Source organism: Nocardiopsis dassonvillei (genome assembly GCF_964273065.1).
GTDB classification, from domain to species: domain Bacteria; phylum Actinomycetota; class Actinomycetes; order Streptosporangiales; family Streptosporangiaceae; genus Nocardiopsis; species Nocardiopsis dassonvillei_B.
In genome coordinates this window covers 4100777-4157876 of record NZ_OZ186815.1, presented here as the reverse complement: position 1 = coordinate 4157876, position 57100 = coordinate 4100777, and the positions used below count along the sequence as shown (strand labels likewise).

Below are 57100 nucleotides of genomic sequence, written 5' to 3'. Positions count from 1 at the left end.
CCGGGGAACACGTCGGGGATCCAGGAGTGGGCGTCGCTCACGCCCCACACGGTGACGCCGCCGCAGCCGTCCACGGCCATGCAGGCCTGGAAGACCCGCGTGTAGTCGGCGGCCTGCGCCTGGAGCTGCTGCTGCGAGGCGGGGGTGGGGGTGCGGATGTCCAGCTCGGTGACGACCACCTCCAGGCCCAGGTCGGCGAACCGCTGGATGTTGGCCTGCATGCTGGCGGGCACCTGCCCGACGATGAGGTGGGACTGGAGGCCCACACCGTGCAGCGGCACGCCCCGGGCGACCAGGGAGGACGCTAGCCGGTACAGGCCGTCGCTCTTGGCGTTGATCCCCTCGACGTTGTAGTCGTTGATGAACAGGCGCGCGTCGGGGTCGGCCTCGTGCGCCATCTCCAGCGCGGTGGCGATGTAGTCCTCGCCCAGGGTCCGGTGGAAGACCGAGTCCCGGAAGGTGCCGTCCTCGTTGAACGCCTCGTTGACCACGTCCCAGTGGCTGATGTCGTCGGAGTAGCGGTTCACGACCGTGGAGATGTGGGTTTCCATCACCCCCTCCAGCTCGGAGGGGCTGAACCCTCCGTCGGCCACCCAGGACGGCAGCTGGCTGTGCCAGACCAGGGTGTGGCCGTAGACGTCCTGGCCGTTGGCCCGGGCGAAGTCCACCAGCCGGTCGGCGCCGGACCAGTTGAACTCGCCGCGACGGGGCTGGACGCTCTCCCACTTGAGCTCGTTCTCGTGGGTGACGGAGTTGTACTGCTCGGCGGCGATCTCCGCGTAGCGCGCGTTGTCGAGCAGGTGGGCCGAGACCGCCACGCCCATGCGCAGGCCGTGCCGGTCCGCGAGGTCGCGCAGTGACGGGTCCTCCGCCTGGGCGGGGGACCCGGCCGACAGGGCCAGGGCGAGGGCGAACACCGGGGCGAGGAACCTCGCCCCGCGGCGCCGCGTGGTCGTCTTCATCGGTCGCTCCTTGGATCGGCGGGGACTCGGGTCGGAGAGAACCCGGGAGAGGGCGGACGGGGAGGGGACCCGGGGCCCGTGCGGGCCCCGGACCCCGGGTGGGGGCGGGGAGGGGCCGGGGCCGGACCCGGCCCCTCCCCCGCCTGGATCCCGCGACGGCCGCGCTCGGCGGCTGTACGGCGGCGGCCGCCGCGGGGGTCGTGGGACGTCAGCCGAACAGCTCCCCGTGGACCGCCAGGGCGGTCGCCACGTCCACCTGCGCCCAGAAGCGGTGGTAGGTGAACTCGGGTGCCGGCCCGCCGTCCAGGTAGGCCTGGACCCGGGGCCAGTCGGGGTCGTCCTCGTAGAAGGAGCGGATGGAGAGGAACGTGGAGTCGGAGTCGACCACGTCGCCGTTGGGCATGGTCCCGGTCCAGCCGTCGGGGACGTACAGTCCGCCGTCGGGCGCACCGTACGGGTCGTCGAACCGCCGGTAGTCGGACCGCACCTCGGGGATCGCCACACCCAGGTCGTCCTCGTGGTGCAGCAGCGCGTCCAGCAGCCCCTCGGCGAACTCCCGCACCTCCGTGTCGCCGGTGGCGGCGGAGTAGTGCAGCAGCGTCTTGACCAGCCCGGCGGCGATACCGACGTCCTGGTTGTGGGAGACCACCTCGACGCTCAGGCCGGGGTTGCCGGTGGGGGTGCCGGTCCAGGTGTCGGGGGCACCGCTCCAGTCCATGTCGGCGGGGATGGCGAAGTCGCCGTCGGCGCCGACCGTGGTGTTGGCCATGGCCCAGGGCACCCAGCCGTCGAGGATGTCCCCGGCGCGCTCGTCGCCGGTGATGCGGTAGTACTCGGCCACGCGCTCGATGTCCCACACCTGGAAGCCGAACCACCGGTTGGACGGCGGGTCGTGCCAGACCGGCTTCTCGTCGTAGAACATCCCGTAGAAGGTCGGGGTCCCGGCGGGCGGCTGCCCGTAGTCGCCCTCCCAGCTGTTGGTGGCACCGCCCGCGATGCCGCCGTCGGAGGACTGGAGCCACTGGAGGAACTCCAGCTGGCGGTCGAGGCTGGTGCCCCAGTCGTCGGCGCCGGTGGGCGACTCGGGCCTGAGGGCGTCGACCTCGGAGAGGGCGTAGGCGGCCATCACGTTCTGGTAGCCCTGGTGGGCGGAGGATCCGCCGATGCGCCAGGCCCAGGGGTACTCGGCGCTGCCCAGGGCGCCGCCCCAGGCGTAGTACCAGGACATCAGGTAGTGCGCGGAGTCCTTGCCGCTGCCGGGGGCGCAGGCCTGGGGCCCGACGCAGTCGCCGACCTCCTTGAAGTACTTGTCGAACATGGCGTAGCGCAGGTAGTCGCCCATGCGGGCGGCGTCGGCGACGCTGTCGGCGATGGCGCCCTCGTTGCCCTGCTCGCTCGCCCAGGTGTGCGCCTGGAAGGCGACCTGGACGGCGCGGGCGTCGGCGTCGGGGGCGTTCGTGTAGCGCCACTGCTGGGAGTAGTTGGAGTCGTCGGTGAACAGGTCGAGGTACCCGTTGGGCCCGCCGTGCTCGAACGTCTCGCAGGAGGGGTGCGGGACGGTCTCCCACACCGACTCGTTGGAGCCGCGCTGGAACGTGTTGATGTAACCGGGCGCGTCGTCGGTGCCGTCGCCGCAGAACCCGAACCCGTAGGTGTTGTCGACGTCCAGGAGCCAGTGCATGCCGTAGACCTCGTCGGTCCCGTAGGTGCTGCTCAGCTCGTCGGCCAGCGGGTCGCTGCCCACCGGCACGCCCTGGTCGAGCGGCATCGGGTAGTCGGCGGGGTCGGTGGACTCGGCGATGTAGGTGGCGGGCGAGGACGGGTCGTAGGAGGCGTTGGTGGGCTGGTCGGCGGTGCCCGGGATGATGAACGTCTCCATGGAGGCCCAGGCGGCGTTGAACGGCTCCCAGTCGCCGGTGACGCGGCCGTAGGTGGCCTCCAGCCACAGGTAGTAGCTGTACGCCTCGGAGGTGGTGGCGTGCCCGTGGTCGGGGGCCTCGACGATCAGGGTCTCGACGGAGTGGTACGGGACCAGCAGGCCGTCGAACTCGCGGAAGTACCCGCTGGCGGGGTCCTTGATCTTCTCGTACTGGTCGAGGAACTCGGCCTCGTACTCGTTGGTGGCCCCGGAGCGCTCCCGCACGGTGACGGTGACGGGGTCGTAGCCGTCGGCGGAGACGGTGAACACGGCCTGGGCCGGGTCGCCGCCGTCGCCGGAGGAGGTGACGGTGACCTCCTGGGACTCGCCCCAGTCGTCGTCGGTGAAGGTGAGCTCGGCCCCGCCGGTGACCGCGAGGGTGTCGGAGCCCGAGGTGCGCTCGACGGCCACGTCGACGTCGCCGTCCTCGGGGGCGGCGGACAGGTGGACGCCGAAGGTCGCCGAACCGCCGGGGTCCACGGCCAGGCTCGCCGGGGAGACGACGAGTTCGCCGTCCTCTCCGGGCTCCTCGCCGCCGTCCTCGCAGGAGGTCCCGTTGAGGGTGAACGCGGTGGGGGCGGCCCCGGAGCCGGTGCCCTGGAAGCCGAAGGTGGCGCTCTGCCCGGTGGCCAGCCCGGGCGCCCAGGCGGGGGCGGTGGCGGTGACGGAGGCCCCGGACTGGGTGGCGGTGGCGTTCCAGGCGTTGGTGATCCGCTGGCTTCCGGGGAAGTCCCAGCCCAGGCTCCAGGGGGAGACCCCGGGGCCGTGGTTGGTGAGGGTGACGTCGGCGGTGAAGCCGCTGCCCCAGTCGTTGGTGACCTTGTAGTCGACCGTGCAGAGCGGGTCGGCGTGGGCGGCCGTGGCCGGCAGCAGGGCGGCCGCCAGCGCGGTGGCCGCGAGGAGGGAGAAGGGTCGGCGCCATCGGCGGCGCGTGCGGGGGGTGTGCACGTGCGTCTCCTGGGTGGGTCCCCCTCACCGGGCCCGGGGGCGGGCGGGCATGGCGGAGCCACGCCACCCGCGCTCGGCGGGACCGACAGGGGGTTCGGGTGGTGTGGGGCCGGGCGGGGATCGTTCCGGGATCCCCGCCCGGCGTCCGGTCCCCGAGAGGCGGGGGGACCGGGTGGGGGCCGACGGCCCCGGGCGGTGCGTCCGCTCGGAGTGCCCGGGGGCCGTCGGAGCCGGGGGGCGGTCACCGGCCGCGGGGCCGGTGACCGTCTCCGGGTCAGTCGACGGGCGGGTAGGCGTTCTCCAGCAGCTCCTGGAACTGGGCGGAGAACCAGTGCCCGGCGACCGGGGCGTTGGGCAGGGCGCCGCTCATGTTGTTGCCGTTGCGGGCGTTGCCCTCGTAGGTCGGGTCGCACATCCGGTCGAAGCCCTTGCCCTCGGGGTTCTCGATGTACTCGCTGGACCCGTCGGACTCACCCGGGGGCTTCATCCACACGTAGGCGTCGATGCCGGGCTCGGGGGCGGCCTGCGGGCGCTCGCCCAGGCCGGCTCCGGCCTGGTTGCACCAGTTGCCCAGGTGGATGCGGCGGTCGTAGCGTCCGCCGTCGACGTAGGCGTTGACGCTCGTCTGCGGGCCCGGTCCGGTGGGCCGGTCGGGGCCGCCCCAGCCGTTGCGGGAGGTGTCGATGAGCATGCCGATGCCGGACGGGAAGCCCTGGGAGACCAGCTCGCCGCGCAGGGCCTGGGCGAAGCTCAGCTCGTCGACGTAGCGGTTCCAGTCCACCCAGTCGGACTGGCGGACCAGCACGCCGCCGATGGTCTGGTCGACGGAGAAGTGGTCCTCCTTCAGCGCCGAGTAGTTGGCGGTGTTGGCGATGAAGCCGTGCACGTCGGCGGGGGTGGCCCCGGCGGCGTTGGCGGCCTGGTAGAAGATCTGGGCGGAGGCGGTGAAGTTGTCGTCCCAGCCGATCCAGCCGTGGTGGCCGGCGTCGACGTAGTTGTAGACGTTGTCGATGTCGCCCAGGGTGGCCAGGGCGTAGCCGACGCCCTCGACGTAGTTGCCGTTGGCCAGCATCTCGTCGCACTCGGGGGTGGCGGTCGGGCGCCCGGAGACGTTGGTGACGAGGTTGGGCAGGGAGTCGATCTCGATGGTCGCCACGATGCGCAGTTCGGTGTCCTCGTAGTCGGCGAGGATGTCGGCGATCGGGTCGATGTACTCGTTCTTGTAGCGGTCGATCTCGTCGGGGCCGAGCTCTCCGTTGGAGGCGAGGGCGGCGCAGTCGCGGCCGGGCAGGTTGTAGATGACGACCTGGAACACCAGGGGATCGCCGTCCGCCTGCTCCAGGGCCTCGTCCAGGTGGTCGCGCAGGCCCATGGAGCCGGTGGTGGGGCTGTCGTTGCCCTCGATGGCGCCGATGCGGTCGAGCCAGACGCCGGTGGGCTCGTCCGCCACCGCCTCGCCGCCGGGCTCGGCGGCGGCCTTCTCGGACCAGACGGGGTTCACGTAGACGTCGGCCCCCACGTAGGGGTTGTCCACGCGGCCGGAGGTGCCGGGATCGGGGTCCGGATCCGGGTCGGGATCGGGGTCGGGGTCGGGATCCGGGTCGACCGCGCCGTCGCACAGGACACCGTTGAGCTCGAACGCGAGCGGGGCCGCGTTGGAGCCGGTGTAGCTCGCGTTGAACCCGAAGCTCACCGAGCCGTCGGTGGCGATGGAGGCGTTGTACCCGGCGTCGGAGACGGAGACGTCGGCTCCGCTCTGGGTGTGCGTGCCGCTCCACAGATTGCTGATCCGCTGGTTGCCGGGGAAGGACCATTCGAGGGTCCAGCCGTCTACGGCGTCTCCCAGGTTGGTGATCTCTACGTTCGCCGTGAAACCCGAGCCCCAGTCGTTGACCGTGTAGTCCACGGCGCAGCCGGCGTCGGCGCTGGCGGGGGTGGCGGGGACGACGGCCAGTGCGGCGCCCACCACCAGGGCGGACAGTGCGGCCGGTCCTCTACGTGCGTGCGACGGTCCGGGTGTCGCGGCACGGTGGATTCTGCTCATCTCTTCTGCTTCCTCGCGGAGGGGGGTGATCCGTAGGGAAAGGAAAGAAGGTGTCGCGCGGAGCGCGACTGCTGCGTGGAATCCGAATGGTGCGGTCGTTGCGGTGGGGGTGAGCGGGGCATGGCTTTCTCCGGCGGGGACGACCAGCTTTCGGGAGCGCTCCCATATGGAGCGGGGTTCCCGGGCGGGCGACGGAGTGACTACGGACGGACGGGGCCGGCTGGCCTGGAAGGCGGTCGCGCTCTGTTCGGGAGCGCTCCCATGAGAGTAGCCACGCAATGGTGATATGTAAACAGGGCATGAAAAAGAGATTTCGTGCCAGAGGGGACCGAATCCCATAGAGAAATGCCCGGTGAACAGGCATTAACTTACTCGTCGGCCAGGCGGTGCTGTGAATCCTGAGGCGTAAGTGAAAAGGGTAGACGCCAATGGTGGTACCGATCGGGATTCCGGTGCTGCTGTCAAGACCCCGAAAACGCCGAAAAAATACGAAATTCGACTTGTCCGGGGGGGTCGGGACGCGCTCCGGACCGTGCGCGCAACCTTCTCGAAACCCCGGGACCCCGACCGCGGAACACCGCGCCGCGCCGCGCCGGTCCCGGCGCCCCTCGGCCCCGCACGGCCGGCGGGCGTCCGTGCCACCCGCACGGATCCGTGTACGCCCGGCCGCGATCGTGTGTCCGGCGGACGACGCTCCCGGGGCCCGGGGCCCGCCGCCGTCCCGCGCTCGGCACCCGCACCGCCCCCGCCCGGGCCCGTGTCCGCACGGCCGCGGCCGTGCGTCCCGCGGACCACCCGCCCGTGCGCCCCGGCGCCCGGGGCACCGGCCCTCCGTGTCCGCGCGGCCAGGACTCCCCCGGCCCCGCCGGTCGCCGTCCGGGACCGGGCCCTGCCCGGCCCGGGCGGTCAGGAGGCGGTGTCGCCGAACTCCTCGCTCGCGTCCGCCAGGATGGCCAGGACCGCGATCGGGTCCGGCAGGACCACCGACCCCCCGCCGTCGCGCGGGGTGCGGATCCAGCTCACCTGTCCCCCGCCGGGCAGCCGGGACGGCGCGCCCAGGACGAAGCTGTCCCGGCAGTGCCAGCGCAGGCCCGGCATCTCCTCGACCGCCTCCGGTACGCAGTCCAGGTGGCAGGACCACCACTCGTCCTCGTCCACCGGCGACCGGGTCGCCACGAAGAACAGGTACCGCGACCCCAGCGCCGCGACCGGGCCCGCGGGGACGCCGGCCCGGCCCATGCGCGCCAGCGCCATCACCCCGGCCTCGCGCGGCACGTCGAAGACGTCGAACACCCGCCCCGTCGGCAGGATCACGTTGGCCTCGGGGTCGGCCGCCCACCACCGGCGGATCGTGTCGGTGTCGGTGCTGGCCTCCACCCCCCAGGCCATGGTCGCCGGATGGGCCGCCGGGTCCGGACAGCCCAGCCGCTCGCAGTTGCAGGCGCGGTCCTCTCCCGGTGCGGCGCCCCGCACCACGGGCCAGCCCAGCGCCGCGTAGCCCAGCGCGGCGTCGACCATGCCGTCCATCGCCGGACGCCGCTTCCGTCGGTACAACACATCGGCCATGGAGCCCTCCCCGGTGTTCTCGATGTTCCAGGCGCGGTCCTCGGTTCGGGACCCGCACCCGGCGACCGCGACCGGGGGACGGGCCGGTCGTGCTACCGGAGCAGGCGGGCCGCCTCGGTCGCCCAGTACGTGAGGACCTGCTCGGCCCCCGCGCGCCGGTAGGAGGTGAGGGTCTCCAGGATCGCCCGCTCGCGGTCGATCCACCCGCGCTCCGCCGCCGCCTCGATCATCGCGTACTCACCGCTGACCTGATAGGCCGACACGGGCACCGGGGAGGCCTCGGCGACCTTGGCGACGATGTCGAGGTAGGCCAGTCCGGGTTTGACCATCACCATGTCCGCACCCTCGGCGACGTCCAGGGCGACCTCGCGCAGCGCCTCCCGGGCGTTGGCCGGGTCCTGCTGGTAGCCGGACCGGTCCCCGAACTGCGGGGCCCCCTCGGCGGCCTCCCGGAAGGGGCCGTAGAACGAGGACGCGTACTTGGCCGCGTAGGCCAGGATCGGCACCCGGGCGAACCCGGCCCGGTCCAGCCCCGCACGGATCGCCGCGACCTGGCCGTCCATCATGCCGCTGGGCGCCACCACGGCGGCGCCCGCCTCGGCCTGGGCGGCGGCGATGGACGCGTACCGCTCCAGGGTGAGGTCGTTGTCCACGTGCCCGCCGGTCTCCAGCGGTCCGCAGTGGCCGTGCGAGGTGTACTCGCACAGGCACAGGTCGGCCATCACCACCAGGGCGTCGCCCACGTCCTTGGCCAGGTCGCGCAGCGCCTCCTGGACGATCCCGTGCGGGTCGTCGGCGGCCGACCCGCGCTCGTCCTTGTGCGCGGGGATGCCGAACAGCATGACGCCGCCGACCCCGGCCTCGGCCGCCTCGTGGGCGGCCCGGCGCAGGCTGTCGCGGGTGTGCTGGTACTGGCCGGGCATGGAGGAGATGGCGACCGGCTCGTCGATCCCCTCCTTGACGAACATCGGCAGGACCAGGTTCTCCGGCAGCACCCGGGTCTCGGCGACCAGGCGCCGCAGCGCCGGGCCCCGGCGCAGGCGGCGCGGCCGGGCGGCGGGATAGGCCGCTTCGCGACCGGTGGTGTCCATGGGTACTCCTGAAGAGGGCGGGTTCCTGCGGGGTGGTCTCGGATCAGAGCTTGCGGCGGCGGCCGCGGCGCTTCTGGCTCGGCTTGAGGACGGGCTTGCCCGCCTCGACCGCCTCGGCGCGCTTGGCGGCACCGTACTCCGAAAGCGCCTCCACGAGGGCCGAAACGGAGGCTTTGGGTGCCACGACGTCGACGCGCAGCCCGAACTCGACTGCGGTCTTCTCGGTCTCGGGGCCGATCACGGCGATGACGGTGGTGTTGTGCGGCTTGCCCGCGATCCCCACCAGGTTGCGCACCGTGGAGGAGGACGTGAACAGCACCGCGTCGAAACCGCCGCCCTTGATCGCCTCCCGGACCGGGGCGGGCGGCGGCGCCGCCCGGACGGTCCGGTAGGCGGTGACGTCGTCGATCTCCCAGCCCAGGTCGGTGAGCCCGGCGGCGAGGGTCTCGGTGGCGATGTCGGCGCGCGGCAGCAGCACCCGCTCGATGGGGTCGATCTCGGCGTCGTAGGGCGGCCACACCGACACCAGTCCGGCGCTGGACTGGGCGTCCTCGGGCGGGGCGAGGTCGGGCTGGATGCCGAACTCGCGGACGGCGCGGGCCGTGGCCTCGCCGACGACGGCGACCTTGACCCCGGCGAACGCGCGCGCGTCCAGACCGTAGGACTCCAGCCGCTCGCGGATCGCCCTGACCGCGTTGACGGAGGTGAACACCACCCACTGGTAGCGGCCGGTGACCAGGCCGCGCACGGCGCGCTCCATCTGCTGCGGGGTGCGCGGCGGCTCCACCGAGATGGTGGGCACCTCCTCGGGCACCGCCCCGTGGTCGCGCAGCTGCTCGGAGAGGGCGGCGGCCTGCTCCTTGGTGCGGGGCACCAGCACCCGCCAGCCGAACAGCGGGCGGCTCTCGTACCAGGACAGCTCGCTGTGGCGGGCGGCGGGCGCGCCGACGATCATCATCGCGGGGGCGGTGAGGTGGTGGCCCTTGGCGTCCTTGGCCTTGAGCTCGGCGACCAGCCGGCCCAGGGTGGAGGCCACGGTGGTCTGGCGGGTGGTGCCCCCGGCGCGGACGACGGCGACCGGGGTGGTGGCGGGCCGCCCCCCGGCGATGAGGGTCTTGCACAGCACGTCGAAGCCGGGTCCCTGGAACTCGGCGGGCTCCTCGAGGGGGGCGTCGCCGCCCAGGATCACCAGGGGCGCGTCGCCGGCGGCGGCCTCGTGCCAGTCCACCTCGGCGCCGCGGACACGGGCGTTGAGGATGCGCACCTCGGGGGTGCCGTGGCCCATCAGCGGGATGCCCGCGAAGGTGGGGACGGCCGTGAGGGAGGAGACGCCGGGGGCGACCTCCGCCTCCAGGCCCGCCTCCCGGCAGGCCAGGACGAGGTCGGCGCCGCGGCAGCCGAAGAACGGGTCGCCGGAGAAGAGCCGCACCACCCGCAGGCCCTCGCGGGCCCGGGCCACGGCGAAGGTGTTGACGTCGCCGATGTCCTCGGCCCGGACGGTGGTGACGTCCTCGCGGCAGTGGGTGAGGAGCTCCTCGCGAAAACCCGCCAGCTCCTCGGCCGCGGGCTCGCGCGGGGTGATGACCACGTCGGCGTCGCGGAGCAGCTCGGCGCCGCGCAGGGTCAGCAGGTCGGCCCCGCCCGGCCCGGCACCGACCAGGGCGACGTGCCCGGGCCGGGCGACTGCGCGCTGCTCCTCCGGCGGAGGAGAGGGGTTGGCGTTGGCGTTCACGTGACTCCCTGTGTTGCCGCTGGTCTGGGGTGCCGCGCACCGGGGTGCGGTGGCCGGGGCGCGGGCGGGACCGGCGGGCCGTGCCCGCCGGCGGGCTCTGGCTCAGGACTCGGTCGGGGCTTCCCTCTCGGCGAAGGCCGCGGCGACGATGCGGTCGGCGCCGTCGGCGATCATGGCGCGGGCCAGGTCGCGGCCCAGGGCGGCGGCACCGTCCACGTCGGTGTCGCCCCCGACGGCGGCGACGCGTTCGCCGCGCACCGACTCGGAGCCGTCGGTGGCCACGACCGCGGCGCGCAGCCGCAGCTCGCCGCGGTCGGCGTCGTAGAGCGCGTGGGCGCCGACCGGCGCCGCGCAGCCCGCTTCGAGCTCGGCCAGGACGGTGCGCTCGGCGACGACCGCGATCCGGGTGGCCGGGTGGTCCACGCTGGAGAGGTAGGCCAGGTCCTCCCGGCTGCGCTCGGTGCGGCACTCGACGGCCAGGGCGCCCTGGCCGGGGGCGGGCAGCACCTGCTCGGGGTCGAACACGTCGGTGACGTCGGCCATGCGGCCGACCCGGACCAGTCCGGCGTAGGCCAGGACGACGGCGTCGAGCTCGCCGGAGGAGACCTTGCCCAGGCGGGTCTCGGCGTTGCCGCGGATCGGCACGTACACCAGGTCGGGGCGCAGGGCGGCGAGCTGGGCGACGCGGCGCGGCGAGCCGGTGCCGATCCTGGCGCCCGCGGGCAGGTCGGCGAACTTCAGCCCGTCGCGGGCGCACAGCGCGTCGCGCGGGTCGTCGCGCTCGGGGATGGCGGCCAGGACCAGGCCCTCCGCGGGGGTGGTGGGCAGGTCCTTGAGGGAGTGGACGGCGAAGTCCACGCTGCCGGCCGTGAGCTCGTCGCGCAGGGCGTTGACGAACACGCCGGTGCCGCCGAGCTGCGTCAGGTGGGCCTTGGTGACGTCGCCGAAGCTGGTGACCAGCACCAGTTCGATGGCCTGTCCCGTGCGCTCGGTGATGGCGTCGGCGACCATCTGGGACTGGCTGGTGGCCATGGTGCTGCGGCGGGTGGCGAGCCGGGCGGGCCCGGTGGTGGCGGTCATGCCTTCTCCTGGGCGGGGCGAGCCGCCGTGGTCGTGGTGTCGAGGTCGAACAGTTCCCGCAGGGCCGCCTCGTAGGACTCCCCGTCCGGGGCGGCGGCCAGTTCCTTGACGCGCACAGTGGGTCTGTGCAGGAGCTTGTCCGCGACGCGGCGCATGGCCCGGGTGATCTCCTCGCGGGTGCGGTCGTCCAGGTCCTCGGGCAGCCGCCCGTGCAGGCGGTCGAGCTCGGCCTCCACCACGTCGCGGGCCTGGGCGCGCAGGGCGACGACGGTGGGGGCGACCTGGGCGGCCCTGCGGACGGTGCGGAACTCGGCGACCTCCTCGTCCACGATGCCGCGGACGAGTTCCAGGGCGCCGCCGCGGCCGGCGCCGGTGCCGCCGCCGTGGGAGGCGGCCCGGCGCAGGTCCTCGATGTCGACGAGGTGAACCTGCGGCAGGTCGCGCACGGCCTGGTCGATGTCGTGGGGCAGGGCGAGGTCGAGGAAGACCAGGGGGCGGGTGCGGCCGGAGGTGGCGGCGGCGACCGCTTCGGCGGGCAGCACCAGGCCCTGGGCGCCGGTGCAGGAGACGACCAGGTCGACACCGGGGAGGGTGTCGGCGGCGTCCGCGAAGGGGACGGAGCGGGCGGTGACGCCCTCGTAGGCCTCGGTGAGGCACTCGGCGAGGCGGTCGGCGCGCTCACGGGTGCGGTTGGCCACGATGACGGCGGCGGCGCCCTGGCGGGCGACGGTGTTGGCGGACAGCGCGCTCATGGAGCCCGCGCCCAGGATGAGGACGCGCATCCCGGCCAGGGGCCCGGCGGTGGCGCGGGCGAGGCCCGGGGCGTCCGCGGTGTCGCCCCCCGCGGTGGACATGGGGCAGCCGGCCGGGGGGGTGGCGCCGATCGCCTGGACGGTGCGGTCGGCGGTCAGCTCCCCGCCGCCGGTGGGCCCGGTGCCCAGTCTGCGCAGGGCGACGGTGAGGCCGAAGCTCACCATGTCGGCCCCCGCGTGGTCGAGGTGGGTCTCGGTGTGGGCGCGCTTGCCCACGCGCAGGGCGCGCTGGCCCAGGTCGTTCAGGACGCGGCCGACGGAGCCGGTCTCCTGCCCGGCCTTGAGCGCGTCGCGGACCTGGCCGAGGATCTGGCCCTCGCCGAGCACCATGGAGTCGAGGCCGCAGGTGACGGAGAACAGGTGCTGGACGGCACGGTCCTCGTAGTGGACGTACATGTGCTCGGAGAGCTCGCCCAGGGGGACGCCGGTGTGCCAGGACAGCATCTCGGTCACGGCGGCGACACCGCCGTGGAAGGCGTCGACGTCGGCGTAGATCTCCGTCCGGTTGCAGGTGGAGACCACCATGACCTCGTTGACGGACTCCGTGCCGAGCATCTCCTCGACGGCCTTGGCGCGGGTCTCCCCGTTCAGCGCGACACGCTCCAGGAGCGCCACCGGTGAACTCCGGTGGCTCAACCCCACGGCCAGGACACTCATCCGCATTCTCCTACTGCAGGCACCACATCAGCGTCTCTTCATGCTCCGGCAGGGTCCGCGCCCGGTGCGGGCGACCCCCCGAAAGCGCGGCGTACGCTCGCTCACCGCCGCCGCTCATGCAGGCCTCGCGACCCGTGTCCGCGGGACCCGGCGGCCCCGCGGCGTGTTCATGTCAGTTCCAGTCCCGCCGGTTCCGCGCCGCGGCCCCCGTCGCCGTTGCGGCGCTGCGCGTGGAAGGCGAGGATCTGGAGTTCGATGGACAAGTCGACCTTACGCACATCGACCCCGTCCGGCACATTCAGCACGACGGGGGCGAAGTTGAGGATGCTGCCCACCCCCGCCTCGACGAAGCGGGTCGCGACCGCCTGCGCGGCGGCGGCCGGCGTGGTGATCACCCCTATGGAGACACCCTTGTCCCGGACAACCTCTTCCAGGGTGTCAATATGCCCCACGTCCAGTGAGGCGACGCGCCGCCCCACCATGGCGGTGTCGGCGTCCAGCAGGGCCGCGATGCGGAACCCGCGGGTCCCGAACCCCCCGTAGTTGGCCAGGGCGCGGCCCAGGTTGCCTATGCCGACGATGGCCACGGCCCAGTCCTGGGTGAGACCAAGTTCACGCGAGATCTGGTACACGAGGTACTCGACCTCGTAGCCGACCCCTCGCGTTCCGTAGGACCCCAGGTGGGAGAGGTCCTTGCGGAGCTTGGCGGAGTTCACACCGGCGGCCGACGCGAGGTCCTCCGACGACACGGTGAGGGTGCCCCGGTCCTGGAGCGTCTGCAGGGTGCGCAGGTAGACGGGGAGCCGGGCGACGGTGGCCTCCGGGATTCCCCTCTCCCGGGGCCTGGGCGGACGACTGGTCACGGGCGGGCTGCTCCTGAGGGCTGTCGTGCGGGCGCGGGCCGGGGCCGGGACCGCGCCCCCGGAGGGTCGTCGGACGCCCCGAGGGCGTGTTCGGCTCCCCGGGCCGGCGCGGGCGCCGGGCCGGACGGGGGCTTCCACCGAACACGCCCTAGGTTACGCGCTTGTGAAAGCACGCACAAAGTGGGGTCGGTTGTGACGCCGCGCTCATAAGTTCCCAGCCGCGGCGGCGCCCCGGCGCACCGCGGGACGCCGGGGCGGGGCGGCCCCGCACTCCCCGCACGCGGAAAGGGGACCGATGGGACATGGTGTTATCCCTGTCCCCCGATGACCGATCCGGCACCGGAAAGAAGCGAATGGGAAACCCGTTCACACGGGCCCCGGATTCGCCGCGCAACGGTGCGGCGGAATGATTTCGAAGCGGTTCAGGAGTTCAGCGCGGCACGCAGCCGGCCCTCGTCGACGCGCCAGAAATCGTGCCGGGCGCCGTCGACGAAGGTGACCGGGATCTTGTCCCAGTACTCCTCCCGGTCGGCGTCCGCGACCTCGTCCAGGGACACCTCGGCCCGGCTCGCACCCGCCTCGTCGGCCACCGCGCCGATCACCTTCCAGGCGTCCTCGCACAGGTGGCACCCCGGCCTGCCGAGCATCACCACGCGCGCGAGCCCCGCCCACGCAGGGGTTTCCGTCATGTTTCCTCCGGGTTCCACAAGCTTTTCGGGCACCTCACCCGCCCGCGAAGGGCGGTAGGACCTCGATCACAGTCCCATTCGTGACCGGAACGTCACCATGGGCCCGGCGGCCGACCGGCCGGTCGCCGACCAGGAACGACGAAACCCCGAGAACGCGCAGGAAGCGGTCGTCGGGATGGAGTCGGCGCGCCGCGTCGAGGGCCTCACCGAGAGTCGCCGCATCGACCGTGTCCTCGGCGATTCCCGCCGCGTCCTTGGCCGCGGCCCAGTACCTGATAGTGCACTTCGCCATCTGTTGATTATCCTTGGTGTAGCTCGGAGGCGACGTATTAAACAAATCTTCACCGGGGGCAATGGCGCCTTCGATCGCCCGCATAGCGCGGGGTGACGGGAAGAGACGCATGAGCCATCTGCTTCTGTTGACGAACTCCAACGAACCGTCCGATCACGTGCTGCCCGCTCTCGGACTCCTCCTGCACTCTGTGCGGGTGGCGCCCGCCGAGGCCGGCGCACTCCTGGCGTCCGGCGCCGGGTCCGGCTCCAGCGCACCTGTCGACGCCATTCTGGTCGACGCCCGTACCGACCTGGCGGCCGCCCGGAACTTCTGCCGCCTGCTGGACACCACCGGCCTGGACTGCCCGCTGCTGGTGGTGCTCACCGAGGGCGGCGTCGCCGCGCTCACCCCGGACTGGCAGGTGAACGACTTCATCCTCACCACCGCCGGCCCCGCCGAGGTGGAGGCCCGGCTCCGGCTGGCCGTCGGCGGCGCCGACGCGGGCACCGACGACCCGGACGAGATCCGCCGCGGCGACCTGGTCATCGACGAGGCCACCTACATCGCCCGGCTGCGCGGGCGCATCCTCGACCTCACCTTCAAGGAGTTCGAGCTGCTGAAGTTCCTGGCCCAGCACCCCGGGCGGGTGTTCACCCGGGCGCAGCTCCTCCAGGAGGTGTGGGGCTACGACTACTTCGGCGGCACCCGCACCATCGACGTCCACGTCCGGCGGCTGCGGGCCAAGCTGGGCTCGGAGTACGAGTCGCTGATCGGGACCGTGCGCAACGTGGGCTACCGGTTCGTGCCCGACCCCGTCAGCAAGGGGACGCAGGCGCCCGGGGCCGAGCAGGCGAAGTCCGGCGAGAGCGGCGGGGCGCTGCCCGCCGCGCGCAGCGAGGCCACCGCGGGCTGACCCGGTCGCCCCGCCCCTCCCGCACGCCGGGCGCCCCGCGGGGCGCCCGGCGCGGTGCGTTCCGGGCGGAGCGGGTCCGTGAGGGGTCCGGCCGGGGCGCGGACCCCCGGGGAACGCACCGTTACAGGACAAGAACGGTGCGGTACGGGACCTCGTGTTCGAGGCGGTCACGCCCTAAGATCTGTGGGGCACCCCCGGGGTACACGCCAGGCGCGGCACGGCTCCCCGACCAGGTGCGGACCACTGCATGGCGCGCGCCCGTGAGGAGTGAACCCGCCACGATGCCCACCAACGCCGCGAGCACCCCGCTCACCCTCCGACGTGTAGGTATCGCGCTCGGTACCGCTTTCGTCGGATCCACCCTGGTGGCGGTGGCCTCCCCCGTCGGCGCCGAGCCGACGGAGCCCGGCGAGCCGAGTGCGGAACCGGTCCCGGTCGCCTCGGTCGTCTTCGCCCGCGACGCGGACAGCGTCACGCCGGGCCGGCAGGCACCGCCCAACACGCTCACCGTGAGCAACATCGGCGACATCGACATCTGCGTGATCGGCATGCGGGTCACCGAGGGCTTCACCGCCGACGGCCTCGACGGCGGCCTGCTCGCCGCCGGCGCCGCGGACACCGTCGCGGTGACCGGGTCCCCCCGGCGGTCCACCGACGTGGTCGCCACGCTGACGTTCGCCGCCGCCGACCCCGAGACCGGCTGCACCGTGCCCCCGGCCGACGTGCACACCCTCTCCTCCGGGGTCTGGGCGGTCACCGTCACCAGGCCCGTTCCGTCCCCCACGCCCACCCCGACCCCCTCGCCCTCGGAACCGCCGAGCGAATCCCCCTCTCCGAGCCCGAGCGGTCGGCCCACCCCGTCGGCCACCCCCACCGAGGACCGGGGGACCCCCCGGCCCACCCCCCGGCCCTCGGCCACCGGCACCCCCGGCCCCTCGAACGGCGCCACGTCCCGCCCCTCCTCGACGAGCACCCCGCAGACGCCGGGCGCCCCGCAGAGCACCGTGAGCGACGCGCCCACCACCGGTGCGAACATCCCCACGCTGCCCCGGGACGAGGCGGCACTGCCCGACGTGCTGCCCGGCGAGGACCTGGCGACCCTGCCGCTGGCCACACCGACCGAGACCGACGACGGCGCCGCCGCCGAGACCGAGGTGGCCGCCGAGCACACCGACATGGGACCGAACATGGCCCCCGCGGTACTGCTGGCGGCCTTCCTGCTCACCCTGCTGCTGGCCGCCCCGCTGGCCCCCACCCGCCGGGTCCGCCCCGGCCCGGGCGGCTACCAGGGACGGCGCCGCAAGGGCTGACGTCCGCCGCCGTGCCCCGGTCCCGCCGCCGCGGGGCCGGGGCACGGCCGTGTCCGGGTCCCGACGGCCCGGACACCGGGGCGCACGGGTCCGGCCCGGTGTCCAGAGGCGCCGGACCCGCCCGGGCGGCACGCGCATCGCCCACGGGCGAGGCCAACGGAACCTTTCCGGGCCCGCCGTCGTAGGCTTTCGGTCCATGAGCACCCCGCTGGTCACCGACGACCTGGCGGCCGGACCGGCCGACCAGGTGCTGACGCTCGCCGAGGCCGCCCGCAGAGCCGACGGCGCCGCACCCCTGTCCGAGCACACCCTGCTGCGCGTCCGCCACGGCGCGCCCTCCGGCAGCGCGCGCTTCCACGTGGTCTCCGAGGGCGGCCGCGTCGTGGGCTTCGCCTTCGTCGAGCGCGGCGAGGGGGAGCCCGACTCCGGCGAGGTCGTCGTCGACCCCGCCCACCGGGGGCGCGGGCACGGCACCGCCCTGCTGCACTCGGTCCACCGGGACGCCGGACCCGGAGGGGTCCGCGTCTGGGCGCACGGCCGCACCCCGCAGGCGGTGGCGGTCGCCGAGCAGGACGGCTGGCGGGCCGTCCGCGAGCTCCACAAGATGCGCATGCCGCTGCGCGACCTCGCCGCGGACGAACCGGGCGGGCCGCGGACCGCGCCGGTGCTGCCCGAACCCGTGCTCCGGCCGGAGGTCTCCGACCTGGTGCAGGTGCGCGCGTTCGTCGTCGGCCAGGACGAGCAGGCGTGGCTCGACACCAACGCCCGCGCCTTCGCCCACCACCCCGAGCAGGGCAGGCTCACCCTGGACGACCTGCTCCAGCGGGAGGTCGAGGACTGGTTCGACCCGCACGGGTTCTTCCTGGCCACCGCCAAGGACGGGCGGATCGCCGCGTTCCACTGGACCAAGGTGCACGCCGACGGCGCCGGGCTGACCGACGGCGAGCCCGTCGGCGAGGTGTACGCGGTGGGCGTGGACCCCGACTGGCAGGGCACCGGCCTGGGCCGGGCGCTCACCCTGAAGGGCCTGCTGTACCTGCGCGACGCCGGGCTGCCCTGGGTCCACCTGTACGTGGACGGGGACAACGAGGCGGCCGTGCGGCTGTACACGTCGCTGGGCTTCGAGATCTGGGACACCGATGTGATGTACGCACCGCCCGAGAGACCTCCGGGCGACGTGTGAGGGGAGGCGGCGGGCCGGGGGCCTGCGGAGGAACACGTGTGGACGAACCGCTCCTACGTGCCGCTTCTCACATTAACCGGCCAAACCCTTGGCCGCCACGGGAGTGCGACATCCCGTTCATCTCTCGTTCACCTTCCCTGGGACAACTGGTCACCTAGCGGGCCTACCTTCGCATTCGGCGCATCGCGACCTCACTGCGTTCGGCGGTCGCGGCGGCCTTCCGCGGGGCGACCCCCGGGAAGGACACCCGAACCCGACAAGGGTCCGGAGCCCACCCGCAGGGGGCTGGTGGGCAGCGCTGAACCCTTCCGAACCGGAGCCGATACATGACGACGACGGACGCGCCCACGGTGGCACCGCCGCCCAGGGGCAAGCGCCGGATCGGCGATGCCGCTTTCGCCGGGCTCGCCCGGGGCTCGGGCATCCTGATCCTCGTGATCCTCGCCGGGGTCGCCGCCTTCCTGATCGTTCAGGCCTGGCCGTCGCTGAGCGCGAACACCGCGAACTTCCTCACCGAACAGGCCTGGGACGCCAACGTCCGCGAGAACCCCGCCTTCGGCGTCGGGGCCCTGGCGTTCGGCACCGTCCTGGCCGCCGCGATCGCCCTGCTGCTGGCCACCCCGGTCGCCATCGGCATCGCGCTGTTCATCGTCTACTACGCGCCGCGCCGGCTCGCCGCCCTGCTGGGCTACCTGGTGGACCTGCTCGCCGCGATCCCCAGCGTCGTCTACGGCCTGTGGGGCATCGGGTTCCTCGCCCCCCAGCTGGTCCCCGTCTACGAGGGGCTGGCCCGCAACCTCGGCTGGATCCCGCTCTTCGCCGGGCCCGCCTCCACCTCCGCCCGCACCATCCTCACCGCCGGCATCGTGCTCGCCGTGATGATCCTGCCGATCATCACCGCCATGTCCCGCGACGTGTTCCACCAGGTCCCGCAGGGGCACCGGGAGGCCGCCCTGGCCATGGGCGCCACCCGCTGGGAGATGATCCGGCTGGCCGTCCTGCCCTTCGGCAGGTCCGGCATCGTCGGCGGCGCCATGCTCGGCATGGGCCGCGCCCTGGGCGAGACCATGGCCGTCGCCATGATCCTCTCCCCGTCCCTGGCCATCTCCTGGAACCTGATCCAGAGCGGCAACCAGACCATCGCCGGGCACATCGCGCTCCAGTACCCCGAGGCCACCGGCTACGGCGTGTCCGCGCTGATCGCCGCCGGCCTGGTGCTGTTCGCGATCACCCTGGTCGTCAACATGGGCGCCCGCTACATCGTGGCGCGCGGCAGCAAGGAGTCCCGATGAGCCTGACGACCGCTCAGCCCGCCGGCCCCGGCACCCCCCGCCGCGACCTGCGCAACGGCTCGCTGCCCCGCTACTTCCCGCCCGTCCTGCTGGCCTCCTCGGCCGCCGTGGTCGCGGGCGTCCTGCTGGCCTTCTCCTCCTTCGGGTTCGCCCTGTGGGGCCTGCTCACCGCCCTCGCCTACACGGTGATCGCGGTGGCGGCCTCCGCGCGGGTCGAAGGCGGCCGCAAGGCCAAGGACCGCCTGGTCACCGCCGTCGTCTACGGATGCTTCGCCCTGGCGCTGCTGCCGCTGGTGTCGGTGCTGTGGACGGTGCTCGGCAACGGCCTGGCCCGGTTCGACGGGTACTTCCTGACGGTGTCCATGAACGGCGTCCTGCCGAGCATGGACGCGGGCGGCGCCTACCACGCGGTCGTCGGGACCCTGGCCATCACCGGCATGGCCACGCTCATCTCGGTGCCGATCGGTGTGATGACCGCCGTGTACCTGGTGGAGTACGCGCGCGGGCGGATGAAGCGCACCATCATGTTCTTCGTCGACGTCATGACGGGCATCCCGTCCATCGTCGCCGGGCTGTTCGTGGTGGCCCTCTGGATGATCCTCTTCGGCCCCGGCCAGACCAACGGCGCGGCCGGCGCGATCTCGCTCGCCGTGCTGATGATCCCGGTCGTGGTGCGCTCCAGCGAGGAGATGCTCCGCCTGGTCCCCCAGGACCTGCGCGAGGCGTCCTACGCGCTGGGCGTGCCCAAGTGGCGGACCATCACCAAGGTGGTGCTGCCCACGTCGGCCGCCGGACTGACCACCGGAATCATGCTCGCCATCGCGCGCGTTATCGGTGAGACGGCGCCGTTGATCCTCACCGCGGGGTCCTCGGCGGTGTCGATCAACTGGAACCTGTTCGACGGGCAGATGATGAGCCTTCCCGTGTTCATCTACTCGCAGGTCCGCATGGGCGGCGCGGTCAACTACGAGAGGGCCTGGGCGGCGGCGCTGACGCTCATCCTCGTGGTGATGCTGCTCTTCTTCCTGGCCCGCATAATCGGCCGCCTGTTCGCGCCGAAGTCCCGCTAGCCCGCCTACCCGGTAATCACGAGGAACATCCAGTGGCGAAACGAATCGACGTCTCCGGACTCCACGTCTACTACGGCGACTTCCTCGCCGTCGAGGACGTGTCAATGACCATCGAGCCGCGTTCGGTGACGGCGTTCATCGGGTCCTCCGGCTGCGGCAAGTCCACCTTCCTGCGCACCCTCAACCGGATGCACGAGGTCACCCCGGGCGCCCGCGCCGAGGGCAAGGTGCTCCTGGACGACATGGACATCTACGCCCCGGACGTGGACCCCGTGCTGGTCCGCAGCGAGGTCGGGATGGTGTTCCAGAAGGCCAACCCCTTCCCCACCATGTCGATCTACGACAACGTGCTCGCGGGGGCGCGCCTCAACAACAGGCGGATGAGCAAGGCGGCCGCCGACGACCTGGTCGAGGAGTCGCTGCGCGGCGCCAACCTGTGGGAGGAGGTCAAGGACCGGCTGAACAAGCCCGGTTCGGGGCTCTCCGGCGGCCAGCAGCAGCGCCTGTGCATCGCGCGCGCCACCGCCGTCAAGCCCTCCGTGCTGCTCATGGACGAGCCCTGCTCGGCGCTGGACCCGATCTCGACGCTGGCGATCGAGGACCTCATTCACAAGCTGAAGGAGGACTACACGATCGTGATCGTCACCCACAACATGCAGCAGGCGGCCCGAGTGTCGGACCGCACGGCGTTCTTCAACCTGTCGGCGCCCGGCAAGCCGGGGAAGCTGGTCGAGATGGGCGAGACGAACAAGATCTTCACCCGGCCCGACAAGAAGGACACCGAGAACTACATCACCGGCCGCTTCGGCTAGACCGTGTTTTTCGAACCTCCGCTCCGCTTCGGTCCACGTTCGGCGCCCCCGGAAGGCGGGAACCCCCGGCCCCACGGGAACGTCCTCGTTCCCCGGACATCCCCTCCGGGCCTGCCGAACCCCGCCGGCGCCTCACACACACCCCCCGCGGAACAGGACGGCACTCAAAAAACAGACCCCAGGCGCGGCCCACCGCGCCGCCGACGGCCTCCGCTCCGGACGGACCGCCCGGCGGCGTCCGCTCTCCCGAGGGGGTCCGTTCCACGGGCCCCCTTTCGCGCTGCGGAGAATCCCGCGCGTCCGGTCCCCCGGAACGCCGTCCCGTCGGCCCCGGAGCCGAGGGCCGTCCCGCAACCGGTCCGTGGCGGCACGGGAGCGGCCGGCCGGGACCGCGTCCCGGCGCCCCTTTCCGGGTGGACACCGGCCCCGGTCCGCCCCCGCGACCGCATGACACGGCAGCGGACAGCAGGGGCCTCCTCCTGGCAACGTGCGGACCCGCCCCCGAGGGGACGGGCAGAGCCCCTGTTACTCTGCGCCGATGTCAACGATCAAACAGTTCCAGGTGACCTTCGACTGCGCGGAACCCGCGCGCCTCGCCGATTTCTGGTGCGAGGTGCTGGGGTACGTCGTACCGGCGGTCCCGGAGGGCTTCGCCACGTGGGAGGAGTACCACCGCTCGCTGCCGCCCGGGGACGAGGTCTACTTCGCGTGCACCGACCCCACCGGTGTGGCTCCGCGCCTGCTCTTCCAGCGGGTCCCCGAGGGCAAGGTCGTCAAGAACCGGGTGCACCTGTGCGTGCGGACCGGTGCCGGGCTGGTGGGTGACGAGCGCCTGACCGTACTCGAGGCCGAATGCGCACGGCTGACGGCTCTGGGCGGGAAGCACGTGCTGACGCAGCGCGCCGACGGCGTCAACGAGTCGTGCATCACGATGCAGGACATCGAGGGCAACGAGTTCTGCCTCTCCTGAACCCCCTCCGGGACCGCGGGGTCGGGGGCAGTCCCCCGTGGACCTCCCGGGTCCCGCATACGGCAGGGGCCGTTCCGTGAGAGCGGGGCCGTGCGGGCGGGCGGTGTCGGGCGGGCGGTGTCGGGCGCGGCGTGGTGGACGCCGTCGCCGCGCAGGCGGCGGTCGCGGGGGACTTCCACGTCCCCATGCGGGCGAGGCAGTGCCCGACGCGGGCGCGGACCCGCCTGTGCGCTGCGTCGTGGGCCTGCTTCCGGCCGGACGGTTCCTCGCCCGGGCGGCGGGCCCCGACGGCCCGAACAGCGGCGCCGGTCGCCGGACCGTCAGGTCGGCCCCCCGGTACGCGGCTGCCAGGAGGGTCCGGTCCGCCGGCGGCGGCTTCCGCGTCCGCCCCCGGCCGGGGGCGTCGACACCCCCGCGGCGCGGATGCGTCACCGGCCGGCCGAACGCACACGGGCCCGACCCGGCGAACGGGACCGTCAGGGACGGCCCGGATCCCGTGATCGCACCGGCCACAGCCGAGGTCATCCCACGGCAGGACCGCTTACGGGACGCCCCTCGGCGAAGGGCGGCGTTCCGAGCCGAACGGGCACGCACGGAGAGGAATCCGGAGGACCCGAGGAAGAACCGGAGGCCCCCACCGGCGATCCGGATAATATATCCGATATCTCTCCGGATCCATTTCGGACAACCAGGAAACGGGGCGGGAAATACGTTTCCCGACAACTCCCCCATTGGGGTGGCGAAGGGCGCACCGCCCCGGCCGGGCGGGAGCCCGGCCGGGGTCCGGGGATCAGGTGAAGCAGTTGCCCGACTGCTTGACGAGGTAGGTGGCCGACGCCCAGCGGTTGGTGCCGAGCTGGCGGAAGCCGTTGGTGGTGGACTGGGTCGCGTTCACGATCGCGCCGTTGGCCAGCGAGCCCACGACGGCGTAGCCGGTCCCGGGGCCGCTGCGGACGTTGAGCCCGCCGCTGGCACTGACCTTGTACGTGCACCAGATCGTCGCGGCCGCGGGCACCTGCTCCGGGGCGGGCGCCGCCTGGGCCGGGGCGGACAGTCCGATGACGGCGGTGCCGGCGGCGAGGGCCGCGGCCGCCAGGCCCCGGGCGACACGGCGGGATTTCGTAGCCTTCACAGGTTTCCTCCATTATTCAACGGCTTGATCGAGAGACCTCGGCCGAGGACGGGCTCCGATAGGGGGCAGACCGCCGGAATCCACGATCAGAGTAACGAGAAAGCCCATTCCGCGCATGACTTCGACCACATCAGGCCACCTTCTCGGCATTCTCCGGGAAAAAATCACCCCGACTTCTTTCAAGGGTTGACTCGACCCTTTGTCCGGATTATGCTTCGGACCCCGAAAAGAGACTCGGTACCAAATGCGAGCGAGCCCCGGAACCCTCCGCGCCCCGGTTCCGCGCCGGGCGGCCGTCGGCCCGGGGCCGGCGGCGGTGCGGCACGGGATCGAACGGGGCCCGCGACCGGGGTTGAATGGAGGCGGGAGGGGGCCCGCGGCGGGCTCCCGTCGTCTGTTGGGGGAACCTCATGACCGTGCCGCTGGTGATCGACACCGATACCGCGCAGGACGACTGCGTCGCCCTGCTGGTCGGCCTGCTGGACCCGGCGGCCGACCTGCGGGCGATCACCATGGTCGCCGGGAACGTGGGCTTCGAGCAGCAGGTCCGCAACGCCTTCATGACGCTGAACGTGGCCGCTGTCGACACCCCGGTCCCCGTGTACCTGGGCTGCCGGGGGCCGCTGGTGCGCCCGTGGGTGAGCGCCGAGGACGTCCACGGGGACGGCTCCGGCGGGCTGGCCATGGACCACGCGGGTCTGGAGCCGGAGGCCGAGCACGCCGTGGACGCCCTGGTGCGGATGGCCGCCGAGAACCCCGGCGAGCTGTCGATCGTGGCGATCGGCCCGCTCACCAACATCGCCGCCGCCGTGGTGAAGGACCCCGCGTTCGCGCGAAACGTGAAGTCGCTGTTCGTCATGGGCGGGTCGAACAACGGCCGCGGCAACATCACCGCCGCCGCCGAGTTCAACTTCTACGTGGACCCCGAGGCGGCCAAGGCCGTGTTCGCCGCCGGGTTCGACATCACCGTGGTGCCGTGGGACCCGCTGACGCTGCGCCAGGCCGTGTTCGGCCAGGAGCGCCTGGACGAGATCGCCGCGCTGGGCACGCCGCTGTCGCGGTTCTTCACCCGCATCTGCGCGGCGACGCTGGAGTTCGACCGCAGGGTGGGCATCGACGGCACCACGCACCCGGACTCTCTGACCGCCGCCGTGCTGCTCCACCCCGAGCTGGTCCTCAGGGCCTCGCCGTACCACGTGGACGTGGAGACCGCCGGGGAGCTGACCCGGGGCTACTCCGCCATGTCCTGGGGCGTGCACGGCCTGGAGCCCAACGCCCGGGTGGTCGAGGAGGTCGACGCGGAGGCGTTCTACACGCTGGTCAGGGGCCTGCTGGCGCGGGAGACCGCCCCGGGCCGGGAGATCACCGGCCTGTGAGGGTGATGACGCCCTGGGCGGCGGCGACGGTCGTCTCGCCGCCCCCGGCGTCGACCGTCACCAGGTCGCAGCGGCACAGGGCGCGGCGGCGGGTGTGCTCGACGACGTGCGCGCGGGCGCTGAGGCGGACTCCCCGGGCCGGGCGCAGGTACTCGATGCCGAAGCCGCCGGTGAGGACGGACGGACCCAGGACGGTGCCGCCGGCGAAGGTGAGCGCGTTGTCGGCGGCGTAGGAGAGCACGCCGCCGTGCAGGAAGCCGTTCTGCTGGAGCAGCTCGTCGCGGACGTCCAGTTCCAGGACGGCGCCGCCCGGCTCGAAGCGGGTGATCCGCGCGCCGAGCAGCCTGCTGAAGGGCTGGGCGTCCAGGACCGACGCCGCCAGGGCCAGGGCGTCGGCCCCACCCGGGAGGGCGGCTTCCGGTGCGGGCTCCTCGGCGGGCATGGCGGTCCTGCCTCTCCTGTGCGCTCGTCGGTCCCGGTGCGGGTCCCGGGGCCCTCCTCCGCCGGAGGAGGGCCCGTGGTGCAGGCTCCCACACCCGTCCGCGCGGCCGCCGCCGAGGCCCCGGCTCCGCGGGGCTCCCCGGGGAAGGGGCGGGGTCAGACGTTCTTGACGACGATGCTCTCGACCGTGTTGGCCACGTGCTCGAACGCGTCGGCGGCCTCCTCCAGCTCCTCGATGACGTCCTTGAGCTTGAGCACCGTCAGCGCGTCGTACTCGCCGCTGAACAGCTTCGCCAGGAGCTTTCGGTAGATCCGGTCCGCCTGGTTCTCCAGCTGGTTGATCTCGATCCAGTACCGGGTGAGGTCCTTCATGCTGCGCAGCCGCGGCATGGCCTCGGCGGTCAGTTCCGCGGCGCGCTCCAGCACCTCGATCTGGTCGATGATGCCCTTGGGGAGCCGGTCCAGGCCGTAGAGGCCGATGAGGTCGACCGCGGCCTCCATCGAGTCCATGACGTCGTCGAGGTTGGAGGCCAGACGGTAGATGTCCTCGCGGTGCATGGGAGGTGCCGAACTCTTGTTGAGGCGGCGCATGATCGCGTGCGTGGCGTCGTCGCCCGCGTGCTCGCAGGCGCGCATCTTCTCGGTGATGGCCTCGCGGTCGGCCCCGTCACTCATCAGCTCCACCAGCAGGCGGGCCGCGATGACCAGGTTGTTCGCCGAATCGGTGAACATCTCGTAGTAACTGTCATCACGCGGGCGCAAACGCAGGCGCACGTCGTCTCTCCCGATGGTGCGGTGGGTCTTACCTGGTGGATGTTAAGCGGGTCCGCCGAGCGGCTCGTCGGGAAGCGGGGGGTCTCCGCGACGCTCCCGTGCGCGGTCACCCCTCGTTCATCCGGCGGAACCGGTGCGTGGATCTCCCTGGGGGACGGGGTCCATCGCATTCCTCCCAATCTCAACGACACCGGGACGGTTCGGGACGCTACCGTGTTCCGCGCCCGCTGACCAGCGGAACGCTGAGACACGAATCACTCGATCGGTGGGAGCCCGGCGGACGCCGAACCCCCGGTTCTCCGGTGTCCACTTTCAGGCCATTGGGCGGCAATGGCAAGTATCCCCTTCATTCATCCCGGCGTTGACCCGGGGCGGGGTCTCCGCCCACGTCGGAGGAGGACCCTAGGCTCGGGGCATGCCGTCCACTCTCACCCCCGCCCTGGTACGCCGGGTCCGGCTGGCCCTGGCCGAGGCGGGCGCCACCACCCGCGAGAACCTCGGCGCCGAAGACGCCGTGGCCCTGCTCGTCCGCACCGCGCTGGCCCCCGGGGCCGCCCGCCCCCTGGTGAAGCTCGCCGTGCGGGCCTCCCTGGCGCTGCTCGCCGAGCGGGCGCCCGGCAACTCCCTGGAGATCCGCGTCCCCCCGCACGGAGCCGTACAGGCGATCGAGGGCCCACGTCACACCCGGGGCACCCCGCCCGGTGTGGTGGAGACCTCCCCCGGTGTCTGGCTGCGCCTGGCCGTGGGCGAAACCGCCTGGGCGCAGGCGGTCGCGGACGGGGGGGTACAGGCCAGCGGCACCCGTTCCGACCTGTCCGGACACCTGCCCCTGTGGCCCCGGGTGGTGCCGCCCTCATCCCCAGGCACTAAGCTGTGAGCGTGTCGTACTCCGACGGCCGGCTCTCCATGGACCTCGATCCGCTCGAACGCGGCCCGCAGGACGCCTGCGGTGTATTCGGGGTCTGGGCTCCCGGCGAAGAAGTCAGCAAGCTCACCTATTTCGGCCTCTACGCTTTGCAGCACCGCGGACAGGAGTCCGCGGGCATCGCTTTGAGCGACGGGGAACGGATCGTCGTCTACAAGGACATGGGACTCGTCTCCCAGGTCTTCAACGAGGCGACCCTGGACTCCCTGCGCGGCCACCTCGCCATCGGCCACTGCCGCTACTCCACCACCGGCTCGCCGGTCTGGGAGAACGCGCAGCCGACCTTCTACACGGCGCGTGAGGGGGGTCTGGCACTCGGCCACAACGGCAACCTCATCAACACCCCGGAACTGGCCGCGATGCTGCCCGACACCCGGCGCAACGCGACCACGGACACCGAGGTCCTCACCAACCTGCTGGCCTCCCGGGCCCGCGACGGCAGCACCGTCGAAGAGGCCGCCATGGAGCTGCTCCCGCAGGTCCAGGGCGCCTTCTCGCTGGTGTTCATGGACGAGACCACCCTGTACGCGGCGCGCGACCCGCAGGGCATCCGCCCGTTCGTCCTGGGCCGCCTGGGCGAGACCTCCGGCGCCGGCGGCTGGGTGGTCGCCAGCGAGACCGCCGCCCTCGACATCGTGGGCGCCGAGGTGGTCCGCGAGATCGAGCCGGGCGAGCTGCTCACCATCGACGAGCGCGGCGTCCGGTCCCGCCGGTTCGCGCCCGCCCGCCGCAAGGGCTGCCTGTTCGAGTACGTCTACCTGGCCCGTCCCGACACCACCATCGCCGGGCGCAACGTCAACTCCACCCGCGTGGAGGTGGGCCGCCGCCTGGCCCGGCAGCACCCGGTGGACGCCGACCTGGTCATCCCGGTGCCCGAGTCCGGCACGCCCGCCGCGGTCGGCTACGCCGAGGCCAGCGGAATCCCGTTCGCCCAGGGCCTGGTCAAGAACTCCTACGTGGGCCGGACCTTCATCCAGCCCAGCCAGACCCTGCGCCAGCTCGGGATCCGGCTCAAGCTGAACCCGCTGCGCGAGGTCATCGAGGGCCGCCGCCTGGTGGTCGTGGACGACTCGATCGTGCGCGGCAACACCCAGCGCGCGCTGGTGCGGATGCTGCGCGACGCGGGCGCCGCGGAGGTGCACGTGCGCATCTCCAGCCCGCCCGTGCTGTGGCCCTGCTACTACGGCATCGACTTCGCCACCCGCGCCGAGCTCATCGCCGCGAACCTGTCGGTGGACGAGATCGCCGCGTCCGTGAACGCCGACAGCCTGGCCTACGTCGAGCTGGACGAGCTGATCGCCGCCACCACGGTGCCCGAGAACGACCTGTGCCGGGCCTGCTTCGACGGCGTCTACCCGATCGAGGTGGACCCCGCCGCCCGCGGCAAGTACCTGCTGGAGAAGTCCTGCGGGACGCCCGAGGGCTCGACCCTGGCCACCAGCACCAAGTAGCCGTCCGCACGGCGGTCCCGCCGTGCGCGCCGTCCGCCGTGCCCCGGACCCCGGGGTGCGGCGGCCGTCCGGCATCAACGAGCACCAACCATCACAGCACGAGGAGAACTCGCGTGGCAGCCGACAGCAAGGCGACGGGGGCGTACGCCGCCGCGGGCGTCGACATCGCCGCCGGGGAGCGCGCCGTCGACCTGATGAAGCGCCATGTCGCGCGGACGCGGCGCCCCGAGCAGGTCACCGACGCCAGCGGTTTCGCGGGCCTGTTCCGCCTGGACACCACCAGGTACAAGGACCCGGTGCTGGCGACCTCCACCGACGGCGTGGGCACCAAGGTGCTGCTCGCCCAGAAGCTGGACCGCCACGACACCATCGGCATCGACCTGGTGGGCATGGTCGTCGACGACCTGGTGGTCAGCGGCGCCGAGCCGCTGTTCATGACCGACTACATCGCCTGCGGGGCGGTGGTCCCCGAGCGGATCGCCGAGATCGTCGGCGGCATCGCCGAGGGCTGCCACCAGGCGGGGTGCTCCCTCATCGGCGGGGAGACCGCCGAGCACCCCGGGGCGATGGGCCCCGAGGAGTACGACCTGGCCGGCGCCGGGACCGGCGTGGTGGAGGGCGACGCGATCCTGGGCCCGGACCGGGTCCGCGAGGGCGACGCCGTCATCGCGATGGCGTCCTCGGGCCCGCACTCCAACGGCTACTCGCTGATCCGCCACATCGTGGACACCGCCGGGCTGGACCTGACGGCCCACGTGCCGGAGCTGGGCGGGGAGCTGGGCGAGGCGCTGCTCACCCCGACCCGGATCTACGCCAGGGACTGCGTGGCGCTGACCGGCGCGGTGGAGGTGCACGCGTACTCGCACATCACCGGCGGCGGGCTGGCGGCCAACCTGGCCCGCTCGCTGCCCGGCCACCTGGACGCGGTGCTGGACCGCTCCACCTGGACGCCCGCCCCGGTGTTCGGCCTGCTGGCCGAGAAGGGCGGCGTGTCGCGGGAGGACATGGAGGCCACGTTCAACATGGGCGTGGGCATGGTGGCGGTGGTCGCGGCGCAGGACGAGGAGCGCGCCCTGGAGGTGCTCTCCGAGCGCGGTGTCCCGGCCTGGCGCCTGGGCACGGTCACGGCGGGTTCCGGGCTGGCGCACCTGAACGGCGACCACCCCCGCGCGTGAGAAGAGGACACGAACATAGCCGGTGCGAACCACCGCAGTGGTTCGCACCGGCTATATCCACCTGTCCGGCCCGGTCCCTGGTGGGGGACCGGTGGTGTCCGCAGGTCTGTCGTGTTTGTCCGAGCGACCTGGAAGCCCCGTCCGACGCACTGCCTACTTGTCGGACTCCGTGTACTTCTCGGCGAGATCCGCGTAGCGGTCGATCAGGTCATCGTGAGAATCCGCGTAGGAATCGTCCGGACCCGGTCCGGTCGGTCCCTCATCCTCAGCGACACCCAGCTCCGACCGCAGCCGATCAAGGTCGGTCCCACCGGTGCTGTACTTGAGCTTCCGGGCGACCTTCTGCTGCTTGGCCTTGGCTCGGCCGCGCCCCATTGGCTCGACCCCCTCAACGATGGGGTTCCGACGGAACCCCGGATCACTTAACTAACCCGCACTAACGGGCTGACGGCCGTCAAACGCGACTGACGACAGGCGTCAGCTTACGTACACGTACAACCGTACCTGGTCGGGCCCCGCCGTGCCTACGCCACCCGGGTGTGACGGATGTGGTGGAGGGACCCGGGACGGCCCGGCCCGCCGCCGGTCGGCCCCCCGGAAACCCGCTCCGAGCGGGGGATACGGGATTCGGGCGTGGCGAGTGCCACACGGCGGGATGTGTGCCACGATGCGTTCCGTGCTGCCCTACACCGCCTATCTCCGCGTCTATCAGCCGATCGACTCGTTCGCGCCGGACGAGAGGAGACGGTGGGAGGAGTACTCCGGTTCCCCCGGCCGGCCGCGCCGGGCCCGGGCCCTGGCGGCCGAGCAGGCCGAGGCGCTGGGCCGCCTGGTGGTCACGCCTCCGCTGGTGGCCCCGCGGGAGGAGAGCCGGGACGCCTACCTGCGCCGGGTGGAGGGGCGGCTGTACGTGTGCCCCTGGGAGACCCGGCTGCGGTCCTGGCGGGCGTTCACGGAGTTCGCGGAGCGGACGCCGCCGTCGCTGAGCGGGGTGTTCGTGCCCGAACGGGAGGCCGAGCGGGTCGAGGAGGGGTACCGGGAGTGGCGGGCCTCGGGGGAGCGCATCCGGCCGGGGATCCTGTCGAGCAACTGGACGGTGCCGGTGCCCTGGTTCGTGCCCTTCGCGGACGGAGAGCGCCGCCTGGTGCCGTCGGCGGGGCCGACCCGGGCCCTGCTGTACCTGACGCGGGTCGCGACGGCCCTGGAGCGGCTGGAGCGCACCGAGGCGGTGCTGACCGAGCACATCGGACGGCACGCCGTCTCGGCCGCCACGGAGCGGCTGGTGGACTGGCTGCGGTCGGTGGCCCACCCGGCCTCCCTGCTGGAGCTGGACTACGGCGGGCTGGTCCACCTGCTCGACGACGCGCAGCTGGCCGGGGAGCGGTCCGTGGCGGAGGTGGCCGAGGCGGTGGGGGCGCTGGCGGCGGGCGACGCGGAGCGGGTGGTGGAGCTCCGGGACCGGCTGCTGCACCGCTGGAGGTCGATCCGCGCCCTCGAGCACGCCAACTGAGGGTGATGGGATGCCCAGGTTTTCATGGACACCGACTCCGGTTCCGTCGTGAAATTCGGGGGTCGACACGCCCGCGACGCGCCGCCCGCCAACCTGGTACACCAGGTTTCTTTTCGCCCGCCGGGGTCGTTTGCGCACGTGACAACGGTGCGAGCCCGGACGTCGCCCGCGCACGACATCAAGCGTGGTGAAACTGGGCATAACGCCCGTTAGGGATCGACGTAGACTGTAGTCGTCCGATCACTGAAAGCACCACCGACCATCGGAGAACCCCTACGGCGCGGGCGATCCCGCGCAATCCGTCCGCTCCCGAGCGGCCTGCGGAGGGGGAATCCCGCCGCCGACGGCCCCGCCCTCCCCCGGCGGACCGAACGGAGGCCCGACCCGGCGACCGCGGGTCCGACCCGGGGTTTCGGTCAGACCTCCGTAGCACTTCGTGTTCTCCGGATCGAGAAAAACGAGGCCCGAGAACGAAGTTTTGACCGAATACGCCACATGCCACTAAACGTGTCGCTAGAATCACTTAGCGTGACGCAGCCACGGACGGCTTCCCGGGGCCTCCCCTGAGCAAAGTTGCTGAAAGTGGCTGCACCATCACCTCGGGTGATGCCAGTATGGACACATATTGGTCATCCGGGCGAAGCGCCAGGATCACAGGCTCAAGGATCGGCACACAGATCCAGGAGGAGAGGCCGTACACATGTCAACTCGCACGCCCGAGGCGGAGCCCCTGTTGACCCCCGCCGAGGTTGCCACCATGTTCCGCGTGGACCCCAAAACCGTGACGCGCTGGGCCAAGGCGGGCAAGCTGACCTCGATCCGCACCCTGGGCGGACACCGTCGCTACCGTGAGACGGAGGTCCGTGCCCTGCTGGCCGGCATCCCCAGCCAGCGTACGGAGTGATCTCCCCGGTCCGAGTCGCTGATTCCGGGGGGAACCGGCCGGTCGGACTCCCGGCCGCCGACACAGGCTGACAAGACCCGAGGGCGGGCCTTCACCGAGAAGGCCCGCCCCCTTGCGTTCCCGGGTCAGCCCCGGCGGAGCCGCACCCCCAGCGCCCGCCCCCACCTGCGGATGGGACATTCGTACCGGCGGGGTCCGTACATTTCCTTCTACAGCGGACCGCCGCCGCTCCGTAGCGTTCGGGGCATGGACAGGACGCACACGGCACCCCCGGCCGTGACACTCAACGGGGTCGTCAAGGAGTTCGGCGCGGTGCGCGCCCTGGACGGCGTGGACCTCGCCGTCGGCGCCGGCGAGCGGGTGGCCCTGCTGGGCCGCAACGGCGCCGGCAAGTCCACCGCCGTCGACATACTGCTGGGCCTGGACGCCCCCACCGCCGGGACCGTCCGGCTGTTCGGCGCCTCCCCCCGCGCGGCCGTCGACGCGGGCCGGGTCGGGGCGATGCTCCAGGACATCCGGCCGATCCCCCGGGTCACCGTCCGCGAGCTGGTCGGGTTCGTCGCCCGTACCCACCGCGCGCCCCTGCCGGTGGCCGAGGCGCTGGAGCTCGCCGGGCTGACCGCGGTAGCCCGCCGCCGCGCCGACCGCCTCTCCGGCGGCCAGACCCAGCGGGTGTGCTTCGCCCTCGCCCTGGTCGGCGACCCCGACCTGCTGGTCCTGGACGAGCCCACCGCCGCCCTGGACGTGGCCGCCCGCCGCTCCTTCTGGGAGTCCGTGCGCGCCCTCACCGACCGCGGCACCACGGTGCTCTTCTCCACCCACCACCTGGACGAGGCCGACCTCAACGCCGACCGGGTCGTCGTCATCGACCGGGGGCGCGTCATCGCCGACGACGCCCCGGAGCGGATCCGCCGCTCGTTCGGCACCGGGGTCGTGTCCTTCGCCCTGCCGGCCGGGGCCGAGCGCCCCGCCGGGCTGGAGCGGCTGCCCGGGGTGGTGTCCGTGGAGGACCTGGGCGGCCGCGTACGGCTGCGCACCACCGACTCCGACGAGACCGTGCACGCCCTGGCCGCCCTGGGCCGGGTGCGCGACCTGGAGGTCGCCACCGCGAACCTGGAGGAGGCCTTCATCGGCATCACCTCCGGACCCGGCGGGACCCCCGACCGCGGAACCGCCTCCTCCTCCCGAAAGGCCGACCGATGAACCGCACCGCCGCCCTGCTGACCGCCTACGTCGGCCTGGAGGTCCGCCGCACCTACCGCGACCCCGGCTTCGTGGTCTTCGGCCTGGGCACCCCCGTGCTCATGTACGTGCTGTTCACCAGCATCGGCCAGGGGGGCGGCCCGGTCGACCCCGGCTGGGCGGTGGCCTCCATGGTGGGCCTGGCCGCCTACGGCGCCCTCGGCGCGGGGCTGTCGGCCGGGACCGCCGTGGCCGAGGACAAGTCCACCGGCTGGCTGCGCCTGCTGCGGCTGCTGCCGCTGCGGTCGTGGACCGTGGTGGCCGGACGGGCGCTCACCGGGTCGCTGATGGTGCTGCCCGCAGTGCTCCTGGTCCTGGCGACCGGGGCGGTCCTCAACGGGGTCCGGCTGGAGGCCTGGCAGTGGGTCGCGCTGGCGCTGCTGCTCTGGGCCGGGTCGCTGCCGTTCGTACTGCTGGGCATCGCCAACGGGTACCGGCTGTCGCCCTCCGCGGCCGGGACGACGAACATCGTGGTCAACCTGGTGCTCGCGCTGTTCGGCGGCCTGTGGTTCCCGCTGTCGGAGTTCCCCGGCGTGCTGGCGGCCCTGGCCGCGTGGTCCCCTGGCCACCTTTTCGGGGCTCTGGGGTGGGACACCGTCGCCGGGGGCGCTCCCGCGGCCGGTACCGTGGCGGGACTGCTCGGGTGGACCCTGGTGTTCGGGGCCTACGCGGTGCACTCCTTCCTGCGACCGGCGACGAAGGGATAGGGCCCCATGGACCGGCCGAGGGGCGGCGGAGGAGCCGCCGGGACCACCGCCGCGGGCGGCGGGGACGACGGCTGCGGTGCCGGGGGCGCGGACCTGTCGCTCGCGGCGGCGGGGCCGCCCGGGCGCACCGCGCTGCTGCCCGGGCTGCTGCTGACCGCCGGCGCCGTCACGGACCTGTTCGACGGAGCGCCCTGGCCCTGGCTCGGCGGGGCCGGACTCGTGGCGGTCTCGGCCCTGTACGCCGCCGTGGTCACCCGGGACCTCTCCCCGCCCCGGTACGCGGGCCGGGGGCTGGCCGCCCTGCTCCTCGCCCAGGCGGCGCTGACCACGGTGCTGGCGCTGGTCTACGGCGACACCTGGGTGTTCCTGTTCATGATGGCGGCGCTGGCCTGCGGGACCGCCCTGCCGGCGGTGCCGCTGGTGGGGGCGCTGATCGTGCTGGGCGGGGCGGCGGGGGTGATCGCCGGGCACCGGGGCGACGCCCTGTGGCTGCCGATGATCTCCGGGTACGGGACGTTCATCTCGGGGATCATGGTGTCCGCTCTGATCGGGCTGGGCGAGACCGTGCGGGAGCTGCGCCGGACCCGGGAGGAACTGGCCCTGGCGGCGGTGGACCGGGAGCGGCTGCGGTTCGCCCGCGACCTGCACGACCTGCTGGGGCACAGCATGTCGGTGATCGTGGTGAAGGCCGAGGCGGTGCGCAGGCTGGCCCCGCGCGACGCGGCGGCGGCCGCCGCGCAGGCCGCCGACATCGAGGAGGTGGGGCGGCGGTCCCTGACCGAGATCCGGGAGGCGGTGTCCGGGTACCGGGACGGCGGGCTGGCCCTGGAACTGGAGCGGGCCCGCTCGGCCCTGGCGGGTGCGGGCGTCGCGCTGGCGGTGCGGCGGTCGGGTCCCCCGCCCCCGTCGGAGGCGGAGGCGGTCATGGGCTGGGTGGTGCGCGAGGCCGTGACGAACGTGCTGCGGCACAGCGGCGCCGGGTCGGTGGAGCTGGAGGTGGAGCACTCCGGCGGTGCCGTGCGGGTCACCGTGACCGACGACGGGCGCGGGACCGCGCCCGCAGGGTCCCCGTCGGCCGGGGAGGGCCCGGGCGCCGGAGACGTCCCACGGACGGGGGAGGGAGCGCGGGTCGGCGGGAACGGCCTGGCCGGGCTCCGCGAGCGGCTGGCCCTGGCGGGCGGGCGCCTGGAGAGCGGCGGCGTGCCCGGGGGCGGGTTCCGGGTGGCGGCCGAGCTGCCGGTCTCCCCCGCCGGTGAGCCTGCCGCGACCGCCGGGACGGCCGGGCCCCCCGGGGCCGACCGGGGCACCGGAGCGGCCGGAGACGGCGGCGCGGACCGGCGTCCCCCGGGGCACGGGGAATAGCGGAGGCACCAGGGGCTGCCGGGACGGCCGGGCTCCCCGTGGCCGATGGGACGGCCGGGTCCCACAGGACGGACCACCGGGGTCACGAAGGTGCCGGGAGCGGCGGAGGCGTCGGAGGCGGCGGCTGTGCCGGGGACGAGGGCGCGGCGGGGAGGTCAGGGGCCCGGGGGCCGCCCGGGGCAACGAGGTCGGGGCGGCCCCGGAGCCCCCGGGCGGGTTCAGAGCCCCAATGTGCCGGAGAGCCGGGTACGGCGGGGACGCCCGGGGCGGCGCAGGCGCCGAGAACACCGGGGCGGCGCCGGATCTCCCGGAGACGCCCGGCACCGGGAGCACCGGAAACGCCCGGGCCGCGAGAACACCGGGGCGGCGCGCCCGGCCCGGAAGGACGGGGGCCGGGGGCTCCCCGGGACGGCGGTGCCTGGAGGCGCGGGCGCGGGGATCGGCGGGTCCGCCGGGAGGGGTGCGAGCGCCTGGGCCCCGTTCCCTAAGATGTGCCGCATGACCGCTACCGACGTCCCCGCCCCCTCCCCCGTCCGGGTCCTGCTGGCCGAGGACCAGGGGATGATGCGCGACGCGATGGCCCTCCTGCTGGGCCTGGAGGAGGACCTGGAGGTCGTCGCCATGGTGGGCGAGGGCCCGGCGGTCGTGCCCGCCGCGGTGGAGCACCGCGCGGACGTCGCCGTCCTGGACATCGAGCTGCCCGGGTGCAGCGGCCTGGAGGCCGCCGCGGAGCTGCGGGAGCGGCTGCCGTCCTGCCGGGTCCTCATCGTCACCACCTTCGGCCGCCCCGGATACCTGCGCCGGGCGATGGAGGCGGGAGCCGCCGGGTTCCTCGGCAAGGACGGGCCCGTGGAGGAGCTGGCCGCGGCGATCCGGCGGGTGGCCGCGGGCGGGACGGTGGTCGACCCGGCCCTGGCCGCCGCCGCGCTGGGCTCGGAGCCCGACCCGCTGACCGCCCGGGAGCGCCAGCTGCTGGCGGCCGCCGTGGACGGCTCCACGGTCGCCGACATCGCGGCCCGCCTGCACCTGTCGGAGAGCACCGTCCGCAACTACCTGTCGTCCGCCATCGGCAAGACCGGTACCCGCAACCGCACTGAGGCGGCGCGGGTGGCCTACGAGAAGGGCTGGCTCTGAGCCCGGCCCGGCCCCGCCGCCGGTGCGGGCGCCGAAGCGGCCGCAGGTGCGGGGCGGCCCCGCCCGGGCCTCAGTCGCCGAGTCGGTCGTCCATGGCGCTGGTGCGCTTGCGGGCCAGGAAGGTGGCGGTGGAGCCGCCGCCGACCGCCACCAGCGCCGCGGTGATCAGGGCGGCCAGGGAGCTGCCCGTCATCGCCAGGCTGTTGTTGGAGCGCTCCTGCGCCTGCGGGGAGGTGTCGACACGGCCGCTCGGGGACGGGGAGGCGCCCGCCGCGTAGGTCGAGCCCAGCGCCCAGGAGTCCGCGAAGTCGACGGAGAAGCCGTTCCCGTCCCCGGCGCCGCCGACGCTCACCGAGACGACGAGCCGGGAGCGGGCTCCCTTGCCCCGCCAGTCCGGGTCCTCGTCGTCGAAGGTCTCCTGGACGCGGGCGAAGCCGACCTCCACCGGGACCTGCCGGACCGTCTCCCCCTCCTTGTCCATGATCTCCAGGGTGTGCTCGACGACCACGGCCCGCCCGGGCCGCAGGCCCTCCACGGGCACCCCGAAGGCGCTGAGGGCCCCGTGGTCGAACCCGGTGCCGGTGTGCCCGGAGAACCCCGCCGAGGCCGTGGTGGCCACGTCGGCGACGGAGACCTCCAGGGCGTTGTCGTCGGCCGAGACCCGGCGGGTGTCGGCGTCGTCGAGGGCGATGACGCCGTCCGAGGGGCTCTCGCCCGGTGAGGGGCTCTGCGGGTGGGGGCTCTCCGCCTCCTCGCTGAAGTACGGGAGGTCCTCGTCGGTGGGCGGCTGCTGCGGCCGGGGGTCCTCCTCGCGCTCCGGGGTGGGCGCGTCCCAGTAGGGGGTGAGCGGGTCCTCGCCGTCACCGGAGGGGGCGTCCTCCGGGGAGGAGGAGGGGGCGGTGTCGGCGCCCGAGGGCGCGATGTCGGTGTCGGAGGGCACGTCGATCATGCCGAGGGCGACCAGGTCCACGACGGTGAGGCGCAGGACGGCCGACTCCACCGTGGCGGTGGCGGTCGCGCCCTCCCCGTCGACGACGGTACGGCTGGAGCCCTCGACCTCGATGTAGGGGGCGAGCGGGCCGTACACCTCGTCGGTGTCGCCGCGCTCCTCGTCGGCGCCGCCGAAGCTGACGGCGGTGGAGTAGCCGGAGACGGCGTCGCCGTTGGCGGCCCAGGCCTGCGCGTTGCCCCACACGAGCGGGTCGACCGCGGCGGCGGCCGCGGCGGCCGGGGGCGCGGCGGCGGTCAGGGCGAGCGCGGCCGCGAGCGCGGTCGCGGCGGCGCCGCCGAGGAAGCGGTGTGCTGTCGTTCTGGCGGGGGTCACCACGGCACTCCTGTAGCTACTGGGGGATGTCCGGCCGTACGGCCGGTCCCGTGACCGGGCCCGGAGGGCGGGGTTCACGGGGGGCACCGCGCACGGGTCGCGGCACGCGGGGCGGCGGGGACGACGGCCTTCCCGCCCCGGGGAAGGGGCCGTGCGGGGCTCGGGGCGCTGGGCGCCCGCACGGTCGAGCCTAACGGCTCGGTCACGAAACGGAAACCGTTCCCCTCCGTGTGATCTCCCACCGTGAGGATCCGGACACGGATTCAACGGCCGTCGGCACCGGGGAGTTCCACGGGATCCGGGAAACGCGAACGGCCCCGGGGAGGGGTCCCCGGGGCCGTGGCGGTCACCGTGTCACCGGCGGGTCAGGGCCGGTGGTGCGGTGGCGTGTGCCTAGTTGTCGTTCTGCTCGGCGGGAGCCTCGACGGCGGCGGTCTTCTTGCGGCGGGCCAGGTAGGCGGCGGCGCCACCACCGGCGGCGATCGCGGCACCGGCGGCGATCAGGCCGCCGATCGGGCTACCGGTCGTGGCCAGGGCCTCGGACGGCTTGACGGCTGGCTTCTTGTCGTCGCCCTCGGGCTTGGAGGGCTGCTCCGGACGCGGCTTCTCCTCGCCCGGGTCGGGGTTCTCGCCCTCGTTGAGGGTCAGGGTGCCGACACCGGTCTCGGCGACGGTGATGTAGTCGACCAGCTCGCCGTCGACCTTGAGGTCGTAGTCGAGGATCGCGTAGGCGTCGTCCCAGAGGTAGCCCTCGAAGTCAGTGGTCTCTTCCCACTGGTACGAGTCGGGGGTGACGGTGAGGTTGACGCCCTCGGGAGCGGTGACGTTGCTGACGGTGCCCTCGTTGATGCTGTAGGAGACCGAGCCGTCCCAGCTCTTGAAGGTGCTGACGGAGATACCGGTGATGGTGGCCTCGACGAGGATCTCGTCGGAGTCGGCGACCGTTTCGCTGTTGGTCTCGTCGAGCTGGAGGACCGTGGCGTCGGCGTCGGCGCCGCCCTCGGCCTCGGGGGAGCTCTCCGGGGTCTCGACCGGGGTCTCGGTGCCACCCTCGGCCGGGGCGGTGGGAGCGGGCTCCTCGGCCTCGCCGCCCTCCCCACCGGAGGTGTCGTCGCCCTCGGAGTCGTCACCGTCGGTGTCGGTGGGCTCCTCGGTGGGCTCCTCGGTCGGCTCGACCTCCTCGTCGGTCTCCTCGTCCTTCTCCTCCTCCTTCTCCAGCTCGTCGTCCTCGACGTCGGTGACGGTGATCTGGATGCGGACGGAGGGGACCTCGACCGTGGAGCGGACGCCGTCGGCGCCCACCGAGGCGGTGGTGGTGCCCGACCAGGAGGCCCAGCCGTAGTCGACGGAGAAGGAGTCGCTGGCGGTGCCGTCCTGGGTCTCGACGAAGCCGGCGCCACCCTCGGAGGCGGCGTAGGCCCAGCCGTACTGCTCGACGTCGGCGGCGGCCGGAAGGGCCGTCGCGATGCTCAGCGCACCGAGGGCCGCGAAAGCGGCACCGCCCTGGATGATGCGGCGAGCGGCGATTTTCGAAGTGGTCTTCAAATCAATCCTCTAGGGGACCCCGACCCGTGCTCGCCGGGTCGGCCTGGTTCAGTGCAACGCTCAAGGGCGGGTGCGGCCGCGCTGCGCGGGGGACTGGGACCAGGGGTCGGATGGGGATTCGGGAAGGCATGCAACAAGGCCTTCACCAGGGAGAATCGACTGCGGTCCCGGACGGAAGGGCCTGCGGAGCCGATGCGGGAAACTTCCCGTTTCCTCACGGAAACCATACACGGGGAGAATGACCGAAAACATCCGAAAATGGATAACAAGAAGGTCACAGGAAAGGCTCCGACTACCCTCCGCAAAGGCTCGGATTCGCTCGAAATTTTTTCTCCGTATCCTGTAAACCGATCAATCACTGAAGCGTCTTACTATGAAGTACCTCGCACCGGAGGGGTGTTCCGCCCGGTTCGCCCGGTAGGTTGTGGGGCATGCCCGTCTCCGCACCGACAGGGCCCCGGAGCCGCGCCACCCGCGCCCTGTACCTCGTCCCGCTCCTCGCACTCCTCGCCGTCGGCTGCGCCCCGGCCTCAGGAGCGGCACCCGACGCCGACCCCACCGCCGCCATCCCGCTCCCGGGACCCGACGACGGCTCCTCCGACGGGGGGACCGGGGACGCCGGCGGGCAGGACGACACCGCGCGCGAACCCGTCGGCGACGGCCCGCTGCACGACAGGGTCGTGGTCATCGACCCCGGGCACAACGGCGGCAACGCCTCCGCCGCCACCGAGATCAACCAGATGGTCCCGGCCGGCCCCCAGGAGAAGGCCTGCGACACCGTCGGCGCCGAGACCGACACCGGCTACCCCGAGCACCTCTTCAACTGGGAGCTGTCCCTCCTGGTCAAGGAGCGGCTGGAGGCCGACGGCGCCACCGTGATCCTCACCCGCGAGGACGACGAGGGCGTGGGCCCCTGCATCGACGAGCGCGCCGAGATCGGCAACGAGGCGCAGGCCGACGCGGCCCTGTCCATCCACGCCGACGGCGGACCCGCCTCCGGGCGCGGCTTCCACGTGATCGTGCCGGGCGAGGTCGAGGGCTACACCGAGGACATCGTGGAGCCCTCCCGGGAGCTCGCCGAGGACCTGCGCCGCGAGTACCGCGAGGGCACCGACATCCCCTACGCCGACTACCTGGCGCAGGACGGCCTGGACGAGCGCACCGACCTGGGCGGGCTCAACATGTCCACCGTGCCCAAGGTCTTCCTGGAGGCCGGGAACATGCGCAACGCCGAGGACGCCGCCCTGCTGGAGGACCCGGAGTGGCAGGAGCGGGCCGCCGCCTCGATCGCCCGCGCCCTGGCCGTCTACCTCATGCGGAAGTGAACCCGGTCCGTGCGACCGCAGTCGGCCACCGGGCCGCTCCGCTATGGCGCCGCCCACGGGCCCTCGGCATAATGCGGGCATGAACTCCCCCCCGGTGGTCCCGGACTTCGACATCGTGCTGCGCGGCTACGACCGCGTCCAGGTCACCGACCTGCTGAACCGCGCGATGACGACCCTGGCCGCCGGTACCGGGGCCCCGCCGCACCCCGACATCCCGGCCGGGACGCCGACGATCACCGCCGCCGGACTCGCCTCCGCGGAGCTCGACGTGGTGCTGCGCGGGTTCGACCGCGTCCAGGTCGCCGACGTCCTGGACGGCCTCGCCCGCGACATCGCCCGCCTGGAGGAGGCGGGCGGGGGCACCGCGGCCCCCGCCGCACCCGCGGCCGAGGAGCCTTACCCGCCCCGGCCGCAGCTCGACGTCGTCCTGCGCGGGTACGAGCGCGAGCAGGTGTCGGAGCTCCTCGACCGGGCGTTCGCCACCCTGTCGGCCCGCACCGGGGTCCCCGCCCCCTTCGGCACCCCGCCGGAGGCCCCGCCCGTCACCTCCGCGGAACTCGCCTCCGCGCGGTTCGACGTGGTGCTGCGCGGCTACGACCGCGTCCAGGTCTCCGACACGCTGAACGACCTCGCGCGGCGCATCGCCCGGACGGAGGCGCCGGGCGTGCGGGAATGACCACCCTGAGAACCTCCTGAACTGCACAATAGGGACCATGCCTCTGACACCGGCGGACATCCGCAACAAGAAGTTCCACACGGTGCGTCTGCGCCCGGGATACAACGAGGAGGATGTCGACGCGCTGCTCGACCGGATCGAGATGACGCTCGTCGCCCTGGAGGGCGGACCGCGCAAGGGCCCGCTCATCACGGCCGAGGAGGTGCGCAACTCGCGCTTCCGCACCACCCGGCTGAGCCCGGGGTACCGCGAGGACGAGGTGGACGACTTCCTCGACGTCGTGGTCGCCGACCTGGCCGGGCGCGGGCTGGGCAGGCCCGGTCCGGCCGCCCCTCCGCTGCCCCCGCACCCGTCGGCGGCCCGCGGAGCGGCGCCCCCGCCGCCGCCCCCGCCCGCCGGCCGGGGCCGCCCGGGGCCGCCGCCGCGGCTGACGCCCCAGCAGGTGCGCGACCAGCAGTTCGCGACGACGAGGCTGACCACGGGCTACAACGAGCAGGAGGTCGACGAGTTCCTGGACCGGGCCGAGTTCACGCTGGAGGTGCTCCAGCAGGGGCGGCCGGACCGGGCGACGCTGTCCGCCAGGGATGTGGAGCGGGCCCAGTTCTCGACCACCCGGGCCCGGCCGGGGTACGACCCGGCGCAGGTGGACCGGTTCCTGGACCTGCTCGCCGAGGAGCTGCGCCGGTACGAGCACCCCTGAGTGTGCGGCGGAACCCCGGACAGGGTTTCGGACAGCCCGATGGCTCGCGAAAGGTGGACCGGAACCGCTATTGACACGCCGTCGCGCTGAACACCCATCTCCGAGGAAGCGGAAAGTAATATTTGGATACAGGGAGTGACCGACCCTGGATTCATCGTTCCCGCGCCCGAGGGGAGGCCACATGTTCCGTGCCGTGCCCGCGCAGGGCCGCTTCAGGAGTTGTTCGGTACACGGGGCGAGCGGTTGCGGATACGTCCCGGGGACCCGGTATCCGGCCGCCCCCTACTGCCGGTCGGTGCGGCCGGGCGGTCGCGGACCCTACGAGCTGGGCGACGGGGAGGAGATCGTCCCCGCCCCGGCCCACCCGTGGGAGACCCCGCTGCTGGCCGTGTGCGTCGCGGTGAACGCGCTGCTGCTGGTCCTGGGCGCGCACCTGCTCCTCAGGCTGACCGGCACCTGGCAGGCCCCCGCCCTGGCGCTGGCGCTGGTCCCGGCCGCCTGCTGGCTGGCCCGGGGGCTGCGGTACGCGCGGCACCGGGCCGAGTCCGTGAAGATCTCCCCCACCCAGTTCCCCGAGGCGTACCGGGTGGTCGTGATGCTGTCGGCGGCGATGGGGGTGGGCACCCCGGAGGCGTACGTGCGGGTGGACGGCGGCCCGGCCGACGCGGGGGCGCACGGGCTGCGGCGCTACCTGGTGCTGTCGGGCGAGCTGTTCGACGACGACGGGCGGGTCGGCGACCCGGACGCCCTGGCGTTCGCGGTGGCCCACCAGCTCGGGCACGCGGTGGCGGGGCACACGGGGTTCTGGCGCCGGGTCGCGGTGCTGGGCGCGGACCTGGTGCCGCTGTTGGGGGCGGCGCTGGCGCGCTGCTCGGAGTACACGGCCGACAACCACGCCTACGCGCACTTCCCGGAGGGGGCGCACACGGTGCGGGCGCACGCGGGCGGGGTGCGGCTGTACCCGCGGGTGAACATGGGAGAGATGGCCGACCGGGCGCGCACCGACCGCGGCTGCACGCTGCTGCTGTACCACCTGCTGTCGCGGCGGCCGGGCAACGTGCGCCGGATGGCGGCGCTGCGCGACCGGGGCCGCCGCGGCCGCGTCTTCCTCTGACCCGCCCGCCGGGGGCCGGAGCGCAGGAAAAGGGGCCGCCCGGGGTCGCGGAACGGCCGCGGGCACACGGCCGCGGCGGTGCCCGACGGGGCGGGGCCGCAGACCCGAAGGCCCCGGAGGGCGCCCGAACGGCCCGGGTCAGCGGATGTAGACGGGCTCGGGGCGGGGCTCGCGGGCGTAGGCGATGCGGTCCAGGATGCGCTGCGACATGGCGGGCAGCTCACCGGGGGCGAACCAGCCCACCTCCAGGGTCTCGTCCCCGCCGGCGTCCGGGGCGCCGCCCACCGGGCGGCAGCGGAACGCCAGGTCCAGGAACTGGACCCGGTCGCCGTTGGGGTAGACGTGGGGCTCCTGGCCCAGCACGCTGACCAGCCGCTCGACCTCGACGACCAGGCCGGTCTCCTCCCGGGTCTCCCGCACCACGGCCACGGCCGGCTGCTCCCCCGGTTCGAGGATGCCGCCGGGGGTGGCCCAGCGGCCGTCGTCGGCGCGCCGGTGCAGCAGCACGTTGTCGTCCTCGTCCAGCACCACGGCGGTCACCCCCACGAGGGGGACCAGGGCCGGACCGATGTGATCGCGCAGCTCGCGCAGGAACTCGGGAACGGGCATGCCCTCGAGGCTAACGGCCCCCGGTACCGCCGCCGGCCCCGGCGCGCGAGGCCTCGTACTCGTGGGCGAGCACCGACATCAGGACGGCGTCGTGCCACTCCCCGTCCCAGTGCAGGGCGTGGCGCCACACGCCCTCGCGGACGAACCCGGACTTCTCGTAGGAGCGCTGCGCCCGCGGGTTGAAGTCGAACACCTCCAGGGACACCCGGTGCAGGCCCGCGACGGTGAACGCGTACTCCAGGACCAGGTCCGTGGCGGCGGTGCCGTAGCCCTTCCCGGTGGACTCCGTGCCGAAGAGGGCGATCCGGTAGCCGACGGACGCGTTGTCGGGGTCCAGGTCGATGAGCGCGCAGTCGCCGACGGTGGTGCCCCCGGCGCGTTCGACGATCACCCAGTCGGCGCGGTCGTGGTGGTCGGGGCGGGTCCGGTTCCACTCCTCGGCGGCCTCCCGCGTGAACCGCCGGTGGGTACCGGTGAGGCGGCGCACCTCCGGGTCCATGTCGACGAGGGCCTCGACCATGGGGGCGCCGGTCTCGGCGTCGAGCGGGCGGAGTTCGACCAGGTCGCCGGTGAGGACCGGCTGGTCGCGGAAGACGTCTGCGGGGACCATGGGCCGCATCCCATCACCGGGCGCGGACTTCCGGCAACCTGTTTTCGGCCCGCCCGGTACGATCCGGACACGGCGGTGCGTTGACGAGGGGGGTCCCCGTGGCGGTGGGTTCGGGAACGGTGGGCCTGCGCACGGTCCGCGAGGCCAACCTGGGGGTGGTGCTGCGCACCATCCGCGAGTCCGCGCCGTGTTCGCGGGCGGCGGTGGCGACGGCCACCGGTCTGAACAAGACGACGGTTTCCAGCCTGGTCGCCGACCTGATGGCGCGCGGCCTGGTCCGGGAGACCGGCCGGACCGAGCAGAACGGGGTGGGCCGCCCGGGTGTGCTGCTGGACCTGGACGACACGTCGGTGGCGGCGCTGGGCCTGGAGGTCAACGTCGACTACCTGTCGGTGGTGGCGGTGGACCTGGTGCAGCGGGAGCTGACCGCCCGGCACACGCCGTTCGACGCGCGGGCGGCGGGGCCGCAGGAGAGCGCCCGGCGGATCGTGGAGGCGCTGCGCGAGGCCGCCGACGACCCGGCGGTGCGCGGGCGGACCGTGGTGGGCGCCGGGATCGCGGTCCCGGGGCTGGTGGACTCCCCCACCGGGACGGTGCGCCGGGCCCCCAACCTGGGCTGGTCCGACTTCCCGCTGGGTGAGCGGGCGCAGTCGCTCGGCTTCCCGGTGCAGGTGGACAACGACGCCAACCTGGGGGCGGTGGCCGAGCACCGGGTGGGCTCCTTCGCGGGGACCCCGGACCTGGTCTACGTCACCGGCGAGGTCGGCATCGGCGCGGGGGTGCTCACCGGCGGCGCCCTGCTGCGCGGCGCGGGCGGGTTCGCCGGGGAGCTGGGGCACCTGGCGCTGGACCCGGACGGCCCGGAGTGCTCGTGCGGGCGGCGCGGCTGTCTGGAGGCGGTGGCGGGCATCGGCGCGATCCTGCGCGACGCGGTCCCCGACCTGGCCCCGGTGCACCCGCCGTCCGGAGAGGACGTGGCGGCGCTGGTGGACACGGCGGTGGGCCGGGCCGCGGCGGGCGACGGGGTGGCGGTGGCGGCGCTGGAGCGGGCCGGGACCCGGCTGGGCCGGGGGCTGGCGGCACTGGTGAACCTGGTGGACCCGGGACTGGTGCTGCTGGGCGGGTACTTCGTACCGATGGGCCCGTGGCTGCTGCCGCGCTGCCGGGCCGCGCTGACGGCCGGGGTGTTCGCCGCGGACGCGGGCGGCTGCCGGGTGGAGCCGTCGGCGCTGGGCCTCAGCGCGGCGGCTCGGGGAGGGGCCGCGGGGATCATCCACGCCCTGGACTCGGGCGCGCTGCCGCTGCCCGCGCCGAAGGCGGGGTGACCGGGCCGGCGGGGCACGGCCCCTCGGCCCCCGCTCCGCTACCGTGTACCGCGGCGGCGGGACCGTAGCGCAGAGGTCGTCGCGCCCGACTGCTCATCGGGAGGACGCCGGTTCGAATCCGGTCGGCCCCGCCGCCCCCGTCACCGTTGCCGGCCGGCCCCGCACCGTTGCGCTACGGTGTGCCGCGGCGGGGCCGTAGCGCAGAGGTCGTCGCGCGCGGTCTCCAGAACCGTGAGGACGCCGGTTCGAATCCGGCCGGCCCCGCCACCCCGTTCTCGGGGCGGGCACCGGGCCCGATCCCGTCGGTCCGGAGGCGTTAGTGTGTGCCGCGGCGGCGGGGCCGTAGCGCAGAGGTCGTCGCACCTGCATTGCGTGGAGGAGGACGCCGGTTCGAATCCGGCCGGTCCCGCCGCCCTCGGTGCGCTATCTTTCCCGCAGCGGTGGGACCGTAGCGCAGAGGTCGTCGCGCCCACTTTCCATTGGGGGAGGACGCCGGTTCGAATCCGGTCGGTTCCATCCCGCTCTCCCCGCCCCGGGCGGCCGGGACCGTGATCGGCGGAACCGCTACGCTCGACGCGTGGCGGGGGCGTAGCGCAGAGGTCGTCGCGCCTACACCTCATGGAGGAGGACGCCGGTTCGAATCCGGCCGCTCCCGCCACCCGGCTCGTTCGCACCACGCCCACATGCGAAAACGCGGAAAAACGGGGGGAAACCCCCGAAACGTCCGCGGATGTGGCTAGACTCCCTGCTCGGCAGGGCCGTAGCGCAGAGGTCGTCGCGCCGGACAGCGAGTTGGAGGACGTCGGTTCGAATCCGACCGGTCCTGCCGCCCTCTCTTCTGCACGCAGGGGCCCCGGTCGGCTCCGTCCACCGGCCCGATCACGATCGAGCGGTGAATGGTCATGACCGACAAGACGCCCGTACGCTGCCCCGCCATCGAGCACCCCGACCTGCCCCTGGCGGACCCGGCGGGCCTGGAGCCGCTGCTGGCCCGGCTGGCCGACCCGGCCCCGGTGACCGCCGACGCGACCTTCCCGCTGGGCACCCTGCGCCCCGACGGCCGCGTGGACCTGTGCAAGCAGGGGCTGGGCCTGGCCGGGGCGCGCCGGGTGATCCCGGCGGCCGCCGCCTCCCCGCACGCCGCGCACATCCTCCTGGGCACCAACGCCATCGGCTCCGAGGGTGCCCGCGTGCTGGCCGACGCCCTGGCCGGCGACCACGGCCTCCAGACCCTCTACCTGGGCTGCAACCGCATCGGCGCGGACGGGGCGGCCGCCCTGGCCGACCGGCTCGCCGACGACGGCACCGTGCGCGCACTGTGGCTCAAGCGCAACCCGGTCGGCGACGAGGGCACTCGTGCGGTCGCCGGGGCGCTGGCCCGCAACCGCCGCCTGCGCTCCCTGGACCTGGTGAACACCGGGATCACCGCCGACGGTCTGCGCGCCCTGCTGGACGCGCTGACCGAACGGGAGGCCCCGCTGGAGCGGCTGTTCCTGGGCGGCAACGGCCTGGGCCCGGACACCGCCGGACTGCTGGCCGCGTTCCTGCGCGAGGCGGGGGTGCGCGAGCTGTACGCGCCCGCCAACCACCTGGGCGACGAGGGCGCGCGGGCCATCGCCGACGCCGTCGGCGGCCTGGACCGTCCGGTGACCCTGGGCCTGGGCGGCAACGGCATCGGCGTCGAGGGCGCCGTCGCCCTGGCCGGGGCGCTGGGCGGCATCGAGGCGCTGGACCTGGGCCGCCCGCCGTCGCAGCGGGCGCTGGGCGCGCCCGGCAACGAGCTGGGCGACGCGGGCGTGTCGGCGCTGGCCGAGGCCATCCCCGCCAGCCCGCTGCGCCGCCTGGAGGTGCGCCACACCGGGTTCGGCTTCCCGGCCGCGCGCGCCCTGTCGGAGGCGGTGGCCCGCAGCGGCCGCATGGAGTACGCGGGCCTGGGCCCGGGCCTGCCGCGCCGCACCAAGCGGGCGATCGCCGGGAACCTGCGCCCGGCCCGCGGCGTGCACGAGGACATGCGCGCGATCGCGAGCCTGTACCGGTGAGGCCGGTGTACCGCCCCCGCTCGGAGTCCCACCGGCCGATGCGGGCCGCCGGTCTGCGCAAGGGGCGCCGCTACGGGATCCCCTACGCCGCGGTCGAACGCGCCACGGAACGGCGCCTGGCCGGGGACTGGCGCGGCGCCTGCGCCGCCGCCGGGGTGGACGCGGACATCGACCCCGACGCGCTGCGCCACGAGCACGGCACCGGGTTCACCGACCGGCTGCTCGACGACCTCCACCACCTGGTCCCGGACCTGGCCAGGCTGCACATGCCCCGGTTCTGGAACGGAACGGGCACCCTGGTCCCCCAGCAGCCCGTCCTGCTCTCTCGGCCGGGCGGCCCGGAGGGGCCCTGGCTGACGCTGCGCACCCGGGGCTGGAAGGTCCACGGGGACCAGCGGCCGCTGCTGACCGTGGAGGAGGTGCCCCTGGGGGAGTTCCTCCCGCGCTCCAACCGGGTGCCGTACGCGGCGCACTGGGCGGGGGCCGCCCACCTGTGGGCGACCTCCCGGCACCTGTGGGACGCCCGGCACGTCCACGAGATGCGCGAGCGCTGGGGCGGCGGGCCCGACCGCGCGCCCTTCCTGGACCCCGACGGGACGCCCCGCACCGTGGACGGGCTGCCCACCGCCGATCCGGGGCCCGACGACCCGGCCGCCCGCACCGAGTGGATCGACACGCTCCACCAGGCGGGGAAGGCGGTCGAGGCCTTCGCGGCCGCCGGGATCGACCTGGACCTCACACCGGTGGACATGGACTGGGGCGAGCCGGTCGACCCCCTGGAGACGGCGGTGCAGCTGCCGTTCTCCCCGGCACGGCTGGCCGCTGAGGGCCGCCGTCTGGCCTCCGCGGGATTCGGCACGCGGTTCCGGATCCCCTTCACCATCCACGAGTCGGTGGTCCTGGACCTGGAGAAGGACGTCCCGAGGCTGGGGATCGAGGAGTACCTGCTCTGGGAGTCCGAGGAGCCGCCGGTGCTGCCGGAGGTGTGCTGGACCCGGCCGCCGGACATCGACGTGCTCCGCGACGGGATGTCCCCCGACGAGCTGCACCCGCTGGTCCGCGAGGCCCTCGCCCCGGCCCGGCCGCCCGCCGACCGGCCGCGCACCCTCCCGGCCCTCGGCCCGGCCCGGGTGCGCTGCCGCGACGGGGAGTGGCACACGGTGACCCCCACCGCCCGCGGCCTGGACATCCCGCACACCGCGGAGGAGCTGGAGCGCGAGGCGGCGCTGCGGGCGCTGGGCGGTGCGAGCGGCGGCTGCTTCACCGCCCGTGACGCGTGGAGCACCGGAAGGGGGCGCCTTCCCCGGGCGCTGCGCGTGCCCCGCGACGACCTGTTCGAGCGGGTGCGCCACGGCGACACCGACGCGGTCCTGCGCCACCTGGACGGGGGCGGCGACCCGAACCTGCGCGACCGCCACGGCAGGTCCCTGCTGCACCACCTCGCCATGGTCGACCACGAAACGGCGCTGCCGCTCCTGCTCGCCGCCGGGGCGGACGTGAACGCCGCCGACACGGAGGGACGCACGCCGCTGTACTTCGCGGTGACCGGCAGCGGGACCGTCGAACTCGCGCGCGCACTGCTGGACGCGGGCGCGCGCACCGAGGACATCGGCGACGACGACCTGGACGGCGCGATCGACCGGCGCTCCGCGGAGGACGCCGAGGAGGAGGGGATCACCAAGCAGGACTGGGAGAGCCTGCCGGAGGAGCTGTGAGAACCGCTTCCCACCACCCGTCGGTGTCGCACGGGCCGTGGCGGGCGGCGGGACTGCGCAGGGGCCGCCGCTACGGGATCCCCTACGCCGCGGTCGAACGCGCCACGGAACGGCGCCTGGCCGGGGACTGGCGCGGGGCGTGCACGGCCGCCGGGGTCCACGTCGACCTGGACACGGACGCGCTGCGGCGTGCGCACGGCTCCGAGTTCGCCGAAAGGCTGCTGGACGACCTGCACCACCTGGTCCCCGACCTGGCGCGCCTGCACCTGCCGCGCTCCTGGAAGGGGGTGGGGCTGATCATGCCGGGGCACGACGCCCTGCTCTCCCGGCCCGGCGGCCCGGAGGGCCCGTGGCTGACGCTCGGGCTCCGGGACACGCGCATCATCGGGGACCAGCGGCCCACACTCGCCGTCCAGGAGCGGCAGGCGAACCCGGAGATCGCGTACTCGCCGCAGGGGCGGGCCTTCGTCACGCGCACCGCCAGGTCGTCCCCCACGGGGCACTGGCGGGGGCTCCCCCAGGTCTGGGAGACCTCGCGGCACCTGTGGGACTCCCGGTGCACGGGTGAGGCGCGCGAGCGGTGGGGCGGGAACACCCACCGCGTTCCGTTCCTGGACCCCGACGGCACCCCGCGCACGGTGGACCGGCTGCCCGCCGAGGACCCCGGAACCGGGGACCCCGTCGCCCGCGCGGAGTGGATCGACGGCCTGCACCAGGCCGGTCGGGTGGCCGAGGCGTTCGCCGCGGCCGGGATCGAGTTCTCCCCCGAAACGGTGGTGTTCGGCTCCTCGGTGGTCGACCCGGTGGCGGTCGCCGCGAGGCTGCCCCTGTCCCCCGCCCGCCTGCGCGGCGAACTCCGCCACCTGGCCGCGACGGGGCTCGGACGGAGCTTCCAGCTCCCCTTGGACGCGCGCACCACGATGGTGGCCCTGCTGGACGGGGAGTTCGTGCGGCTGGGGTTCGTGGAGTTCGCCCCCCGCTTCTCGGCGGAGCTGCCGGTCCTGCCCGAGGCGTCCTGGACCCGCCCGCCGGACGTCGACGTCCTGCGCGACGGGATGTCCCCCGACGAACTCCACCCCCTGGTCCACGGCGCGATCGCCCCGGGCCGTGCCCCCGGAGCGCCGCCCGAGCCCGCCTTCGCGGACCGGAGCCCCGTCCGGGTCCGCTGCCGGGGCGAATGGCACGCGGTGTTCCCCGGCGACGGAGTGCTGGACGTGCAGCACAGCGAAGAGGAACGGCGACGGGAGGAGTCGCTGAACGTGCTCGGCGGCCGCAGCAGCGGGTGCTTCGCGGTCGCAAAGGCCTGGGCCACCGGTAGCGGTCGGCTGCCCAGGGCGCTGCGCGCCCGCCGGGACGACCTGTTCGAGCGGGTGCGGCACGGCGACACCGACGCCGTGGTCCGCTACCTGGACGGGGGCGGCGCCCCGGGGGTCCGCGACGCCTCAGGGAGGACGCTGCTGCACCACCTCCGTTTCCTCGACCACGAGCTGCTGCTCCCCCGCCTGCTCGCCGCCGGGCTCGACGTGGACACCGAGGACGACCGGGGGCGCACCCCGCTCTACTACGCCGCGGTGGAGAGCACGCAGACCGGACCGACCCGCGCACTGGTCCGCGCGGGGGCCCGCACCCGTGACCTGGGCGGGTATCCGCCGGTCCAGTACGCCGTCTGCGGGAACTACTTCGACTACTGGTTCGAGGAGCTGGACGCGCTGAAACCGGATCCCGCCTGAGGCCGGACCCCGGGGCGCCGGGTCTTCCGCACCGCCGTCCTGTGGTCGCTCCCGACAACAAGCGTTGGTCTCCAGAACGCTGGCCGCTTGGAAAGGCACAGACCGCGGAGCGCGGGCCCGCCCTGCCGCAGTCGGCGTGCGGCAGACCACCAGGCCTGGGCGTTGGGCGCACATCGACTGTGGCGGGGGTTTACGGGGCGGGTGCGCGCGAGGCCTGCCCCGCCCGGCCACACAGGTCCACGGAGGAAGGGTCCGCCTGCGAACCCGCCGGTCGCACCCGACCCCGCTTGTAACACCGACCACAGACGCCGTAACCCGCACCCACCCGCCCTCCCACACCACAGAGGGACGAACCCGGGCGAAAACCCCTCCCCCATCCCCGGCACAATGGCCTCCATGCGCCTGACCACCCTCGCCCGCAGCCCCGACCTCATCGAGGTCCTGGACCGGCCCGAGCTCAACCCCGGCCCCGAGCCCATGTTCCACGACCAGGTCAGCGCCCGGTTCTGGAACCGCCTCCCGCACACCTTCGGCGACCTCCAACTGGTCCTGCTCGAAGACGACGAGGTGGTGGCCCGCGGCCACGCCGCCCCTCTGGCCTGGCACGGCACCCCCGACAAACTGCCCCACGGCGGCTACGACTGGGTCCTGGAACAGTCCTTCGCCGACCACGGGGCCGGACGCGCCCCCACCATCGCCGCCGCCCTGTACATCGCCGTCCCCGACGCCCACCAGGGGCGCGGCCTGAGCTCCGCGATGGCCCGCCACCTGCGCGAAGCAGCCGCCGCCAAGGGACTGAAGGCCCTGGCCGCACCGCTGCGCCCCACGTTCAAGGACCGCTACCTCCTCATCCCCATGGCCGAGTACGCGGCCTGGACCCGCCCGGACGGCACCGCATTCGACCCGTGGCTGCGCACCCACCAGCGACTCGGCGCGCACCTGCTGCACCCGTGCGAGGAGTCGATGGTGGTGGAGGGGACCGTGGAGGAGTGGCGCCGCTGGTCCGGTCTGGACCTGCCCGGCAGCGGCCGCCACATCGTCCCGGGCGCCCTGGCCCCGGTGGACATCGACATCGACGCCGACCACGGCCGCTACGTGGAACCCAACCTCTGGGCCTGGCATCCGCTCACCTCCCGCTCCTAGACCCGGCCGCGGACACGGCGAACCCAGCCCCCTGCACGACCGGAGAACGTCGCCGCCCCTGCACGACCGGAGGCGCGCCCAACAGGCCGGGGCGGCTCTCCCCGGTGTGCGGGCAGGAGCAACCGAACCCCCCCGGAGCCGGACGGCACGGGACCGCACCTCGCGGACCGGACAGCACAAACCCGAGCGGCACTCCGTCCGACCCCACACGGGTCCGACGCCCAGCGCCGCCCGACCAGCCACCCGACCGCCCGCCGACCACCCACCCGCCCGTCGGCACCCGAGCCCCCTGCAACCTCCTGCGGGTCGACCGGCACCCCACCCCGCACGCCGCCCCCACCCCGCACGTGGCCGTCACCCCATGACCTCGGTCACGTCGGACCGCGCACGCCGTTCCGCCATGCGCTGGGAACCACAGGGTCCCGTGAGGTCACAGCGGTGGAAGGCCCGGACCGCCCGCGCCCCCTCCCGAGCCCGCACCCCAGGAGACACGAGACCCGCTTGACCTAAAGTAAAGTTGAGGTTCGATGCTTCCTCGGAGGAGAAACCGCCCTCGGAGGAGCCCCACATGCCCCATTCCCACACCGATCCCCACACCGGCCCCGATACAGGTCCCCCTACCGGCCCCCACACCGGCCGGGCGGCACCGCCCCGGGCCGGCGCACGCGAGTGGACCGGACTGGCCGTCCTCTCCCTTCCCACCATGCTGCTGACCATGGACCTGACGGTCCTGCACCTGGCCGTCCCCCACCTGAGCGCGGACCTGCGCCCCAGCGCCGCCCAGCTCCTGTGGATCACCGACGTCTACGGCTTCCTCATAGCCGGGTTCCTCATCACCATGGGCGCCCTGGGCGACCGCATCGGAAGGCGCAGGCTGCTGCTGATCGGGGCGACGGTGTTCACCGCGGCCTCGCTCCTGGCCGCCTACGCGCCCACCGCCGCCGCGCTCATCGCCGCACGGGCCGTTCTGGGTGTCGCGGGCGCCACCCTCATGCCCTCCACCCTGGCGCTGATCCGCACCATGTTCCAGGACCCGGCCCAGCGCACGGCGGCGATCGGCGTGTGGATGGCCGGCTTCATGGTGGGCGGTGCGATCGGCCCCCTGGCCGGCGGCGCGCTGCTGGAGAACCACTGGTGGGGCTCGGTGTTCCTGCTGGCGGTGCCGGTCATGGGCCTGCTGCTCGTACTCGGCCCGGTGCTCCTGCCCGAGTACCGCGCCTCCGACCCCGGACCGGCCGACCCGCTCAGCGCACTGCTGTCGCTGGTCGCCATCCTGGCCGTCGTCTACGGGATCAAGGAGGCGGCCGCGCACGGCCCGAGCTGGACGGCCGCGCTGGCTGCCGCCGCGGGCCTGGCGGTGGGCGCGGTGTTCGTGCGCCGCCAGCGCGTGCTGGAGCGCCCCATGGTGGACCTCGGCCTGTTCGCCGACCGCTTCTTCAGCACCTCCATCGGTGTGATGACACTGGGCAGCTGCCTGATGATGGGCATCAACCTGTTCGTCGCCCAGTACCTGCAGATGGTGCTCGGCATGTCCCCGTTCCAGGCGGGGCTGTGGACCCTGCCGATGGTGGCCGCGATGCTCGCGGGCACCGTCGCGGCCACCGTCGCCGCCCGCCGCGTACGGCCCGCCTTCGTCATGGGGGCGGGCCTGACCCTGGCCACCGCCGGGTTCGCGGTCCTGGCCATGGCGGACGGGGCCGCCGGGTTGACGGCGGTGGTGGCGGGAACGGTGGTCTTCGCCCTGGGCCTGGCTCCGGTGAGCGCCCTGGGCACCGACATCGTCGTCGGCTCGGTCCCGGCCGAGCGGGCGGGCGCGGCCTCGGCCCTGTCGGAGACCGGGAACGAACTGGGCGGCGCGCTGGGCATCGCCGTGCTGGGCAGCATCGGCGCAGCGGTCTACCGCACCTCGATGGAGAACACCCTGCCACCGGACCTGCCGTCCCAGGCGGCCCAGGACGCGGGATCCACCATCGGCGGTGCCGTGGCCGCGTCCGGGTCGCTGACCGGCCCGCAGGCCGACGCGGTGCTCCGGGCCGCCCAGGAGGCGTTCACCGACAGCATGGGCGCCGGGGCCCTGGCGGGGGCGGCGGCGCTGGCGGTCGCCGCGGTCCTGGCCGCGGTACTGCTGCGGGGGGTGCGGCCCACCGCCCACAGCACCGCGGCCGAGCCGTCCGTCCGCTCCCGGCAGGAGGCCCGGCAGGGAACAGCGCACGAATCGGCGTAGGAGGACGTGAAGTGCCGGGCGGCGTGCGGCGGCTCGCGGTCGGACGGGGCCTCCGTACGCACTCCTCACCCCCCGCTGTCCGGCGCCACCGCGGAAAGCTCCACGGTGACGCGGAGCCCGCCGTCGGGACGCGGGACCAGGGTGAGGGTCCCGTCGTGCGCCCGGGTGACGCTCCTGACGATGGCCAGCCCCAGGCCGACGCCCGCGTGGTCGGTGTGGATGCGCTCGGTGCCGCGCCGAAAGGGCTCGGTGAGGGTCGCGACCACCTGCGGGCCGAGCCGCTGGACGGACGGCCGGGACCGGAACGCGCAGGCGCTCGCCGAGGTGCTCGCCGCCGAGGCCGACGAGCGGGTGGTGCTGCTAGGCGACCTGAACGGGTCCACGGACGACCGCGCGCTCTCCGGCATCACCGCGCTCCTCGACCCGGCCCAGGAGCTGGCGGGGGACGGCTTCGGCTTCAGCCGGCCGGCACGGTTCCCGGTGGTGCGCATCGACCAGGTCCTGGTCAGGGGCGTGGAGGTCGAGGGCTCCTGGGTGCTGCCGGCCACCGGCAGCGACCACCTGCCGGTGGGGGCCGGAATCAGCTGGTGAGCACCCGCGGGCGACGGTCCGGCCGGAACGGCGGCCCGGATACCGGTATAGTATGGCCGGTATAGTTATTGAACCGCGAGAGAGGTCCGCATGGTAGAGATCCTGACCGCCGCCGAAATCGCCCGGGGCAGGGAGGCCGGCGCCCTGGTCGCCGAGATCCTGCGCACGCTGAGGGACCGCACGGAGGTGGGCACGAACCTCCTGGACATCGACCGGTGGGCCCGGGAGATGATCACCGAAGCCGGGGCGCAGTCCTGCTACGTGGACTACGCGCCGTCCTTCGGGCGCGGGCCGTTCGGCCACCACATCTGCACGGGCGTCAACGACGCCGTGCTCCACGGGCTGCCGCACGACCGCACGCTCGCCGACGGCGACCTGCTGACACTCGACCTCGCCGTGTCCCTGGGAGGGATCGCCGCGGACTCGGCCATCAGCTTCATCGTGGGAGGGTCGAGGCCCGCCGAGAGCGTCGCGATGATCGAAGCGACCGAGCGCGCGCTCAGCGCGGGGATCGCCGCGGCCCGGCCCGGAAACCGCGTCGGCGACATCTCCCACGCCATCGGCTCGGTCCTGCGGGCGGCGGGGTACCCGATCAACACCCAGTTCGGTGGCCACGGGATCGGATCGACGATGCACCAGGACCCGCACGTCTCCAACAACGGGCGGCGCGGCACCGGGTACAAGCTGCGTCCGGGGCTGCTGCTGGCGCTGGAACCCTGGGTCATGGCGGACACCGCGGAACTGGTCACGGACGCGGACGGGTGGACGCTGCGGAGCGCGACGGGCTGCCGGACGGCGCACAGCGAGCACACGATCGCCATCACCGAGGACGGGGCCGAGATCCTCACCCTGCCGAGGTAGTCGAGGGCGTGCACCGGGCCCACAGGACCGCTGCCGTGCCGTGCCCGGCACGACGGGCACGGGCCCGGCGGGACGCGCACGGACTCGGCACCGCGTGTGCGTGAGAGATCCGTAGGAGGTCTCGGAACCGCTGCCGGACCCGGATCAGGCTCGGGCGGAGGGGACCGGGGGCGGCCCGTGGTCCGGGGCGGCCCCCGGTGCACCCGGCCCCGCACCTCGCGCCCGGCCGGGGCCGGGGACGGCCTCCGCCCGTGGCGGCCTGTCGGGCGCCGGGGCCGCACGGACCGCCGCGCGGAACAGTGCACAGACCGCCACCGCGCGGAACGGTGCTCATGCAGGCGCAGCGCGGACCAGGACGTCGTAGGTGTCGGTCGTGCGCTCCAGGTCCACACCCAGGCCGCGGGCCCAGGCGTCGAGCCCGGCCTGGGCTGCCCGCCCGTCGCGCCCGTCCTCGACCACCAGCTCCAGCTCCAGGAACATCCCGGCGCCCTCGACCTCGTCGAGGCACACCCCGATCGGCCCGGCGGAGCCCGTGCGCCGGGTCTTGACGATGCGCACGTGCGGGACGTACCCCAGGGCCGTGAGGACCCCGTGAGCCGCCTCCCGGTCGGCGACGGCCGTCTCCTGCTCGGCGCACTCCATCGCGTCGGCCATCGGGGTCTTGGTGGTGAGGATGTGCTCCCGGCCCTGGGTGCGCAGGCGGGCGAAGGTGAACCCGGCCTTGCCCTGGGAGGGGTCCCAGCCCCGGGGGGCGTAGGCCTGGTCGTCCTGGCGGGCGGGCGCTCCGAGCACGACACCCGCGGCCCCGAGCGCGGCCACCAGCGCACCGGGGTCGCGCACCCGGTACTTCGTCTCGATCTCCCGCCGCATCCCGGGCCTCTCCCGTCTCGGTGCCGCCGTCCCGGCGAGCGTACCGGGGCGGACGCTGCGGGGTCCGGGATTCTGCGGGATCGATCCCGGAGCGGGACCGCCCCGCCCCTCCGTCCCCGCCCCTCCGCCGGTATCCGGTGCGCGGCGCGTCGGCGGGTTCTGGAAGGCTGTGCCGAAAAGGCTTGAAAGACCCGAAAGGCCCGACCGGCATGAAGGAGGCCACCGCATGAAAGCCGCAGGGCACCCCTCCAAGGCGCACCGCCCGATGCGCGCCGCGGGTCTGCGCATGGGGCGCCGCTACGGCGTTCCCCGCGCCATGATCGAGCGCGCCGCCGCGCGGCGGGCCGTGGGCGACTGGCTGGGCGCCTGCGCTGCCGCGG

At 73.7% G+C, this 57100-nt stretch carries 50 protein-coding genes, 4 tRNA genes and 2 pseudogenes (2 of these 56 cut by a window edge); 35 read left to right on the top strand and 21 right to left on the bottom strand.

The features are described from left to right. The 11 genes from ACSUPR_RS18555 to ACSUPR_RS18505 all read right to left on the bottom strand — a co-directional run. Nucleotides 1-962: the 5' portion of an endo-1,4-beta-xylanase gene (locus tag ACSUPR_RS18555; RefSeq protein WP_436885929.1), read on the bottom strand. It extends 427 nt beyond the left edge of the window; 962 of the gene's 1389 nt are visible here — the first part of the coding sequence; its start codon is at nt 960-962; its stop codon lies off the left edge, out of view. A gap of 208 nt (nt 963-1170) precedes the next feature. Further along, nucleotides 1171-3828, bottom strand: a complete 2658-nt coding sequence (locus tag ACSUPR_RS18550; protein WP_436885928.1) for a glycoside hydrolase family 48 protein — start codon at nt 3826-3828, stop codon at nt 1171-1173. Nucleotides 3829-4102: 274 nt separating this feature from the next. Beyond that, nucleotides 4103-5872 carry a glycoside hydrolase family 6 protein gene (locus ACSUPR_RS18545; RefSeq protein ID WP_436885927.1) on the bottom strand — a complete coding sequence of 590 codons (1770 nt, stop codon included), beginning with the start codon at nt 5870-5872 and terminating at the stop codon, nt 4103-4105. A gap of 906 nt (nt 5873-6778) precedes the next feature. Next, nucleotides 6779-7438, bottom strand: a complete 660-nt coding sequence (locus ACSUPR_RS18540) for a bifunctional DNA primase/polymerase (RefSeq protein WP_436885925.1) — start codon at nt 7436-7438, stop codon at nt 6779-6781. A 92-nt stretch (nt 7439-7530) separates the two neighbouring features. Next, nucleotides 7531-8529 (bottom strand): porphobilinogen synthase, encoded by a 999-nt coding sequence (hemB, locus tag ACSUPR_RS18535; RefSeq protein WP_436885924.1) that lies wholly within the window; start codon nt 8527-8529, stop codon nt 7531-7533. Nucleotides 8530-8572: 43 nt separating this feature from the next. Continuing rightward, entirely contained in the window at nt 8573-10261 is a 1689-nt protein-coding gene (locus ACSUPR_RS18530) for a uroporphyrinogen-III synthase (RefSeq protein WP_436885922.1), read from the bottom strand. Between the two features lie 102 nt (nt 10262-10363). Further along, nucleotides 10364-11341: a hydroxymethylbilane synthase gene (gene hemC / locus ACSUPR_RS18525; RefSeq protein ID WP_436885920.1), complete on the bottom strand. Its 978-nt coding sequence runs from the start codon at nt 11339-11341 to the stop codon at nt 10364-10366. Continuing rightward, complete coding sequence (locus ACSUPR_RS18520) at nt 11338-12810, bottom strand: glutamyl-tRNA reductase (RefSeq protein WP_436885919.1); 1473 nt, start codon at nt 12808-12810, stop codon at nt 11338-11340. Before ACSUPR_RS18520 ends, hemC begins: the two co-directional genes overlap by 4 nt. Before the next feature lie 167 nt (nt 12811-12977). Then, complete coding sequence (locus ACSUPR_RS18515) at nt 12978-13673, bottom strand: redox-sensing transcriptional repressor Rex (protein WP_436885917.1); 696 nt, start codon at nt 13671-13673, stop codon at nt 12978-12980. 422 nt (nt 13674-14095) lie between these two features. Then, on the bottom strand, nt 14096-14362 hold the full coding sequence (locus ACSUPR_RS18510; RefSeq protein WP_436885915.1) for a glutaredoxin family protein: 267 nt from the start codon (nt 14360-14362) through the stop codon (nt 14096-14098). A gap of 34 nt (nt 14363-14396) precedes the next feature. Then, nucleotides 14397-14654: a MoaD/ThiS family protein gene (locus ACSUPR_RS18505; RefSeq protein ID WP_436892052.1), complete on the bottom strand. Its 258-nt coding sequence runs from the start codon at nt 14652-14654 to the stop codon at nt 14397-14399. A 109-nt stretch (nt 14655-14763) separates the two neighbouring features. Between ACSUPR_RS18505 and ACSUPR_RS18500 the strand changes: the two genes are divergently transcribed. The 7 genes from ACSUPR_RS18500 to ACSUPR_RS18470 all read left to right on the top strand — a co-directional run bounded on the left by ACSUPR_RS18500 (nt 14764) and on the right by ACSUPR_RS18470 (nt 22186). Further along, nucleotides 14764-15549, top strand: coding sequence for a winged helix-turn-helix transcriptional regulator (locus ACSUPR_RS18500; RefSeq protein ID WP_436885913.1), 786 nt, complete (start codon nt 14764-14766; stop codon nt 15547-15549). A 281-nt stretch (nt 15550-15830) separates the two neighbouring features. Further along, nucleotides 15831-16859: a hypothetical protein gene (locus ACSUPR_RS18495; protein WP_436885912.1), complete on the top strand. Its 1029-nt coding sequence runs from the start codon at nt 15831-15833 to the stop codon at nt 16857-16859. Between the two features lie 196 nt (nt 16860-17055). Beyond that, complete coding sequence (gene mshD, locus ACSUPR_RS18490) at nt 17056-18042, top strand: mycothiol synthase (protein ID WP_436885910.1); 987 nt, start codon at nt 17056-17058, stop codon at nt 18040-18042. A 326-nt stretch (nt 18043-18368) separates the two neighbouring features. Next, nucleotides 18369-19334, top strand: a complete 966-nt coding sequence (gene pstC / locus ACSUPR_RS18485) for a phosphate ABC transporter permease subunit PstC (RefSeq protein WP_436885908.1) — start codon at nt 18369-18371, stop codon at nt 19332-19334. Then, nucleotides 19331-20404: a phosphate ABC transporter permease PstA gene (pstA, locus tag ACSUPR_RS18480; protein ID WP_436885906.1), complete on the top strand. Its 1074-nt coding sequence runs from the start codon at nt 19331-19333 to the stop codon at nt 20402-20404. Before pstC ends, pstA begins: the two co-directional genes overlap by 4 nt. A gap of 32 nt (nt 20405-20436) precedes the next feature. Next, nucleotides 20437-21216 (top strand): phosphate ABC transporter ATP-binding protein PstB, encoded by a 780-nt coding sequence (gene pstB / locus ACSUPR_RS18475; RefSeq protein ID WP_436885904.1) that lies wholly within the window; start codon nt 20437-20439, stop codon nt 21214-21216. Between the two features lie 538 nt (nt 21217-21754). Continuing rightward, a complete protein-coding gene (locus ACSUPR_RS18470; protein WP_436885902.1) occupies nt 21755-22186 on the top strand; it encodes a VOC family protein in 432 nt (143 codons plus the stop codon). A gap of 790 nt (nt 22187-22976) precedes the next feature. Here the strand turns inward: ACSUPR_RS18470 and ACSUPR_RS18465 are convergent. Beyond that, entirely contained in the window at nt 22977-23318 is a 342-nt protein-coding gene (locus ACSUPR_RS18465) for an SH3 domain-containing protein (RefSeq protein WP_436885901.1), read from the bottom strand. 410 nt (nt 23319-23728) lie between these two features. Here ACSUPR_RS18465 and ACSUPR_RS18460 point away from each other — a divergent pair, with 410 nt between their 5' ends. After that, nucleotides 23729-24694, top strand: coding sequence for a nucleoside hydrolase (locus tag ACSUPR_RS18460; RefSeq protein ID WP_436885900.1), 966 nt, complete (start codon nt 23729-23731; stop codon nt 24692-24694). Here the strand turns inward: ACSUPR_RS18460 and ACSUPR_RS18455 are convergent. Together ACSUPR_RS18455 and ACSUPR_RS18450 are read right to left on the bottom strand one after the other, a co-directional pair. After that, a complete protein-coding gene (locus ACSUPR_RS18455) occupies nt 24681-25136 on the bottom strand; it encodes a PaaI family thioesterase (RefSeq protein ID WP_436885898.1) in 456 nt (151 codons plus the stop codon). The two genes, ACSUPR_RS18460 and ACSUPR_RS18455, sit on opposite strands and share 14 nt — an antisense overlap. 155 nt (nt 25137-25291) lie before the next feature. Next, nucleotides 25292-25909 carry a DUF47 domain-containing protein gene (locus ACSUPR_RS18450; protein WP_436885897.1) on the bottom strand — a complete coding sequence of 206 codons (618 nt, stop codon included), beginning with the start codon at nt 25907-25909 and terminating at the stop codon, nt 25292-25294. A gap of 415 nt (nt 25910-26324) precedes the next feature. On the opposite strand from ACSUPR_RS18450, the gene ACSUPR_RS18445 reads away from it, so the two are divergent. The 3 genes from ACSUPR_RS18445 (at nt 26325) to purM (ending at nt 29460) form a co-directional block, all read left to right on the top strand. Beyond that, complete coding sequence (locus ACSUPR_RS18445; protein ID WP_436885896.1) at nt 26325-26786, top strand: sterol carrier family protein; 462 nt, start codon at nt 26325-26327, stop codon at nt 26784-26786. A 2-nt stretch (nt 26787-26788) separates the two neighbouring features. After that, nucleotides 26789-28285 carry an amidophosphoribosyltransferase gene (gene purF, locus ACSUPR_RS18440; protein WP_436885895.1) on the top strand — a complete coding sequence of 499 codons (1497 nt, stop codon included), beginning with the start codon at nt 26789-26791 and terminating at the stop codon, nt 28283-28285. Between the two features lie 113 nt (nt 28286-28398). Next, nucleotides 28399-29460, top strand: coding sequence for a phosphoribosylformylglycinamidine cyclo-ligase (gene purM / locus ACSUPR_RS18435; RefSeq protein ID WP_436885893.1), 1062 nt, complete (start codon nt 28399-28401; stop codon nt 29458-29460). A gap of 153 nt (nt 29461-29613) precedes the next feature. Here purM and ACSUPR_RS18430 read toward each other — a convergent pair whose 3' ends face one another. Beyond that, entirely contained in the window at nt 29614-29835 is a 222-nt protein-coding gene (locus ACSUPR_RS18430; protein WP_436885892.1) for a DUF3073 domain-containing protein, read from the bottom strand. Between the two features lie 301 nt (nt 29836-30136). On the opposite strand from ACSUPR_RS18430, the gene ACSUPR_RS18425 reads away from it, so the two are divergent. The 6 genes from ACSUPR_RS18425 (at nt 30137) to ACSUPR_RS18400 (ending at nt 36319) form a co-directional block, all read left to right on the top strand. Then, entirely contained in the window at nt 30137-30970 is an 834-nt protein-coding gene (locus ACSUPR_RS18425; RefSeq protein WP_436885890.1) for a hypothetical protein, read from the top strand. A gap of 700 nt (nt 30971-31670) precedes the next feature. Next, nucleotides 31671-31874 carry a developmental transcriptional regulator BldC gene (gene bldC / locus ACSUPR_RS18420; RefSeq protein ID WP_013155387.1) on the top strand — a complete coding sequence of 68 codons (204 nt, stop codon included), beginning with the start codon at nt 31671-31673 and terminating at the stop codon, nt 31872-31874. Between the two features lie 246 nt (nt 31875-32120). Further along, nucleotides 32121-33077 carry an ABC transporter ATP-binding protein gene (locus ACSUPR_RS18415; protein WP_436885889.1) on the top strand — a complete coding sequence of 319 codons (957 nt, stop codon included), beginning with the start codon at nt 32121-32123 and terminating at the stop codon, nt 33075-33077. Beyond that, a complete protein-coding gene (locus ACSUPR_RS18410; RefSeq protein ID WP_436885888.1) occupies nt 33074-33823 on the top strand; it encodes an ABC transporter permease in 750 nt (249 codons plus the stop codon). Before ACSUPR_RS18415 ends, ACSUPR_RS18410 begins: the two co-directional genes overlap by 4 nt. A 6-nt stretch (nt 33824-33829) precedes the next feature. Continuing rightward, complete coding sequence (locus tag ACSUPR_RS18405) at nt 33830-35185, top strand: sensor histidine kinase (RefSeq protein ID WP_436885886.1); 1356 nt, start codon at nt 33830-33832, stop codon at nt 35183-35185. A 498-nt stretch (nt 35186-35683) separates the two neighbouring features. Further along, entirely contained in the window at nt 35684-36319 is a 636-nt protein-coding gene (locus tag ACSUPR_RS18400) for a response regulator transcription factor (RefSeq protein WP_436885884.1), read from the top strand. A 70-nt stretch (nt 36320-36389) separates the two neighbouring features. On the opposite strand, the gene ACSUPR_RS18395 is transcribed toward ACSUPR_RS18400, so the two are convergent. Both ACSUPR_RS18395 and ACSUPR_RS18390 read right to left on the bottom strand, forming a co-directional pair. Further along, a complete protein-coding gene (locus ACSUPR_RS18395; RefSeq protein ID WP_436885882.1) occupies nt 36390-37643 on the bottom strand; it encodes a hypothetical protein in 1254 nt (417 codons plus the stop codon). Nucleotides 37644-38036: 393 nt separating this feature from the next. Then, nucleotides 38037-39188 carry an LPXTG cell wall anchor domain-containing protein gene (locus tag ACSUPR_RS18390; RefSeq protein ID WP_436885881.1) on the bottom strand — a complete coding sequence of 384 codons (1152 nt, stop codon included), beginning with the start codon at nt 39186-39188 and terminating at the stop codon, nt 38037-38039. 431 nt (nt 39189-39619) lie between these two features. Between ACSUPR_RS18390 and ACSUPR_RS18385 the strand changes: the two genes are divergently transcribed. The 4 genes from ACSUPR_RS18385 to ACSUPR_RS18370 all read left to right on the top strand — a co-directional run bounded on the left by ACSUPR_RS18385 (nt 39620) and on the right by ACSUPR_RS18370 (nt 43003). Further along, a complete protein-coding gene (locus tag ACSUPR_RS18385) occupies nt 39620-40513 on the top strand; it encodes an N-acetylmuramoyl-L-alanine amidase (protein ID WP_436885880.1) in 894 nt (297 codons plus the stop codon). Between the two features lie 79 nt (nt 40514-40592). After that, the gene (locus ACSUPR_RS18380) at nt 40593-41189 is read left to right on the top strand and encodes a DivIVA domain-containing protein (RefSeq protein ID WP_436885879.1); all 597 of its coding nucleotides are present in this window, start codon (nt 40593-40595) and stop codon (nt 41187-41189) included. Between the two features lie 28 nt (nt 41190-41217). After that, the gene (locus ACSUPR_RS18375; protein WP_436892050.1) at nt 41218-41889 is read left to right on the top strand and encodes a DivIVA domain-containing protein; all 672 of its coding nucleotides are present in this window, start codon (nt 41218-41220) and stop codon (nt 41887-41889) included. Between the two features lie 181 nt (nt 41890-42070). Beyond that, nucleotides 42071-43003 carry a M48 family metallopeptidase gene (locus ACSUPR_RS18370; RefSeq protein ID WP_436885878.1) on the top strand — a complete coding sequence of 311 codons (933 nt, stop codon included), beginning with the start codon at nt 42071-42073 and terminating at the stop codon, nt 43001-43003. Between the two features lie 138 nt (nt 43004-43141). Here ACSUPR_RS18370 and ACSUPR_RS18365 read toward each other — a convergent pair whose 3' ends face one another. Then, the gene (locus ACSUPR_RS18365; protein ID WP_436885876.1) at nt 43142-43612 is read right to left on the bottom strand and encodes an NUDIX hydrolase; all 471 of its coding nucleotides are present in this window, start codon (nt 43610-43612) and stop codon (nt 43142-43144) included. A 10-nt stretch (nt 43613-43622) separates the two neighbouring features. Continuing rightward, on the bottom strand, nt 43623-44222 hold the full coding sequence (locus ACSUPR_RS18360; protein WP_436885875.1) for a GNAT family N-acetyltransferase: 600 nt from the start codon (nt 44220-44222) through the stop codon (nt 43623-43625). Between the two features lie 98 nt (nt 44223-44320). On the opposite strand from ACSUPR_RS18360, the gene ACSUPR_RS18355 reads away from it, so the two are divergent. From ACSUPR_RS18355 to ACSUPR_RS18305, 11 genes and pseudogenes are all read left to right on the top strand, one after another. Next, nucleotides 44321-45547, top strand: a complete 1227-nt coding sequence (locus ACSUPR_RS18355; protein WP_436885874.1) for an ROK family protein — start codon at nt 44321-44323, stop codon at nt 45545-45547. A 58-nt stretch (nt 45548-45605) separates the two neighbouring features. Continuing rightward, nucleotides 45606-45678, top strand: a tRNA-Ser gene (locus ACSUPR_RS18350). A gap of 58 nt (nt 45679-45736) precedes the next feature. Further along, a tRNA-Trp gene (locus tag ACSUPR_RS18345) sits at nt 45737-45814 on the top strand. A gap of 175 nt (nt 45815-45989) precedes the next feature. After that, a tRNA-OTHER gene (locus ACSUPR_RS18340) sits at nt 45990-46063 on the top strand. Nucleotides 46064-46129: 66 nt separating this feature from the next. Continuing rightward, nucleotides 46130-46205, top strand: a tRNA-Glu gene (locus tag ACSUPR_RS18335). A gap of 96 nt (nt 46206-46301) precedes the next feature. Further along, nucleotides 46302-46373, top strand: a pseudogene (locus tag ACSUPR_RS18330). A 76-nt stretch (nt 46374-46449) separates the two neighbouring features. After that, nucleotides 46450-47586 (top strand): gala protein, encoded by a 1137-nt coding sequence (locus ACSUPR_RS18325; RefSeq protein ID WP_436885873.1) that lies wholly within the window; start codon nt 46450-46452, stop codon nt 47584-47586. Next, entirely contained in the window at nt 47583-49301 is a 1719-nt protein-coding gene (locus ACSUPR_RS18320) for an ankyrin repeat domain-containing protein (RefSeq protein ID WP_436885871.1), read from the top strand. The genes ACSUPR_RS18325 and ACSUPR_RS18320 overlap by 4 nt, the downstream gene beginning before the upstream one ends. Continuing rightward, complete coding sequence (locus ACSUPR_RS18315; RefSeq protein ID WP_436885870.1) at nt 49298-51031, top strand: ankyrin repeat domain-containing protein; 1734 nt, start codon at nt 49298-49300, stop codon at nt 51029-51031. Before ACSUPR_RS18320 ends, ACSUPR_RS18315 begins: the two co-directional genes overlap by 4 nt. A 396-nt stretch (nt 51032-51427) precedes the next feature. Continuing rightward, complete coding sequence (locus tag ACSUPR_RS18310) at nt 51428-52174, top strand: hypothetical protein (RefSeq protein ID WP_436885868.1); 747 nt, start codon at nt 51428-51430, stop codon at nt 52172-52174. 568 nt (nt 52175-52742) lie between these two features. After that, nucleotides 52743-54398, top strand: coding sequence for an MFS transporter (locus ACSUPR_RS18305; protein WP_436885866.1), 1656 nt, complete (start codon nt 52743-52745; stop codon nt 54396-54398). Nucleotides 54399-54463: 65 nt separating this feature from the next. Here ACSUPR_RS18305 and ACSUPR_RS18300 read toward each other — a convergent pair whose 3' ends face one another. Next, entirely contained in the window at nt 54464-54664 is a 201-nt protein-coding gene (locus ACSUPR_RS18300; protein WP_436885865.1) for an ATP-binding protein, read from the bottom strand. On the opposite strand from ACSUPR_RS18300, the pseudogene ACSUPR_RS18295 reads away from it, so the two are divergent. Then, nucleotides 54642-54989 (top strand): annotated as a pseudogene (locus ACSUPR_RS18295) (endonuclease/exonuclease/phosphatase family protein); the annotation flags it as partial. The gene ACSUPR_RS18300 and the pseudogene ACSUPR_RS18295 overlap by 23 nt on opposite strands. Before the next feature lie 90 nt (nt 54990-55079). Beyond that, nucleotides 55080-55850: a type I methionyl aminopeptidase gene (gene map / locus ACSUPR_RS18290; RefSeq protein WP_436885863.1), complete on the top strand. Its 771-nt coding sequence runs from the start codon at nt 55080-55082 to the stop codon at nt 55848-55850. A 330-nt stretch (nt 55851-56180) separates the two neighbouring features. On the opposite strand, the gene ACSUPR_RS18285 is transcribed toward map, so the two are convergent. Then, nucleotides 56181-56720 (bottom strand): class IV adenylate cyclase, encoded by a 540-nt coding sequence (locus ACSUPR_RS18285; protein ID WP_436885861.1) that lies wholly within the window; start codon nt 56718-56720, stop codon nt 56181-56183. Nucleotides 56721-56946: 226 nt separating this feature from the next. Here ACSUPR_RS18285 and ACSUPR_RS18280 point away from each other — a divergent pair, with 226 nt between their 5' ends. Next, on the top strand, nt 56947-57100 hold the start of the coding sequence (locus ACSUPR_RS18280) for a hypothetical protein (RefSeq protein WP_436885859.1). It continues 1727 nt past the right edge of the window; only the first 154 of its 1881 coding nucleotides appear in the window; it begins with the start codon at nt 56947-56949; the stop codon falls past the right edge of the window.

Bases quoted from the DNA above. Each gene is read 5' to 3' on its own strand.
- ACSUPR_RS18460 (WP_436885900.1), top strand. From the start codon at position 23,729: ATGACCGTGCCGCTGGTGATCGACACCGATACCGCGCAGGACGACTGC.
- ACSUPR_RS18310 (WP_436885868.1), top strand. From the start codon at position 51,428: ATGCGCCTGACCACCCTCGCCCGCAGCCCCGACCTCATCGAGGTCCTG.
- ACSUPR_RS18495 (WP_436885912.1), top strand. From the start codon at position 15,831: ATGCCCACCAACGCCGCGAGCACCCCGCTCACCCTCCGACGTGTAGGT.
- ACSUPR_RS18405 (WP_436885886.1), top strand. From the start codon at position 33,830: ATGGACCGGCCGAGGGGCGGCGGAGGAGCCGCCGGGACCACCGCCGCG.
- hemC (WP_436885920.1), bottom strand. From the start codon at position 11,341: ATGACCGCCACCACCGGGCCCGCCCGGCTCGCCACCCGCCGCAGCACC.
- ACSUPR_RS18520 (WP_436885919.1), bottom strand. From the start codon at position 12,810: ATGAGTGTCCTGGCCGTGGGGTTGAGCCACCGGAGTTCACCGGTGGCG.
- ACSUPR_RS18380 (WP_436885879.1), top strand. From the start codon at position 40,593: ATGAACTCCCCCCCGGTGGTCCCGGACTTCGACATCGTGCTGCGCGGC.
- ACSUPR_RS18445 (WP_436885896.1), top strand. From the start codon at position 26,325: ATGCCGTCCACTCTCACCCCCGCCCTGGTACGCCGGGTCCGGCTGGCC.
- ACSUPR_RS18430 (WP_436885892.1), bottom strand. From the start codon at position 29,835: ATGGGGCGCGGCCGAGCCAAGGCCAAGCAGCAGAAGGTCGCCCGGAAG.
- ACSUPR_RS18365 (WP_436885876.1), bottom strand. From the start codon at position 43,612: ATGCCCGTTCCCGAGTTCCTGCGCGAGCTGCGCGATCACATCGGTCCG.
- ACSUPR_RS18285 (WP_436885861.1), bottom strand. From the start codon at position 56,720: ATGCGGCGGGAGATCGAGACGAAGTACCGGGTGCGCGACCCCGGTGCG.
- bldC (WP_013155387.1), top strand. From the start codon at position 31,671: ATGTCAACTCGCACGCCCGAGGCGGAGCCCCTGTTGACCCCCGCCGAG.
- map (WP_436885863.1), top strand. From the start codon at position 55,080: ATGGTAGAGATCCTGACCGCCGCCGAAATCGCCCGGGGCAGGGAGGCC.
- ACSUPR_RS18370 (WP_436885878.1), top strand. From the start codon at position 42,071: ATGTTCCGTGCCGTGCCCGCGCAGGGCCGCTTCAGGAGTTGTTCGGTA.
- ACSUPR_RS18360 (WP_436885875.1), bottom strand. From the start codon at position 44,222: ATGGTCCCCGCAGACGTCTTCCGCGACCAGCCGGTCCTCACCGGCGAC.
- ACSUPR_RS18455 (WP_436885898.1), bottom strand. From the start codon at position 25,136: ATGCCCGCCGAGGAGCCCGCACCGGAAGCCGCCCTCCCGGGTGGGGCC.
- ACSUPR_RS18510 (WP_436885915.1), bottom strand. From the start codon at position 14,362: ATGACGGAAACCCCTGCGTGGGCGGGGCTCGCGCGCGTGGTGATGCTC.
- ACSUPR_RS18415 (WP_436885889.1), top strand. From the start codon at position 32,121: ATGGACAGGACGCACACGGCACCCCCGGCCGTGACACTCAACGGGGTC.
- ACSUPR_RS18325 (WP_436885873.1), top strand. From the start codon at position 46,450: ATGACCGACAAGACGCCCGTACGCTGCCCCGCCATCGAGCACCCCGAC.
- ACSUPR_RS18410 (WP_436885888.1), top strand. From the start codon at position 33,074: ATGAACCGCACCGCCGCCCTGCTGACCGCCTACGTCGGCCTGGAGGTC.
- ACSUPR_RS18400 (WP_436885884.1), top strand. From the start codon at position 35,684: ATGACCGCTACCGACGTCCCCGCCCCCTCCCCCGTCCGGGTCCTGCTG.
- ACSUPR_RS18470 (WP_436885902.1), top strand. From the start codon at position 21,755: ATGTCAACGATCAAACAGTTCCAGGTGACCTTCGACTGCGCGGAACCC.
- ACSUPR_RS18545 (WP_436885927.1), bottom strand. From the start codon at position 5,872: ATGAGCAGAATCCACCGTGCCGCGACACCCGGACCGTCGCACGCACGT.
- hemB (WP_436885924.1), bottom strand. From the start codon at position 8,529: ATGGACACCACCGGTCGCGAAGCGGCCTATCCCGCCGCCCGGCCGCGC.
- ACSUPR_RS18540 (WP_436885925.1), bottom strand. From the start codon at position 7,438: ATGGCCGATGTGTTGTACCGACGGAAGCGGCGTCCGGCGATGGACGGC.
- pstC (WP_436885908.1), top strand. From the start codon at position 18,369: ATGACGACGACGGACGCGCCCACGGTGGCACCGCCGCCCAGGGGCAAG.
- ACSUPR_RS18500 (WP_436885913.1), top strand. From the start codon at position 14,764: ATGAGCCATCTGCTTCTGTTGACGAACTCCAACGAACCGTCCGATCAC.
- ACSUPR_RS18305 (WP_436885866.1), top strand. From the start codon at position 52,743: ATGCCCCATTCCCACACCGATCCCCACACCGGCCCCGATACAGGTCCC.
- pstA (WP_436885906.1), top strand. From the start codon at position 19,331: ATGAGCCTGACGACCGCTCAGCCCGCCGGCCCCGGCACCCCCCGCCGC.
- ACSUPR_RS18385 (WP_436885880.1), top strand. From the start codon at position 39,620: ATGCCCGTCTCCGCACCGACAGGGCCCCGGAGCCGCGCCACCCGCGCC.
- mshD (WP_436885910.1), top strand. From the start codon at position 17,056: ATGAGCACCCCGCTGGTCACCGACGACCTGGCGGCCGGACCGGCCGAC.
- ACSUPR_RS18505 (WP_436892052.1), bottom strand. From the start codon at position 14,654: ATGGCGAAGTGCACTATCAGGTACTGGGCCGCGGCCAAGGACGCGGCG.